Origin of the sequence: Mesorhizobium sp. M1328 (assembly GCF_040318075.1) — a bacterium.
GTDB lineage: Bacteria > Pseudomonadota > Alphaproteobacteria > Rhizobiales > Rhizobiaceae > Mesorhizobium.
The window spans coordinates 57672-113518 of record NZ_JAMYLO010000017.1; the positions used below are offsets into that span (position 1 = coordinate 57672).

Genomic DNA, 55847 nt, shown 5'->3' on the forward strand with positions numbered 1-55847 from the left:
CGCCGGCGCGAAGCAACCGCCTTGGTCGGCAGCGCCGGCAGTTCCTCCATCACCCGGCTCAGCGGGAAGATGGCGATCGCCTCGGTGCCTTCGCGTAGCTTGGAATGGAGCTGGAATTCGCCGCCATGCATGGCCAGCAGGCCTTGCACGATCGGCAGGCCAAGCCCGGTGCCCTGTTCGGCGCTCTTGATGGCGATCGAGCCCTGGCCGAAGGCCGAGAGCACGATCGGAATCTCGTCTTCCGGTATGCCCGGCCCATTGTCCTTGACGGAGAGATATTGCCCGCCGCCCGCCGTCCAGCCGACGCGCACGCGGATTTCGCCGCCGGTCGCGGTGAACTTGATGGCATTGGACAAGAGGTTGAGCGCAATCTGCCGCACCGCGCGTTCGTCGGCGAACAGGCGCGGCAAGGCGTTTTCGAAATCCTGGACGATGCGGATGTCCTTGTTGCGCGCCTTCAGCTCCATCATGTGGCAGCAATCCTCGACGACGGAGAGCAGCATCATCGGCTCCTCGTTGAGCTGGTAGCGGCCCGCTTCGATGCGCGACAAATCGAGAATTTCGTTGATCAGGTCGAGCAGATGCTGTCCGGAGTCATGCACGTCACGGGCATAGTCGCGATAGGTCGGGTTGCTCATCGGGCCGAGCACCTCGTTGGCCATCACTTCGGAAAAGCCGAGAATGGCGTTGAGCGGTGTGCGCAGTTCGTGGCTCATCGAGGCCAGGAAACGCGATTTCGCCAGATTGGCGTCTTCCGCCCGCCGCCGTGCCTCGTCCGACATCGATTTCGCCGTCTCCAATTCGGCGATCAGCGCATCCTTTTCGGAGCGGAACGAAAGCAGCATCAGCGAGGAACGGTTGAGCTGGCGCGCCACATAGGCGAAGAAAGGCAGCGACGCGATCAGCAAACCGGCCATGATCACTTCGACCGGCATCCATAATTTTGCGCTGGCATAGGCATAGATGGCGGCCGGGAGGGCGAAGGTCGCCAACAGCGCGCCGCGCAGGGACGATGCCAGGATCGCGGTTGCCGACATGGCGAGCAGCAGCACCACCGCCTTGGCGACCTGGAACTGATCGATTTGGCAAGTTTCGCAGCCGAGCCATGCGAACCAGGCCCAGCCAAGCCCGCAAAGAAAATGGCCGATCAGGAAATCCCTATGCGTCTCCAGCGGGTTGAGCTCGGACGCTTGAGTGACGCGTCTCGCCATGAATGCAACGATGGTATAGCAGATGAATGTGAACAGCGCCCAGACGCCGATCTCCTTGCCGATGCCCGCGAACAAGCCTGCCGCGGCCGTTGCCAGAACGAGCAGCGGGATGACGATCACGCCGCCGGTCATCGAAAGCGCGTGGAGTTTCAAAAGCTCGCGGTCGAAGTCGGGATTTCCGGCTTGCTGCGAAAGACGGTCGCGCGTCTTGCGCACCGCGCGCGCGACATCGCTGTTGCGATGGCGTTTCCTGCGGTCCACAATAAACTTGTCCGCCGTGGTCGAGCGTTGCAGGGGCATGAAGTCTTCAATTTACGCGGGCAGCAATTTCAATTCGTTAAGCTACGTTCGAATGATTAACCAACGGTTTGCCATATGAGCCGTTCGTGGTCGCGATGGCCGCGCCAGCGATACTATGCGCCGCGTCCGCGAAGCCTGTGGCGCCGACTAATGGACTATGGGCTGACACTCATCGTGCTCGGCCTGCTGATCCTCCTGGCGGCGCGCCTCGACCGGGTGGAGACGCGCAAGACGGAGGGCGCGGCCATCGTCAACGACGGCGATAGCATCACCCTCGGCAGCGAGCGTATCCGCATGCGTGGCATCGACGCCCCGGAATATTCGCAGATCTGCCGGAAGGACGGTGCCGATTATCCCTGCGGCAAGCTCGCGCGGCAGTCCCTGGTGCGGTTGATAGCCGGCAAAGCCGTCTCCTGCAGCGGCTGGCAGCGCGACCGCTACGGCAGGCTGCTCGGCGACTGCAAGGTCGGCGGCAAGGATCTCAACCGCGCGCAGGTCGAGGCCGGCTGGGCGGTCGCCTTTGGCGATTTCGAGACCGAGGAAGCTGCTGCGCGCGCGGGCAAAGCCGGCATCTGGGCCGGAACTTTCGACGAGCCGAAGAACTGGCGCGAGAGCCACGGCCACGAGCTGGTCGAAAGAAAGCACGGCACCTTGGCGTCGATCGGCGATGCCTTGCGCGAAATTTTTCGCTTCTGGTGAGCTGTGCCTATAGTTCGTCGGGACGGACGAGGAGGATAGAGATGAAGCTGTTCGACGGCGGGCGGGCGCCCAATCCACGTCGGGTTCGGATTTTTCTGGCCGAAAAGGGACTTCTGGTTCCGCTGGTGCCGGTCGACATGGGCGCGCTGGAGCACAAAGAGCAGCCGGTCAGCTCGCGCAATCCGCTGAAGCGTCTGCCGGTGCTCGAGCTCGACGATGGCACCATCATCACCGAATCCGTCGCAATCTGTCGTTACTTCGAGGAACTGCACCCCGAGCCGGCTTTGTTCGGGCGTGGCGCGCTCGGCAAGGCGATCGTCGAGATGTGGCAAAGGCGTGTGGAGTTCAATCTGTTCGGCTGTGTCGCCGCGGCGTTCCGGCATATCCACCCCGCAATGAGGGAATGGGAGATCCCGCAAATCCCCGAATGGGGTGAGGCCAACAAGCCGAAGGCGATCGAATTCCTGAGATTTCTGGACACTGAGCTCGCCGGCAGGGAATTCGTCGCCGGTGATGCCTATTCGATCGCCGACATCACCGGGCTGGTCGCCATCGACTTCATGAAGCCGGCTCGCATCAAGGTACCCGAAGAGTGCACCAACGTGCTGCGCTGGTATCGAGAAATCTCCAGCCGGCCGAGTGCAGCCGCCTGACAATGAGTTCCGAATGAGCGAAGAGCTGGAAGCCCTGGCGGCGAGGGTACGCGCCTGCCGCATCTGCGTCGATAGGCCGGCCGGCAGGCCGTTGCCGCACCAACCGCGGCCCGTGCTCAGGCCATCTTCGAGCGCCCGTATCCTGATTGCCAGCCAGGCGCCGGGTACCAAGGTCCACGTGTCAGGCATGCCGTTCACCGACGCCTCCGGCGACCGACTGCGAAGCTGGCTAGGCGTCGGCAGCGAGGAATTCTATGACACGGACAAGTTTGCCATCGTGCCAATGGGCTTTTGCTTTCCAGGTCAGGACGCCAAGGGCGCCGACCTGCCGCCGCGCCGCGAATGTGCGCCGGCATGGCGCACATCGCTGATGGCGCTGATGCCGCAAGTCGATATGGTGCTGACGATCGGCATCTACGCGCAAAGCTGGCATATGGGCGCGGCGCGCCGTCCCTCGCTGACGGAAACGGTCATGGATTGGCGTGCCATCTGGGCGGCGGCGACCGACCCGAAAGTCCTGCCGCTGCCGCACCCGTCCTGGCGCAACACCGGCTGGCTGAAGCGCAATCCATGGTTTGAAATGGATTTGCTGCCCTTTCTGAGATCGGAAATCCGCTATCGCCTCGGCTAGGCATTCGGCAAGAAATCACTCGCTTTTGCGCTATTCAACAGAATTTCTTTCTTGTAATAGGCTTGAGCAAGAGAGAATATGGTAATCCATTCCTCGAAGCGCGTCGCGCATGAGGGGACGCGCGTTAAATTCTTGTTTTTATGCATGTCGTTGTGCCAAGGCCGCTGCGCACTTTGGACGACTTGCATCAGGGGAGCACCCAATGGACCGCCTCGATAGAAAAATCCTCCGCCTCCTTCAGGAGGATGCGACGCTTGCAGTCGCCGACGTCGCCAAGAAGGTGGGCCTGTCGACGACGCCGTGCTGGCGGCGCATCCAGAAGCTCGAGGAAGAGGGCGTCATCAAGCGGCGTGTCGCCATCCTCGATCATGAAAAGGTCAATGTGCGGGTCACCGTGTTCGTCTCGATCCGCACCAATTCGCACAGCCATGAATGGCTGCGGCGCTTTTCGGAAGTTATCCAGGAATTTCCCGAAGTGGTCGAATTCTACCGCATGAGCGGCGACGTCGACTATCTCTTGCGCGTCGTGGTGCCCGACATCGCCGCCTACGACGCCTTCTACAAGCGGCTGATCGCCAAGATCGAGATCCGCGACGTGTCGTCTTCCTTCGCCATGGAGCAGATCAAATACACGACCGAGATGCCGCTGGATTACATGGTGCTCGACAAGGAGTCTGGCGCCAACGCTGCCTGAGATTCTTCTGCTTAGTTCTTCTTTTTGTTGAGGAAAGTCCAGGGCGAGTTGACCGGCAGCGTGATCGTGTCCGGCACGGTGTCGACGTCGACCACCTCGGCCTTGCGCACAGTGTAGCCCGACTGGATGACGCTTACACCGTCAAGGATAAAAAGCTGACTCTTCTCCATGCCGGGCTGCAATGCGCCGGTTACCGAAACCGGCTGGTAGGCCTCAGACATCCGGTAGGGTTGGGCAGGCGTAACGAGGACGATCTGGTTGGGCGGCGGCGTCGGCATATGGCTGCAGGCTCCCGTCCAGGGCACCAGCAGGAATTGATAGACGAGATCGCCGTCGCGATCGACCGGCAGTGCATAGCCCGCGAGTTGTACGGTCTTGTCCTGCAAGTTGAGTGACAGCGTCTCGCCATGATCCGGCATTTCGGCCGCGATCATCGGCAGCCCGACGCTTTCGGCGGCTGCCTGGCTCGCCGGGCGCAGATCCTTCCAGAAAATATGCATCGTCCCGGCGCAAGCGTTGCCTGCGACAACAGACGCGAACACTGCGGCTGCAAGCGTCGCGCCTGACTTGAGACGGTTTTTCATTCCTGCTCCACTTGCTGAGCCTTGATCTGCGGCCTATGCCAGCAAGTAAAGCTGCCGCTGTCGCCAAGGTCAACGTTCAAGCCGCATCACATGCCGGCGCGAGCCGGTCATGCCGATCTCGCGAAAGCCGCGTGCGGCGAACATGTCCCGAAAACCCATAAAGCTGTAGCTCGGCGACGCCTGGTCGACCGGATAGGCCTCGATCGTCGTGGCGCCTTTGGCAAAGGCGTGATCGATGGCTGCATCAAGCAATGCGCTCGCCAGCCCGCCGCCGCGCAACGCTCTAGGCACAAAGAAGCAGACGATCGACCAGATCCCCGCCTCGCGGTCGTCCTGCTGCCGTGACAGCTTGCGGTAGGTCTCGCGCGGCGCGACCGAGCACCAGCCGACGGTCCGGCCATCGTTCTGGGCGACAATGCCGACCGGCGTGCCGGCGTCGATCAGCGCCATCATCGCGCGTTTCTTCTCGACGTTCTCGACATGCTCGCGGCGGTCGAGATTGCGCCAAGCCATACACCAGCAGTATTTCGGCCCGCCGGGTTGCTCGAACAGGTTTTCGAAATCGGCGCGCGTCGATTGCGTCACCTCCGTGAAGCGCACTTCGCTCAGGTCAAGCTTTTCTGGTGGCGAGCCGTTCGAGCGTCTTGGCATCGGAAAGTTCCTTCACGGCGTCCTTGCCGATCCAGCGTGCAGTCTTGTCCGTCGAGGCTGCCAGTTTTTGCGCCAGGGCAAGGGCAGGGCCGTGCAAATTCATCGATCGCTTGCCGATCGAACGAAGTGCCCAGTTCACAGCCTTCTTCACAAAGTTGCGGCCGTCGGTCGCATGCGCGTCGATGATCGACAGAAATTCGAGGAAGGTCGTCTCGGGTTCCTTCTTCCGGTGAACCACCGACCAGGCCATCATCGCAAAAGCCGTGCGCCGAACGAATTCCCGTTCGTCGACCGCGAATTCGGCGATCAATTCCTTCCAGCAATCCGAATCGACAAAGAGGTCGGAGACCCCGTCGACGATATCCCAGGAATCGAAAGTCGCCGCCCATCGTCTTGCATCCGCGGCGGAGAACCGCTCCGGATCGGCTGTCACGGAAGCAATGAACTGCGCCTCCATGATGCCTGTCTGCCAAAGCTCGAAGGCACGCTCATGGTTGCGCTTGATTTTCTTGGCAATCTGCCGCTGCACGCCATGCGAGATACCGAGCGCACGTTCGATCTTGATGCCGTAGCGCAGCATGCCAAGGCGATTTTCCTCCGAGCCAATCGAGCGCAGATGAGCGACGATTTCGTCGGCGCTGGATTGAGGCGAAAGCTCGGCCACGGCGAACCTACTTCTCCAGCCTTGCCAGCAGCGAGGACGTGTCCCAGCGCTTGCCGCCCATCGCCTGCACGTCCTTGTAGAACTGGTCGACAAGTGCCGTCACCGGCAGTTTGGCGCCGTTGCGGTCGGCCTCGGCAAGGCAGATGCCAAGATCCTTGCGCATCCAGTCGATGGCGAAGCCGAAATCATATTTGCCGGCATTCATTGTCTTGTGGCGGTTCTCCATCTGCCAGGAACCAGCGGCGCCCTTGGAAATCACCTCGATGACCTTTTCGATGTCGAGCCCGGCCTGCTTGCCGAAATGGATGCCCTCGGCCAGGCCCTGAACGAGGCCGGCGATGCAGATCTGGTTGATCATCTTGGTGAGCTGGCCAGCCCCGGCCGATCCCATCAATCCGACCATGCGGGCATAAGCATCTACGACCGGTTTGGCCCTGTCGAAGGCGTCGGGCTCGCCGCCGACCATCACGGTCAGCATGCCGTTCTCGGCGCCTGCCTGACCGCCGGAGACCGGGGCGTCGAGGAACGCAAACCCGAGCGCTTGCGCCTGCTGCGCCAGTTCGCGCGCGACCTCGGCCGATGCCGTGGTGTTGTCGACGAAGACGGCGCCTTTCTTCATGGAATTGAAGGCGCCTCCGGCGCCGGTCGTTACCGAGCGCAGATCGTCGTCATTGCCGACGCAGGAAAAGACGAAGTCCTTGCCCTCGGCCGCCTCCGCTGGCGTCGCAGCGAAGCTGCCGCCATGCTGGGCAATCCACTGCTCGGCCTTGGCCCTGGTGCGGTTGTAGACGGTGACGTCGTGACCACCCTTGTTCTTGAGATGCCCGGCCATCGGATAGCCCATGACGCCAAGACCGAGAAATGCCACCGAAGCCATGTTTTCGAATCCCTTAGAAGCCTGCTTTGCGGTCTTCTTACCGGATCAGGCAAGGCGATGGGAGTCAGCGGTGCAGATGGATGGTGATGCGGCGTTCGATCCACTCGACGCCGTGGCGCAATGTTTCGACGATGATCAGATAGATGATCGCCGCCCAGATATACGACTGAAAGTCGAAGGTGCGCGCATAGGTGAGCCGGGTTATGCCCATCAAATCGTAGACCGTGATGATGGCGACGATTGCCGAGCCCTTGATCATCAGGATGATCTCGTTGCCATAGGGGCGCAGCGCCACAATCAGCGCCTGCGGCAGGATGATTTTCCACATCGTCTGCAGTTTGTGCAGGCCGAGCGAGGCGGCACCTTCCCATTGGCCCCTCGGCACGCTCTCGATCGCGCCACGCAAAATCTCGGCCTGGTACGCGGCCGTATTCAGCGAAAAGGCGAAGATCGCGCAGTTGAACGCCTCGCGGAAGAAGCCCCACAGGCCGACCATCTCGAGCTCCGGCCGGAAGGAGCCCAACCCGTAGTAGACCAGAAAGGTCTGCGCCAACAGCGGCGTGCCGCGAAAGAAATAGACATAGGCATAGGCGAACCCCGAAAGGATCGGGTTCTTCGACATGCGTGCATAGGCGATCGGCACAGACAGGATCGCACCAAGCACAATCGAGATGGCAACCAGCAACAGGGTGATGCCGAGGCCGGATATGTAACCGGGTGCATATTTCTGGAAGAACTCCGGGTTCCACGCAGCGACCAGGTAGACAACCATGCCAATGCCGAGTGCGATCCACAGGCCGACCAGAACATGGCCGAGGATGCGTTGGCGCGACCAGCCGCGTGCGGGCGGCGGCGGCCGGTCGACCTTCAGCGTGTCGGTGGCCAGGCTCATCTCTTGACCTCGCTGCCGCCGACCGCTCGTTCGATCGCATTGATGCCGAAGGAGGAGACGATCGCCAGCAGGAGATAAATCAGGCCGGCAAAACCATAAAACAGGAAGGCATGCTTGGTGACGCGAGCGGCAACCCCACTCTGCCGGAGGATCTCGTTGAGGCCGACTGCCGAGACGAGGGCGGTGTCCTTGAGCAGGATAAGCCAGAGATTTGCAAGTCCGGGCAACGCTATGCGGATCAACTGCGGCAGCACGATCAGCCGCATCGTCTGGCCGCTGGACAGGCCAACTGAATAGCCTCCCTCATATTGCCCTTTTGGAATCGCGCGGAACGCGGATAAAAACACCTCGCTGGAATAAGAGGAAAAAATGAAGCACAGCGCGATCATGCCGGCGACGAAGCTGTTGACGTCGGCGGACGTTCCGGGGCTCACTAGCCGGACAATGTACTGCAGGATCAATGGGATGCCGAAGAAGATCAGAAACAGTGTGAGCAGCTCGGGTATTCCGCGAAAAATCGTGGTGTAGATGTTCCCGGCCAGTCTCAGCGAGGGCTCTTCCGACTGTTTGGCCAGCGCCACGAAAAAGCCGAGCGTCAGCCCGAAGGGCAGAGTGGCCAGCGCAAGACATACCGTGACAAACACACCCGCGGCGATGTCGTCGAGCCAGCCTTCGGGTCCCCAACTGAGAAGCGTCAGTGCGCTCTGCATCCGCCTGCCTGTTCTCCTTAAAGCTTTTTGAGACCCAAACCGCGTCACCCCTCGTGCGCGGCATCCTTATAAGAACGGCGGGAATCTCCCGCCGTTCACGTCGTCCTATGTCGGTCGATCAGGACTCGCCGCCATAGACGTCGAATTTGAAGTACTTGTCGTTGATTTCCTTGTACTTTCCGTTCGCGCGGATGGCGTCGATCGCCGCATTGAACTGGTTGACCAGATCGGTCTCGCCCTTGCGCACGGCAATGCCGGCGCCCGGACCGTGGATTTCGATAACCGGCTGGATTGTGCCGACCAGCTTGCAGCAGGCACCGTCCGGCGAATCCAGCCATTGCTGCAGCACGACGACGTCGTCATTGGCGGCATCGAGCCTGCCATTGGCCAGATCGAGCTGGTATTCCTGCGCGGTCGGATACGGCTTGACGGTGCTGTCGGTATAAGTCTTGGTCGAATAGTTGAAATGCGTGGTGGACGCTTGCACGCCGATCGTCTTGCCGGCCAAATCTTCCTTAGTGACACCCTTGATGTCAGTGTCCTTGGGCGCGGCGATCGCCGGCGGCGTATTGTAATATTTGTGGGTGAAGTCGACCTTCTCGGCGCGTTCCGGCGTGATCGACATCGACGCGACGATGGCGTCGAACTTGCCTGCCTGAAGGGCTGGAATGATGCCGTCCCAGTCCTGCGCGACAAAGGTGCACTTCACCTTCATCTCGTCGCAGAGCGCCTTGGCAATGTCGATATCGAAGCCTACGAGCTGGCCGTCGGCGGTGAGGTTGTTGAATGGGGGATAGGCTCCCTCGGTGCCGATCCTCAAGGTTTTTTCCTGGGCCTGGGCAACGCCAAGCGTCAGCAGCGCAGCCGATGCGGCGAGCGCGATACGCAGTGCAATACGCATAATGGTCCTCTCTGTTGGTCCCGGCCGTCGTTCCCGAACGGCTCTGTGGGCGGTGCTTTTGACCGCCCGCTGGCGCGATACTCCCATTCTTTCCCAAGAAAAAGCAACTGCAAAACCGTCGCTTGAGGGAAGGTCATGGTCAGAAAGCGATGACGCTGGGTCAGACGCCTAAATTGGAAAGTAAGTGGGCGGAAACTGTCTTCTGCCGCATCTTCAGCGCGACAGGCCGGTGGCGCGCTCGATGAAGTCAGCTATCGAATTCGTGTCGTCGAGATCGAAGGCCGGCAGGTCTACGCCGACAATGGGGAAGTCGGAGGCGATGGCGACAATGTGTGGATCGCCTGCCGAGAGTGGTGTCCGGTCCTTGGCCTCGAGCCGTCGCGTCTCGATTTTCTTGTGCGCCTCGCGCTTGTAACCCTCGACCAGCACGATATCGGAGGGTGTCAGCCGTGACAGGATCGCGTCTAGCGTCGGCTCGTCCTCGCCGCGCAATTCGTGCATCAGCGCCCAGCGCCTGCCCGACACGACCGCGACCTCCATCGCTCCCGCCTGCCGGTGGCGAAAGCTGTCCGCTCCGGGTTTGTCGATGTCGAAATCATGATGGGCGTGTTTTACCGTCGACACTTTCCAGCCGCGCCGGACGAGTTCGGCCACCAGCTTTTCGGTCAATGTCGTCTTGCCGGAGTTCTTCCAGCCGGTGATGCCGAAGATACGTCTTTTCATGGCCCGATGCTCTGCAACAGATGCGCGGCCTGGGCAAGGTCGTCGGGAGTGTTGATGTTGAAGAACGGATCGATCTCGGCCCCGCCGGATTTCAGGATGGGAAATTCCACCTCGACAAAACCGTGCCGGTCGATGAACGCCGCAACGCGCCGGTTGTCTTCCTCGACGAGAAATTGTCGCAAGGCCTGATCTAACCCTAGCGGCCAGAGTGCAAAGGTCGGATGTCGTTTGCCGCCGGAACAGGCGACCGCGATAGAGCCCGGGCGTGCATAGGCTGCTGCGAGCAGCCGCTCGACCATGTCCCTGGGCAGGAAAGGCGTATCGCCGGCAGCCGTGACCAGCGCCTGGCAAGTCGTGTCGGAAGCCCATTCGAGACCGGTCAGGATCCCGGCAAGCGGCCCGGCATAACCTTTGACGGTATCGGCAAGCACCGGAAGCCCCGTCGCGGCAAACCGTGCTGGATCGCCATTGGCGCTAAGCGCAAGCGGTCCGACCTGTGGGCCAAGGCGCGAAACGACACGGTCGAGCAGAGTACCGTCGCCAAGCGCAAGCAGGGTCTTGTCGCCGCCGCCCATCCGGCTCGACCGGCCGCCGGCCAGAATGATCCCTGCGATATGTCGGCCCATCGTTTGCTGCCTAGACCCAATGACCAAAATCCAGTTTTCAAATCAGACGGTCGTCGACGGTCACGCCTATATGCCGTCCGGCGCCATGTCCGGTCCAGCGCTTTCGGCAGCCGTCTTTTGCCGGCCGACGATCCGTTCGCGGTAGAGTGCATAGAGGCCTGACGCGATGATGATCGTGGCACCGAGGATCATCGGCAGATCGGGGACATCGCCGAAGACTGTGAAGCCAAGCAGGATCGACCAGAGCAGGGCGGTGTAGCGGAACGGCGCGATGAAGGAGATATCGCCCACCCGCATGGCCGTGATGATGAACTGGTAGCCGATGAGCACAAGCACCGCCGCCAGCGCCAGGAACGCCGTGCTTTTTCCTGTCATGGGCGTCCAGCCGCCCATCGGCGAAAGCAGTGCCGCGCCCAGAACTGTCATGGCAAGCGCGGTAGCGGTCGACACCAGCAATGTCGGAATTGCCTGCGGTATCCGCTTGGTGGCGAGATCGCGCACCGCACAGCATGCGACGCTGGCCAGCGCCAGCAGAGAAAAGACGCTGAACCCTTCGAAGCCCGGCCGCACGATGATCAGCACGCCGGCAAAACCGACGGCAATAGCCAGCCAGCGCCGCCAGCCGACGCCCTCGTTGAACACAAGCGCGGCGCCCATCGTCACCGCCAGCGGCAGCGCCTGCAGCACGGCGGAGACATTGGCGATCGGAAGATCTGCCAGAGCAACCAGGAACGACACGGTGGCGCCGGCCTCGCTGGCGACGCGCAGCGCAACTGTCGGCTGCAGCATCGAACCTGGCCGGGCAAGCGCGCCGCGTTGCCACGCAAGCAGGCCAACGAAAAGCGAAGCGAAGGCGCCGCGGATCAGCATGACCTGCGCCATGTTCATCGATTCCGACGAGAATTTGGTGATAGCGTCGTTGAGGGTGAAGCCAGCCATGGCCACCATCATGAACAACGCGCCGCGCAGATTTAGCGAAAGAGGCAAGGCGATTACCGGGTGAGTCCTGCAGCAAGCGTCTAGCAGGCACCCGCAAAACAGCAACGTCAAAGGGCTGGGCCACAGCCTTTCTGTGGCCCGTGACATCTGCCGCGCAAGAGCGGCAGGACTTATTTGGGCGTCAGTACCTCGGTGCCGTTGCCTTCCTTGCCGGCAATCGTCCACAGGCCATGCAGCGAGCCGTCTTCCTGCATTTTGTAGACGACAAGGCCAACCGCCTTGCCCATGACATAGCCGGCGGAGAAGGCATCGTCGTTCCGCATGCAGATACCGTCCGAGGACGAGCCGCCTGTCTCCCAATGGATCGTGCAGGTCGTCTCGCTGGTCAGCGTGATCGTCGCGTCGCCACCATAGGACGACCCATCGAAGTTGGTGCCGGCCACGGCATAGGTGCCGCCGATCGACTGGGCCGCCGCGGGTAGGGCCGCGAGGTTGAGCAATGCAAGAGAAAGAATGAGTTTGCGCATATCGTATTCCCCCACTGGGCGAAGAACCGCTCCAGAGCAGAGGCTAGGCCCGAATGGGCTTGCGGTAAATCCGGTGACCGTTTGCGGACAAGACCTTTTCTGGGTGTGATCCCGAAAAGGTGCCGTTCTAAAGGATGGGTTCGCAGGGCAAATCGATCACACTGCGGCTCGACGAAAATTTTTCGACGAGATCAAATTTGCTCGGCAAGATTCATCAAATTGGTCATTGTAGGCTTCTGATCTTGTCTGGGGAGGTGGTCCATGATGAATGCACGAGGCAATGCGGACAGGCTTGGCACAGGCAGCAGGCGGCACGTTTCGTCGGCTTTCCGGTTCTCTTCTGCACTGGCGGTTATCCTCATGGCGATAGCGCCTGCGTTCGCCGAGAACGACGCTTCGGCGTCGGCAGTCGAACGGATGTCCACGCCGGGTCACGAAGCGGATGAGCTCGCTCGCCGCGTCGGGAAATGGACCGTCGTCAACACGATCTGGCCAACGCCCGGCGTCCAGCCGATCGTGATGACCGGGCTGGTGGCCGAGCGCACGATGATCGGCCCCTTCATGCAGGAGGTGATGCGCCCGGCGCCCGGGTCGAAAGTCCCAGACTTCCAGCGGATAGCCTATTTGAGCTATGACCGGGTGGAGGGCCGCTGGAAGTATGTCTCCATGGACACCCGTTTCCCGGCAGGGATCATGCCCGCCTGGAGTTTTGGTGGCGGGGAGGACGGCAAGATTTCACTGCTGTTCGAGCCGCTTGGTTTTGTCGGGTTCGGCCCCGAGGTCGAAGGGCGGTTCACGGCCTCCGATTTCATCATTTCCAGGGACGGCGACAATCACGAAGTGGCCGAGCAGCATTTCCTCCAGGCCAATGGCAGCGGCAAGAAATGGCTTGCCGTACGATACGACTACACGCGTCAACAACCGTGACTCGCTAGCAAAAACAATAGGCTGCGAATAAGTTCTGACGTCGCCTGATGCTCACGGTCCCCTGAGGCTGCCGGCGATGGCTCCGACGAGCGGGTCGTATTTCGATTTCAGGGCTGGCGGGTAGTCGATCCAGACCGTGCGGATGACACCGTCTTTTCCGAACAGGCGGCGTTCGTAGAAGATGTTCCCGCCTTTGATGCCCGACAGCACCGCCCAGTCCTTGCCGGTCTTGCTGTAGGCGAGCTTGTAGCCAGGTTCCTTGCTGGCTCTCTCAGCGGAGACGAAGGCTGTCGGGGTGTCATCATCGATATTGAGGATACCTGAACAGATCAGGCTGGCGCCATCGGCAGTGAGCCATTGTTGTCCATCGCCATTGTCCGGCTCGGGCTGGCGAAGAGTGAAGATTTCATCCGGAAAGGTGCAGACGGTGCCGAAGCGCTTGTTCGTGTAGGTAGATGGCGCGGCGACTGCCATGGTCCCCGCCATCACTCCGAAAAACGTCAGGACTGCAAGAAACCGCTGCACGCCTTGCCTCGCGCCGATACCAAGGCGATTATTCTTGCACGAAATCGGCGAAAAATCAGCCGCCGGTGACGCTCATATGCCGCGACACCGACGGACGGTTGGTGCGGCGATCGATGATGAAGTCATGCCCTTTCGGCTTGCGGCCGATTGCTTCGTCGATGGCATCGGCGACCAGCTCGTTGCCTTCCGACGCACGCAGCGGCGCGCGCAGGTCGGCGGCATCTTCCTGGCCGAGGCACATGTAAAGGGTGCCGGTGCAGGTCAGCCGGACCCGGTTGCAGCTTTCACAGAAATTATGCGTCATCGGCGTGATGAAGCCCAGCCGTCCGCCGGTCTCGGCGACTTGGACATAGCGGGCCGGGCCACCGGTCTTGTAGGGAATGTCGCTTAGCGTGAACTGGCGTTCGAGAGCCGCGCGCAGCAGCGACAGCGGCAAATACTGGTCGGTGCGGTCGGCGTCGATCTCGCCCATCGGCATGGTTTCGATGACCGTCAGATCCATGCCGCGGCCATGCGCCCAGCGCAGCATTTCCGGCAATTCGGCGTCATTGAAGTCCTTCAAGGCCACCGCATTGAGCTTTACCTTCAGCCCCGCCGCCTGCGCGGCGTCGATGCCGTCCATGACCTTGTCCAGATTGCCCCAGCGGGTGATCTGGCGGAATTTGTCGGCATCCAGCGTATCCAGCGAGACGTTAATGCGCTTGACGCCGCAGTCGGCGAGCTCGGCGGCAAAGCGTGAAAGCTGCGAGCCGTTGGTGGTCAGCGTCAGCTCTTCCAGCGCACTGCTCTCGAGATGCCGAGAAAGCTGACGCACCAGATGCATGATGTTCTTGCGTACCAGCGGTTCTCCGCCGGTGAGGCGGAGCTTGCGTACACCCTTTTCGATGAAGACCGCGCAGAGCCGGTCGAGCTCTTCCAGCGACAGCAGGTCCTTCTTGGGCAGGAACGTCATGTCCTCGGCCATGCAATAGGTGCAGCGAAAATCGCAACGGTCGGTGACCGACACGCGCAGGTAGGTGATCGTGCGACCGAAAGGATCGATCATATCCATGCTTATGCGCTTCCCGTGGCCGTGAACGGCTTCGTTATATATGGCTATGTGATACGAGCCAACTTGCCATTCAAGATAGAAGCTCGTGATCTTCGGTAACATTCCGGCGCCGACAGATTATGTCGGAAGTTTCGATGCGGCCTTTTCCCTCGACACGAAGCGGCGTAGGGAAGGGTGGTTCTCCGCAGGATCCACCACATGACAGCGCCGAAGGAACTCAGGGTCTCGAAGGATCGCAAGCTGCTTTCCGTGACCTTTCCAGGCCATCAGCCGTTCGAATTGCCGGCCGAGTTGCTGCGCGTCGCCTCGCCGTCGGCCGAGGTGCAGGGCCATTCGTCCGAACAGCGCGTCACCGTTCCCGGCAAGCGCAATGTAGCGATCCTGAAGATCGAGCCGGTCGGCAATTATGCCGTGCGCATCACCTTCGACGATTTCCACGACACCGGCATCTTCACCTGGAATTACCTGCATACGCTGGGTCATGAGAAGGATGCACGCTGGGCCGCCTATCTCGCCGAGTTGGAAGAGAAGGGGCTGAGTCGCGACCGCTGAATGGATCCTGCAGGACTCTCCGGTCAACGCAGGATCGCCAGTATCTCGCTGGTGTCGTAATAAAACGGCGTGCCTTCGATCAGCCGGTCATCCTCGAAGCGCAAGACTTCGGCAAACGGCTGTTTGATGGTTGCACCAGTGGCTCGCGATGTCAGCGAAAGCGTGCAGCTCATGAACACCATGTAATCGTTTTGGGCGGTTTGAAGGTTCTCCACCGCCACGTCGCTCCTGATTTCCCGCATCTTGCGGAAAAGGGCGCCAACGCCGTCGAGGCCGTTCCAGTCACCGGCATAGGGCAGGGACTGCGGCTTATGCACGACAATCTCGGCATGAAATGCGCTGGCAAGCACATCGAGGCTCTCCGACCCTGATTGCAGGAAACGCATTTCAACATTGAACATGTTTTCAATAAGTTCCATGGCGGAGCGTCGCCGGCCGAGCGGTTTATCCATTTTTCGGTCTCCGTATCCGTTGGCACGATCATGCAGGTAATGCGGTTTGCCCTTGTTTACGTTGCCTCGACACCCGTTTCCTGATGACCGACAAAAGGACATCGTGTCGTGAAAACGTCATGCGTCTGGGGTAGCGCCGGCAAAGGTTTGGAGACGAAAACATGTCCGTGATCACCACCATCGAACAACTCGAAGCGCTCTATGGCCTGCCTGGCGAGGCGTCGGTGATCAAGGAGCTCGACCGGCTGATTCCCGAATACGCAGCCTTCATCGAAGCTTCGCCGTTTGCTGCGCTCGCAACCTGCGGGCCTGAAGGGCTGGACTGCTCGCCGCGCGGCGACCTCGCCGGCTTCGTCCGCATCCACGATCCGAAAACGCTGATGATGCCCGACCGGCGCGGCAACAACCGTGCCGATTCGCTAACGAACATCCTTCGCGATCCGCGCGTCGCGCTCCTGTTCCTGGTGCCGGGTTCCGGCACGACGCTGCGCGTCAATGGCCGCGCCCACATCACCACCGATACCGGGCTCTGCGCCTCGTTCGCCGTCGAGGGCAAGCCGGCGCGCTCGGTGACGATCGTCGAGGTCGATGCGGTCTATTTCCAGTGCGCCCGCGCCATCCACCGGTCGGAACTGTGGAATCCGGCAAGGCATGTCGACCCGAAATCGCTGCCGACCCCCGGCCAAATCCTGGAAATCACCAGCCGCAAGAACATCGACGGCGAGGTCTACGACAAGGAATGGCCGGAGCGCGCGAAAAAATCGATGTGGTGAAGAAATTTGGTGGTGAGGGAATTTGGTGGTGAAGCCGTCAGGCGGTCTTCAACACCTCGGCAACCTTGCGCATCTGTTCGCCGATCATGTCGCATTGTTCCGGCGTCGACTGGCTCATCGCCTTTTCGATCAGCGTCATGTGGACCTTCAGCGCCTGCATCAGCAGTGCCTCGCCGGCCTCGGTCAACGTCAGCCGCAGCACGCGCTTGTCCTTCTCGTCGCCCTCGCGGCGCAGCAGGCCGCGGGTCTCCAACTGCGGCAAAAGCATGGTGATGTTGGAGCGGCCGACCAGCAGGCGGCGAGCGAGGTCGTGCTGCGACATGCCTGGATGGCGGTAGAGGTTCATCAGCACGTCGAGCTGCGCCGGCTTCAGGTCGAGCGGCGCCAGCTTCACCGCCAGGGTGCGTTCCACCACGTGGCAGGCACGCGCCACCGCGACCCAGTTGCGAAAACGCGGGTTGTCCCAGGGCAGGTCTTGCTTAATGTTCATGTTTGAACTATTATGTTCATGCTTGAACCAATGGATGGATCGCCACTATGGCATCATTTGGACTGAAGGTCATCCGCGGCACGTTCGGCGTGGCCGAGCATGTGGCGCCGCGACTCACCGGGCGTGCCGCATTCGAGCTGTTCTGCCGCACGCCGCACGAAAAGAGCTTGAGCCAAGGTGAGCGCCGCGCAATCGATCGCGCCGCCGATTTCATGACCCAAGCGCGCCATCACCGGCTAAAGACCAGAACCGGCTGCGTCATGGTGCATGAATTCCGGCCCGAGCCGGGCAGGGCAACTGCCGGCACCGTGCTCGTCATCCATGGTTGGCGTTCGCGCACCGAATACATGCGCACATTGATCGAAGCCTATCGCGATGCCGGCTACAAGGTGGTCTCGCTCGACCTGCCGGGCCACGGCCAGTCGCAGGGCCGCCGGCTTACCCTGGTCAGTGCGGTCGATGCGACACGGGTTGCCGGCGAATGGTTCGGGCCGTTTGCCGCCATCGTCGGCCATTCCTTTGGTGGTGCCGTTGCCGCCAATGCCGTCGCTGGTTCGATCAGGAACATCCCGCGATTGGCGGCCGGGCGACTGGTGCTTATCGCCGCGCCGAGCTCCCTGCCAGCGATCTTTGCTGATTTCAGCCGCATGCTGAATGTCGGCTCGCGCTCGCAGGTCGCCATGGCCGACCGGGTCGAGCGCATCGCCGGCCGGCCGTTGCACGAGTTCACCGGCGACCGCCAACTGGCAAGCACGCCGCTGCCGACGCTGGTGATCCACGCGCCGGACGACCGCGAAGTGTCCGCCGATCATGCAAGGCTCTATGCGCGCGCGGGAGACCATGTGCGGCTGTACTGGGCCGACGGGCTCGGCCACCGCCGCATTCTCGCCGACAAGGGTGTGGTGGAGCGTGCCGTTGGCTTCGTTGCGGGCAGGCTGGAGCCGTCTCTGTAGTGATCTGAATGTCTGTTCTTGTCTGCCGGGGATCGTCACGCCGCCCCGGTGCCGGCCATCGCTATCCAAGCCGCCATTGCCCCGGCCACCGTCTCCAGAAGAGCCGAGCGCGACGCGCCGTCGCGCGCCTGGATCGACATGCCGTGCTGCACGGTCGCATAGAAGGTCGCGGCCGTGCCGCAGTCGAAATCGGCCGGCAACTCCCCCTCGGCCACGCCACGCTCGAGCCGTCTCAGCAAGGCTTCGCGGTTTTCGGCGCGGCGACGGCGAAGATCATCGCAGATGGCACCACAGCTTGAATCCTGGTGCAAAGCGCCGAGCGCGATCAGGCAGCCTTGCGGGCGACCGGTCTGCGAATACGCCTTGGCTGTCTGCCGCAGGAACCACTCGATCGCCTGGCGCGCAGTCGGCGCCTTTTCCAGCGCGGACCAGATCTCGGTTCCCTCGACCCGCGTGTAAAGCTCGGTTGCCTCGAGAAACAGCGCTTCCTTGCTGCCGAAGGCGGCATAGAGGCTGGGTGAGTTGATGCCCATTGCAGCGGTCAGGTCGCTTATCGACGCGCCCTCATAACCCTTGGCCCAAAACACTTCCATCGCACGCCGCAAGGCGGCGGCTCGATCGAAGGTGCGGGGGCGGCCTCGTTCCGGCATGGCATCCCTTCTGTATTGATCGATACATAATTCAGTTGACGTGGTTCAGCAAGGCTGACAGATATTTATGTATCAATCACTACAAAATGGAGAAGCAAATGTCATCCAGAGGCTTGAACGGCAAGGCCGCCCTGGTCACCGGCGGCAGCCGCGGCATTGGTGCGGCGATCGCAAGAAGGCTCGCGGCCGACGGCGCAGGCGTGGCGATCACCTATGTTAATGGCGAGGAAGGGGCGCGTGCGGTGGTCAGGGAAATCGAGGCGGCCGGCGGCCGGGCCTTTGCCATCAAGGCCGACAATCGCGATGCTGGGGCGATCGAGGCGGCAGTCGATGAGGCAGCAAAAGCCTTCGGACGGCTCGACATCCTGGTCAATAGCGCCGGCGTCTGGCGCGCTGCGCCGATCGATGTCCTGTCGCTTGCCGATTTCGATGAGACAATGGAGGTCGCCGCCAAGGCGGCGGCAGCGCATATGGGCGAGGGTGGCCGGATCATCTCGATCGGCAGCAATCTGGCCGAGCGTGCCACCGACGCCGGCCTGAGCGCCTATTCGGCCAGCAAGGCTGCCTTGGTTGGCCTGACCAAGGCCTTTGCACGCGATCTCGGTCCGCGCGGCATCACCGCCAATGTCGTCCATCCGGGGTCGACGGATACCGACATGAATCCGGCAACCGGCCCGCACGCCGAGCATCAGCGCCAGAAGATGGCGATGCCTCGCTTCGGCACGGCCGACGAGATCGCCGGCATGGTCGCTTGGCTTGCCGGTCCCGAAGGGCGCTTCGTGACAGGCGCGGCATTAACCATCGACGGCGGCGCCAACGCTTGAGGCTTGGCTCACGGGCACTACCATTGGTCGGGGGCGATGGCGGATTGGCTTGACCCGTCACGATGTTGTGAAACCGTTCTGCAACAGACGTTCCGAAATTTATGGAAGCTTAACGAAATCAGTATGAATCAGTGTAGTCACGCCTTACATCCGCCATGCGGTGGGCGAGACCGTGAAAGCGGTGCGGAACGGGATCCGGTTCAACCGGAGCGGGTGATCCATGAAACTCCTTGGAAATAAAGCAACCGTGCTGCCGTTTGCGGTGGCCGCGGCAATGCTGGCCTTCGGGGCGCCGAAGGCTGAAGCGCAGGGGTTCTTCGATATGCTTTTCGGCGGCGGCGTCAAACACGCACCGCCGAAAGGTAACTTTCCGCCGCCACCGTCAAAATACAAGCCGAAGCCCAAGGCGCCGGCCGCTTCCGGTGGTGGGGGCGGTGGTGGTGCGCAAATCAGCAGCCCGTCCTATTATACCTACAAGAGCGATCCGCTGGTGCGCGTCGATTTTTCGGCACTGTCGGCAACGCCTGAACCGGCAACGCCTCAGGATGCTGCATTCGAGCCGGCGGCCACCGGGGCTGCATTCCGCGAAGCCATTGCCGGGCTCGACGGCTATGACCTCTACGCCGAGAAGGACATCGCCAAGGCGCTGATCGCCTATTACTCGGCCAATCCGGATTTCATCTGGGTGACGGGAACCAGTCCCGGCAGCCGCGCCCAGGATGCGGTGCGGGTGCTGGGCGAGGCCGCGAGCTACGGCCTGACGCCCGCCGACTACACCGTCGAAGTTCCGGCAGCAGGCGCATCGGCGGGCAATGCCGATGAACGCCTGAAAGAGCTGGTCCGCTTCGAGATGGCGCTGTCGGCGCGTGTCCTGCGCTACGCCCGTGACGCACAAAGCGGCCGCGTCGATCCCAACCGCATGACCGGCTACTACGATTTTCCGCCGAAGCCGCTCGACATGGAAGGGGTGCTGAAGACACTGGCCCATACCCAGCAAGTGCGCACCTACCTCGAATCGCGGCATCCACAGAACGCCGAGTATCAGGCGCTGCGCGTCGAACTGGAAGCGCTCCAGGCCAGCGCCGAAGACGAAATCACCATCGATCCCAATCTGCTGTTGAAACCGGGGCAGACCAGCCCCGAGCTGCCGAAGCTTTTGACAAAGATCGCGCGCAATCTCGATGACGAGATGGGCGGCGCCTATGGCGAGGTCCTGGCGAGGCTCGCCACCAGCCAGGTCTACGATCCGGAGCTGGTGCCGGTGATCAAGGCGGTGCAGAAACGGGCCGGCATGAAAGGCGACGGCGTCATCGGCCCGCGTACCGTCGCATCGTTGACCGGAACGTCCAAGGCCGACAAAATTCAGAAGGTTCGGGTTGCGCTCGAAGAGTTGCGCTGGCTGCCTTCCGACCTCGGCAGCCCGCGCGTCTTCATCAACCAGCCGGCTTTCACCGCGAGCTATATCGACGACGGCGAGGAGAAGCTGAAGACCCGCGCCGTCGTTGGCAGGCCCACCAACCAGACTGCTTTCTTCTATGACCAGATCGAGCAGGTCGATTTCCATCCCTATTGGGGCGTGCCGCAGTCGATCCTGGTCAACGAGATGTTGCCGCGGCTGCGCCGGGATCCTGGCTACCTCGACCGCGCCGGCTATGAGGTGGTCAATGCCCGCGGCAAGCGCATTCCCTCCTCCTCGGTCAATTGGGGCGCCTACGGCGCAAAGATACCTTACGGCGTGCGCCAGCTGCCGAGCGAGGCCAATGCGCTGGGCGAGCTGAAGATACTGTTCCCCAACAAGCATGCAATCTACATGCACGATACGCCGCAGAAGTCGTTTTTCCAGCGCGACGTGCGCGCGCTCAGCCATGGCTGCGTTCGCTTGCAGGATCCGCGCGGCATGGCGGCTGCCGTTCTCGGCACCTCGGTCGACTACATCGAGGACAGACTGAAACACGGACATTCGACCGAAGACGTGACACGCAAGATCCCGGTCTATGTCGCCTATTTCACCGCATGGCCGGACCTGTCCGGCACCGTCGAATATTTCAACGACGTCTACGGCCGCGACACACGGCTGCAGCAGGCGCTCGACAGCACCGAAGCGGTGCGTTCGCCGGCTAGCTGAGATACGGTTCTAGCGCTGAAACAGCGGACGCCGGAAGCCGGCGTCGCGCCCGGCGATCAGCCAATAGACTAGGCCGGCAACAATGCCTGCCGCGGCAATGATACCGATATCGGCCCAACGCTCCGGGTTCGTGTCGTCTGGTACACTGGGCCAGATCAAGGCGAAGCCGCCAACCGCGGCCGCGGCGCCGAAGATCATATGCAGCCAAAAACTGCGCAGCGAGAAAAACTCGGCAATCAGTGCGAAGATCAGTGTCTGCAGGGCGGTCAGCACGATCGTCAGAAAATAGATGAACATACCAAGCGGCGGCACCAGAAGCACCGCGACGGGCGTGACACCCATGACGTCGAAATAGTTCGGCGCATTTGGCAGCGAGCTCAGCCCGCCATAGATCGCCGCCACCGCGATCAAGCCCACCAATACCGCAACGAAATAACCGGCGAGCATCATCAGAACGCGCTTCAATAGGTGCTTCGCCGTCGCCATGCCCACCCCCGCGCGCAATGATAGCACCCAGTCAGCCATCAAAGTCATATCTACGCAAGGGTGTGCCGAAGGCCGGGGGCCTTCGAGGCGCGCCACTCTTTAGAATCTGGACCGTTGGCGGACAGCTTCATTTCGGCGCGGTTGTCACCGGATCATAGGTGATTTCGACTTTGGCCTTGTCGTTCGTGTAATAAATGACGGTGTAGGCGCCGCTGTCCCAATCGATTTCCTTGATGTAGCGGAAGTCGTCGCGCTGCTCGACTTTAGCAATGATTTCCGACAGCTTCTTGGCATTCTGCGGCGGCACCGGATTTTCGTCCGCGGCAAAGGCCGATCCGCCGACAAGCAGCACGGCGGCCGCCAAAACAAGTCTGGACATGGCTTTCCCTCACATCTCGATCAGTAGAAACTCGTTTCCATGCAGGTTTGTTCCGGGATCGCGGAGCGTTGCGCTACAGGGAGACGTCGTCCGTACCTGATTTATGGCCGCCGAAAGAACACGGCGACTGCTTAAAATCATGATGCGTCGTCTCAACATCGCGGCCATAATAGTGCCGGTGGTCATTCGGGGGTCTACATGCAAACGCGTCATGCCATCATATTTGTACTTTTCACACTTTCCATCCTGGCCATTTCGATGCCTGTGCAGAAAGCCGCAGCGCTGGAACCTGAGCGCTATACAGTCTATTGCGCCGACGACCGTATCGAGGTTTCGTTCTGGGATATCGAGCAGATGAAGGTGCGGGCCGGCTCCAACGTTTGCCAGTTCCAGAGCTATACGAGCTACAGCAGCGCTTTGAATTTTGCCCAAAAGAATTTTGGCGGCGAGGGGGCTACCTGCAGCTGCTAGCCGCTCTGGCTTGGCTTGAATTGATTCAGGAAAGCAGATGGTGGGCGATGCAGGGATTGAACCTGCGACCCCACCCGTGTGAAGGGTGTGCTCTCCCGCTGAGCTAATCGCCCGCTCGTTGCCCGAAGGCCAAGCGCGCCGCGATATAAGGGAGGCCGGCCTGCGAAGTCAACCACTTGTCGGTCGGCATCTGCGGTCCGCCTGATGCCCGGCTTCAGCCTTCTGCCGAGGCCATCAGTCCTTGTACCAGGTCGAGCGTCAGAGAATCGAAATGCGAGATTACCGCCGACGGTTCGAACTCTCGCACATGGCGGTCGGTGTAGCCGAAATCGACTGCCACCACCGGAATCCCGGCGGCTTTCGCCGTGTCGATGTCGGTCTGCGAATCACCGACCATCAGTGCACGGTGCGGGTCGCCGCCGGCGCGCGCGATGGTCTGCGTGAGATGGCGCGGGTCGGGCTTGCGGAACGGAAAACTGTCCTGACCGCAGATCGCCGCGAAATGCCTGGTCAGGCCGAGCGCCTCGATCAATGCCACCGAATTGGCCTCGTATTTATTGGTGCAGATGGCCAGCAGGTAACCGGCTGCCTCGAACCGTGCGATCGCCTCGGGGACGCCGGGGTAGGGGCGCGATTTGCCGGGGATGTTGACGGTGTAATGGTCCAGAAACAGCTTGAGCAGGCGGTCGTGCTCCTCCACTGCCAGCGACCTATGCTGCGCTGCGTGAGCGCGCTCGATCATCACCCGGCCGCCATGGCCGACGAAGCGCTTGAAGCCGGCTTCGTCGACGGCCGCGAGCTGGCTGGCGGCAAGGCTGTGGTTGAGACTGTCGAGCAGGTCCGGCGCCGTGTCGATCAGCGTCCCGTCGAGGTCGAACACGATGATCGGTCGGGTCATGGCCTGTCCTGTGACGATTTGATTGCCGGCAGGCGATAGCCGCTGCGGCCCGTTCAGGCAAGCCGGCTTATCCACCGCGGGCAAGGTCCTTTGACCAGCCCGGCAAAAATGCTACGAGCGCCAAAACAAATCTTGGGACCCGGCATGGATGCGAGGCAATTGAAGGTTGAGGCCGCGTGGGCAGCGCTTGCCCATGTCACGGATGGCATGCGGCTCGGTATCGGCACCGGCACGACAGCGGACGAGTTCGTGCGGCTGCTCGCCGACAAGGTCGCCACTGGCCTGACGGTCATCGGCGTGCCGACCTCGGAGCGCACCGCCGTCCTTTGCAACGAGCTTGGTGTGCCTCTGTCGACCCTCGAGGAAACGCCCGAGCTCGACCTCACCATCGACGGCGCCGACGAGATCGATCCGGCGCTGACGTTGGTCAAGGGCGGCGGCGGCGCGCTACTGCGCGAAAAGATCGTCGCGGCGGCCTCCGCCCGCATGATCGTCATCGCCGACAGCTCCAAGATGGTCGAGATGATCGGCCGTTTTCCGCTGCCCATCGAAGTCAACCGGTTTGGCCTGCGCGCCACCGAAATTGCGGTCGGCGCGGCGGCTGCAAACCTTGGCCTTTCCGGCCCTGTTACATTGAGGATGACGGGGAGCCAGCCATTTGTTACAGACGGCGGCCATTTTATCCTCGATGCATCTTTTGGCCGCATTCCGGATACAAGAGCGCTTTCGAATGCTCTCCACGCCATTCCGGGCGTGGTCGAGCATGGTCTTTTCATCGGGCTGGCATCAACGGCCATCATAGCCGGCGGCGACGGCATCCAAACCGTCCATGCCGCCCGAAAATCAGGGAGTTTTACCGATCATGATGTTGCATAACCGGGTTGGCCGCTTTTTTGCTATTCTGGCGGCCTCGGCCGTTTTCGCGTTTTCGTCGCCTGCGTCTTCGCAGGACGTCACCGATGCGCATTTGAAGGCGGCGCGCGCCGCCGTCGCGGCGATCCATGCGACGGATACGTTCGACAGCATCCTGCCGCAAGCGGCCGCGGCACTGGAGCAGCAGCTGATCCAGAAGAACCCGGACATGCAGGAACTGATCGCCAAGACGATCAACGAGAAGGCGATGGCCTTGGCATCGCGCCGCGCCGACCTGGAAAAGGAAGCGGCGCTCGCCTATGCAAAGGTGTTCTCGGAAAAGGAACTCAATGAAATCGCCGCCTTCTACAATTCCGATTCCGGCAAGAAACTGCTCGACAACGGCCCGATCGTGACACGCGAACTGGTGAAGGCTGCCGAGATCTGGCAGAACGGCCTGGCTCGCGATCTCGCCCAGCAGGTCGGCGAGACCCTGGGTGCAGCGGCGAATGCCAAGGCGCCGGCTGCACCTGCCGACGGTACCGCTCCGGCCGATGGCGCAGCTCCCGCGGACGCTACACCGAATTGATCGCGGACTTCCGAGCCGCCTGACCGCCACTGGACCAGAAAGCCCGGCAAGTCCGGGCTTTTCTTTTGATAGTCGGCAGCCTACCTGTCTCGGTGTTTGAGGGGCAAGGAGTTCAGCCATGGCCGGTTACGACTACGATCTTTTCGTCATCGGCGGCGGCTCCGGCGGGGTGAGGGCGGCGCGCGTCGCGGCCGCACTCGGCAAGCGTGTCGGCATTGCCGAGGAATACCGCTATGGCGGCACCTGCGTGATCCGCGGATGCGTGCCGAAGAAGCTATATGTCTACGCCTCGCAATTCCCCGAGCATTTCGCCGACGCCGCCGGCTATGGCTGGACGGTGCCTGAGGCGCGTTTCGACTGGCAAAAGCTGGTCGCCAACAAGGACCGGGAAATCAGCCGGCTGGAGGCCATCTACAAGAAGAACGTGCAGGGCGCCGGCGGCGAGGTCTTTCATTCGCGCGCCACCCTGGTCGATCCGCATGTGGTGCATCTTCTCGGTGAGGATCGCACCGTTACCGCCGACCAAATCCTGATCGCTACCGGCGGGCGCCCGGCGCCGCATCCGGCATTGCCCGGCCATGAGCACTGCATCTTTTCCAACGAAGCCTTCGATCTAAAGGAGTTGCCGAAGGCAATCATGATCGAGGGCGGCGGCTATATCGCCGTCGAATTCGCCAATATCTTTCACGGCCTTGGCGTCGACACCACGCTGGTCTACCGCGGCAAGGAGATCCTCAGCCGCTTCGACATGGACCTCAGACGCTTGCTGCACGACACGATGGAAAAGAAGGGGATAAAAATCCTCTGCCACGCCGTGTCCGAGTGGGTCAGGAAGCGCCCTGACGGCCGGCTCGACGCCCTTGTCACCGGCGGCACGGTGCTGACGGTCGACCAGGTCATGCTCGCCATCGGCCGCGTTCCCAATACCGAGAACATGGGCCTGGAAGGCGTCGGCATCGAGATGACCAAAACCGGGGCAATCCACGTCGACGAATACTCCCGCACGAACATCGACAACATCTGGGCGATCGGTGACGTCACCCACCGCGTGCAATTGACGCCGGTGGCAATCCACGAGGCGATGTGCTTCGTCGAGACCGCCTTCAAGGACAATCCGACGGCGCCCGACCATGACACGATCGCTACCGCAGTCTTTTCGCAGCCCGAGATCGGCACGGTCGGCCTGTCGGAGGATGAGGCGGCAAAACGCTTCTCGGATCTCGAAATCTACCGCGCCACCTTCCGGCCGATGCGGCACACACTTTCCGGCCGCGATGAAAAGATGCTGATGAAGCTGGTCGTCGACGGCGCCTCGAAAAAGGTCCTCGGCGCCCACATCCTCGGGCCGGATGCCGGCGAAATGGCGCAGCTTCTCGGCATACCGCTGAAGGCGGGGCTGACCAAGGATGATTTCGATCGTACCATGGCGGTGCATCCGACCGCGGCGGAAGAACTCGTCACCATGTACAAGCCGACTTACCGGGTGAGAGATGGTGAGCGCGTCTGACGCGACGAGAACCCATCGCGGCAACGAGATTGCCGCGATGGAGGTGCGTGAGTTTTTTACAGCAGCGTTCCGCGCAGGATTACCAGCGCAACCGAAAAATAAATCACCAGCCCGGTGACGTCGACCAGCGTGGCGACGAACGGAGCCGATGCGCTGGCCGGGTCGAAGCCGATGCGCTTCAGGGCGAACGGCAGCATCGATCCAGACAGCGAGCCGAAGGTGACGATGCCAACCAGCGTGGCGCCGATCGTCATTGCGATCAGCGGCCAATGGGGGCCGTAGTCGTAGAAGCCGAGATACTGCCAGAGCGCGATGCGGCAGACGCCGACCACGCCAAGGATCGAGCCAAGCACCAGGCCGGTGGGCAGCTCGCGCAATGCAACCCGCCACCAGTCGCCGAGGCCGATTTCGCGCAGCGCCAGCGCCCGGATGACGAGCGAGGTCGCCTGCGAGCCGGAATTGCCGCCGGAGCTCATGATCAATGGAATGAACAGGGTCAGCACGATCGCCTTTTCCAGCTCGCCCTCGTAGCTCTGCATCGCGTTGGCGGTCAGCATCTCGCTGATAAACAGCGCGCACAGCCAGCCGGCGCGTTTCTGGATCATCGCCAGAAAGCCCATCTTCATATAGGGCTCGTCGAGAGCCTCCATGCCGCCGAAACGATGCACGTCCTCGGTCGTTTCCGAGATCATCGTGTCGATGATGTCGTCGATGGTGACGATGCCGAGGAGCTTGCCGTTGTCCACGACCGGAACGGCGAGCAGATCATATTTCGAGATCAATTGAGCAACCTTTTCACTATCGGTCAGCGGTGAAACGGTGATAGGCGCACGATCCGGCGCTATTGCCATGATCAGCTCGTCGGGCTCGCCAGCGATCAGTCGACGCAGGCTGGTCGAGCGCAACAGGACATGCGTTTGTGGATCGACGATGTAGATCGCGTAGACGGTTTCGCGCGTCCGCTCCACCTTGCGGATATAATCCAGCGTGCGGGCCACGCTCCAGTCCGGCGGCACGCTGACATATTCGGTCGTCATGAGCGAGGCGGCGCTGCCCTCGGGATAGCCGAGAATGGCAAGCAGCGTCGCGCGCAGCGGTGGCGCTAGGCCACCAAGCAGTTCGGAACGAGCCGGCTCGTTCAGATCGCGCAGTATGTCGGCGGCGCGGTCGACCGACATGGCGGCAAGCAGTCTGCCTGCCTTGATGCGGGGCAGCGCCTCGACCAGTTCGGATGCGCCGTTGAGCTTCGGCTGGTCGAAGATCTCGACCAGCCGCTCGAACGGCACTTCGCAAAGCAGCTCCGATGCCGTCTCACGGGGCTCCTGGTTCAAGGCCTCGACGATATCGGCGATGTGTTCGTTGGCAAGTACGCGGGCGATCGCGATAGCGTCGCCGCCCGCAACGGGGGAAAACTCGTTCATGGCTCACTCCTTGCCGTCCGGCAGGACGTGAGCCGGCCAGGTCACGTCAAGCTGACGGCGGTTGCGTTCGACTGTGACTGTCGCCAGGCATGGCGCGGTGACCTTTCTGCTCGCGGGTTCGGGTAGGGATCTCTGCGAGCCGGCGCAACTTAGGAGCGCGCCTTGCCGAGTCAATCGCGAGAGCGGGTTAAAACGGCGGCAGACCGATTGGATCGCGAGACTGTGATCGGGCTAGGTGGCAGGCTGGCCGGCAACGACAGTGGCGTCGCGGCTATCTCTGCTTCAGCCGGCGGGGAAAGCGCAGCCACTTGTCCTCGGCCGGCCGCGTCGGCTGCGTGAGGATGGTGGTGAGCTCGACTGGCAAGCTCGGAACCAGCGGCTTCTTGGTGGCGACGCCGTCGGCGATCGCAACCACGCTGTGGTAGAATTCGGTGCCCGCGAGCGATCTCGGCGGCGTCGCCTCATGCATGATCGAGATCACAGTTGCATCAGGGCAATTGTCCTTGATCGCCTGGTGGAAGGCGATCCGTCCATCGGGGTCGAGCGCGCCAGTGGCTTCATCGAGGAACAGCAATCCCGGCTGCTGCAGCACGATGCGGGCGACAACCAGCTTCTGTTTCTGCCCACCCGAGAGAACCTGATCCCAGATCTTTCCTTCACGTCTCTCATCGGCCAAATGCTCGATGAAATCGCCGAGGCCGGCCTTGTGCAGGGCGGATGCGACCTGCGCGTCGGCGAAATCGTGCTCGGAACCGGGCAGGCAGACCAGTTGCTTCAGTGAAACCTGCTGCAGCTTCACCTCCTGGGCGGCGTAGAAACTCCTGACCCCTTCCGGGAAGACAATCGTACCGCGCCCGTAAGGCCACAGGCCGTTGATCGCCTTGATCAGCGAGGTCTTGCCGCAACCGGATTCGCCCTTGAGGAACGTCCATTCGCCACGCCGGAAGCGCAAATTCGCGGCACTCAGGAAGGGCGTTGCGTCCTCGCCCTGATGCGCCAGTTCGAGCTTCTGGATGGTCAGGCCGAAGACCGGGTTCTGACGATCGTAGCGGAAGTCGGACCGGCCGGTCAGGCTGTAGAATTCCTGCGGATGCTGGACGTTTTCGATCGCCTGCGCCAATTCGACGACGCGCTGGCTGTTGGCGCGCAAGGTGGCGATCTCCGGCATCACATGGATGAACCACGAACAGTTGCTGATCAGCTTATTGACCTGCTCGGAGGCCGTTAAATAACCCTTGAGGTCGAGACCGTTGTGGATGAAGGGTACTAGCCCAGGCCCGTAAGCGACAATGCGGGCGCCGATGAAATTATAGATCAGCTCGAACGAGGCGTAGCCGGTATTGACGATGTTCAGTCTGGCCCAGGTACGGTCAATGTCGACATAACGCTGGCTGTGCACAGTCTTCTGCACATTCTCGCCTTGCGATGCGGCGACATGAAAACTGCGGCGCAGGAACGTGATCAACTCGCTGCGGTAATTGCCTTCGGCCTGCTGCATTCTGACGTTTAGCCACTCCAGCATTCGGCCGAGTTTCACCGCGATCCAGGTGTTGAACGGCACATAGACAGCGATTGCCAGGAGAGCAAGGACGGCGCTGCCGTAGCTGCCGAGAAACTCCAGCCCTTTCACCTCGACAGAGTTTTTCAGCAATTCGCCGCCGAGAAAGTAGAACGATGTGAAGACGCTTAGCACACCCATAGCAAGCCCGATGGCCCCGCCGGTCATGGCCTTGATGGATTCCTGCACGCGCTGGTCGATGTTGTCGGGGGCTGCGTGGCCGGAAGAACCATGCTGGGCATGGAAATGCGTATGGTTGGTGTCGAGCAGCGCCTCGTTGAAGCGGCTGTCCACCCAGCCACGCCATTTGCGATGCAATGTCTTGGAAACAAGGTTGCGAATGCCAGCAATACCCACGTCCTTGAGCACGACCAGCAGCACGAGCAAACCGGCGTTGGTCAGTATTGTCTTAAGTGGCGTGGTATTCGCGGCATCGTGGAAAAAAGCGATCGAAGTCTGCAGCTCTGCCAAGGCCACAGTAAACCAGACGTCGGCCTTGCTGGACAGCGCGGTGACCAGCGCGATCACCAGCGTCAGCGTCCAGGCTTCCTTCCAACGGTCCGAGAACCAGTAGGCCCGCATCAGCCCCCAGAAGCTGCGCATCGACGATACGGGCGTCAGGGGCGACTGCCTTGCGGCACCGCGGAGCCATTTTTCCGATATTGAATGTCGCGTTGGTCTATCGACCCGAATCACTATCCCGCCCAAACGATTTTTCTTTTGTTACGGACAGTAACACCAATTGATCATTTTCCATTAGCTTTTCTCCGGCCGCAGGTGGCTTAGCTCGCGGGCCGTTGCAGTGGAGCAACAGAATGAATGATCGCGGCGTTAGGCTGTTACGTTTCGAGGGGTGGAATACCAACGCCATTTCAAGTAGTTACTTGCCTGCGCCGGAGCAAGTAGAGACCTTCCCCTAGGGAAGGTCTTCACACAGCTTTGTGAACATAGAAGCGCCGCCCAGCGGTCGATCTTCACAGCCTGAACCGATCTTCAGTCCGCCTTTACGGTCAGGTCCGACCTCGTCGGCGGCCAGAACGTGACCGTATGATTCGTGGTTGAAGCCGCCTTGTCAGGACCCCGTAATCGGCCAAGCACTGACTTTGCCGTTACAGTCAGGATGCAGACCAACATCGATCAGACCGTACTTTTTTAGAGCGCGCGCAAACTGCGTTTGACAAAGATGCGCTTCGGATCGAACCTGCCGGACGCATCCAGGTTTGAACCGGGGGGAAGTTCTTCATGCTTGCACGGACATTGTTTGTGGCGATGCTCGCAACGTTCGCCTGGCTGCCGCAAACATATGCCGGCAGCCAGACCGTTCCCGCAAACGCCGAGGGACAGATCGAGTTCAACACGCCGTCCGGCAATATTGGCTGCATCTACACGCCGAAGGGCGGCACCAGCACTTACGAGCCGCAGGATGGCGGACCGGAACTGAGCTGTTCGCGCGTCGAGCCCAGCTACGTCACCATCATCCTCGGCCCGAAAGGCCCGGCGACGCTGATCAAGAATCCGGGCGAGCAAGGCTGCTGCGGCGACGTCACCAAGCTGGCGTACGGCAATAGCTGGAGCAAGGGGCCGTTTTTCTGCCAGTCATCCACCAAGGGATTGACCTGCACCGGCAAGCATGGCCATGGCTTTTTCGTCAGCAAGGCCAAGGTGACGGTGCAATAGTCCGGCTCAGTTGGCCGTTTCCAGTTCGCCGCGTGCCTTGGCCGCGGCGACCTGGCGGAGTGCATCGGCAAGCGTATCGGCGTCCTGGGCGCCCATCACCGCATATTTGCCTTCAAGCAGAAAGCACGGCACGCCCGATATGCCCATGCGCGAAGCGGTGGCGATTTCGGTGCGCACCGCCTCGACATCCGCGTCGGTCGGCAGAAGCGTTTCGACCACGGAGGCATCCATGCCGGCCTCGCGGGCCGCTTCGATCAGCACGGCATGATCGCCGAGATTGGCGCCTTCCTCGAAATTCAGCTGGAACAGCCGGCGCACCAGCCGGTTCTGAACCGCCTCGCCGGCCGTCCCGGCCCAGCGAATGAGACGGTGCGCATCCAGCGTATTGGGCGCGACCTTGATGGCGTCGAAGGCGAAGGAAATCCCTTCAGCCTCGCCCAACGGCTCGATCCGGCCATGGATTTCGCGGATGCGTTGCTCGCTGCCGAATTTCGCCACCATGTAGTCGCGGCGGTTCTTGCCTTCGGGCGGAATCGTCGGGTCGAGCTGGAAGGGCCGCCAGCGTATGTGAACGTCGATGTCGACGGCGGCAATCGCCTTGTCGAGCCGTTTCTGGCCGATAAAGCACCAGGGGCACACCACGTCGGAGACCACATCGACGGTAATCGAGTTCTCGTCGTTCATCTTGATCTCCTGTTCTGAAGAGGTCACTTCGGTTTGCGCCACCAGGTCGGCAACTGATAACCGTATATGGGCGTCTTTTGCGGATGTTCCAGATAGTTCCAATAGGCAAGCCATTGCCGGTTGTTGTGCTGCGTCGGCACCATGTAATTGCCTGAGATCAGCAGCCGATCGAGAACCCGGACAGCAGCGACATAGTCCTCCTTCGAGCGAGCTCTCAACATCGCCTCGATCGCCGCGTCCACTGCGGGGTCGGCGACACCCGCTAGGTTGAACGAGCCTTCCTTTTTTGCTGTCGACGACCCCCACCGCGCGCGTTGCTCGATACCGGGAGACAGCGAGCTGGCGCTAGAACCGATCAGCACGTCGAAATCGAGGCGCTGCTTGCGCGACTGGATCTGGTCGCCTTCGAGACTGCGGATGCTGACGCCAATTCCGAGCTTCGCCAGCGCGCGCTGGTAAATGGCGGCAAGACGCTCCTCGTCCTGTGAGGCGGTCAATATTTCGAAACCGAACGGCTTACTCTCGGGATCGAGCATCACACCGTCCTGCACGGTATAGCCTCCACTTTTCAATATCTCGAATGCCGCCTGCAGCACCGTGCGGTCCTGGCCGGAGCCGTCGGTGACGGGCGGCCTGTAGGTGCCGTCCATGACATCGGCAGGCACGCGGCCGGGGTAGGGCGCCAGCAGGGCTTTTTCCTGTTCGCTGGCCGGGTGGCCGAGCGCGGACAGCTCGGAATTCTGCCAAAAGCTCACGGTGCGCGTGTACTTGCCGGCGAACAGGTTCTTGTTGGCCCATTCGAAATCGTAGAGCATGCCGAGCGCACGCCGCACGACCGGATTGGAAAATTTCGGCAGCCGCGTGTTAAACAGGAAGCCGTTGACCACTGGCGGGATGCCGGTATCGAAGGTTTCGGCCATGACCTCGCCCCTGTGGAAAGCCGGAAAGTCGAGATCGCGCTCGCGTTTGACCGGGTCGCTGTCGTCGTCGATGGCGCAGATGCCTTTCTTGAACGCTTCCTGCTTGGCATTGGCGTTGAGGAAATATTCGATCGTGATCTGGTCGTAATTGTCGAAGCCGCGCTTGGATGGCACGTCCTTGCCCCAATAATCCGGATTGCGCTTGAACACGATGCGCTGGCCGGGCACCACTTGCGCCACCGTGTAAGGGCCGCTGCCGATCAAAGGCTTCAGCGTCGTCTTGTCGAAGGTCTCCTTGTTAAATGCGTGCTTCGGCAGGATCGGCGTCAGCGCGATGATCAATGGAGTCTCGCGGTTGGCATCGTCGTTGAAGGTGAACCGCACGCTGCGGTCGCCGGTCTTTTCGAGTTTGGCGATCATGCCCATACGGTCGCTGTAAGGCGGCCGGCCCTTCTCGGTGAAGACGTCATAGGTGAACAACACGTCTTCCGGCGTCACCGGCTCGCCATCCGACCATTTGGCCCTGGGATCGAGGTGGAATTCGATGCTCTTGCGCTCGGGATCCATGTCGGCGGTATCGGCGAGCAGGCCGTAGAGACTGAAGGCCTCGTCGTAATTGCGCTGCATCAACGGCTCGAAAACAAGATTGCCAAAGGCTTGATCCATCATGCCGCGCGCGGTGGTGCGCAGGCTTCTCAGGATGAACGGATTGAGATTGTCGAAGCTGCCGACGACGCAAGGTAATGCTGCCGCCTTTCGGCGCGTCGGGATTGACGTAGTTGAAATGAGCATAGTCGGCCGGCAGCGCCGGCTCGCCCTGCATGGCAAGCGCGTGCTTCGGTTCCGACAGGGCCGGCTGCAGGGAAAGGCCGACAAACAAGATTGCGGCGATCAGCCAAACGACAACGCGGCCCATGACCGTCTCCTTCCCGATTCGATGCGCAGCATACATGAGCCGGTCGTGCACCGGCCAACCCCTTGACCCAATCCCTCGGCTAAGATTCACGAGGGCCGGGCTGGATTCGGCATCGCTTGCAGTGTAACACGCCGTCCGAAGTCATTCTGTTGCCTCATTTCGGCAACAGGTAGCTGGACCACACGGCATGAAAAAAGCCGGTCCCGGGATCATTTGAGAGGAATGCACGACATGACGAGCCTGAACAGCAACGCGTACCGCCTGTCGGTCATGGCCGCTGGCGTGGTCGGCATTCTCGGCGCCGGGATTCCCTCTGCTTCCGCGCAGCAGCAACAGCAGATTCCGCAAGGCTGGTTCAAGGCCTGCACCAAGCAGGAAGACGTCGACATCTGCAATGTCCAGAACATCACCACCGCCGGCAACGGCCAGCTCATCACCGGCGTCAGCCTGATCGAATTGAAGGGCAAGGTGAACCGCAAGGTGTTCCAGGTGACGGTTCCGACCGGCCGTCTGGTTCCTCCCGGCATCGGCCTCCAGATCGACGGCGGCAAGGCGCAGAAGCTCGACTATGTTATCTGTTTCCCGGATCGCTGCGTGGCGGAAGTGCCGCTGACCGATCAGCTCGTCGCATCCTTCAAGAAGGGTTCGGCGCTGACGCTCACCTCAGTCAATTTCCAGAACCAGCCAAACCCGATCAAGATTGCGCTCACCGGCTTCAGCGGCGCCTTCGACGGCCCGCCGCTGCAGCAGTCGGACATCGAGGACCGGCAGAAAAAGCTCCAGGAGTTCGTCGCCAAGAACAATCAGGATTTTGCCAAGAAGCTCAAGGAAGAGCAGGAAAAGGCGAAGGCCGCCAACTGATCGACGGGTTTTCGAACCAACAAAAAGCGGGGTTCATGCCCCGCTTTTTTCGTTTGGACCGGCCGTTTGTCGGGTCCAGCCATGTCTCTAGCCTGTCCCAGCCCAGCCAGATCCCGACTAAGTCAATGTCTCAATTGGTGCTTCGGCTCGTAGCGCCCGTCCGGCTTCTTGTCGAACATTTCACCAATCTGCGGATGCCGGACCGGTTCGCCCGACCGGTCCTCGAGTAAATTCTGCTCGGACACATAGGCGATGTATTCCGTTTCGGAATTCTCGGCGAGCAGATGATAGAAAGGCTGGTCCTTGCGCGGCCGCACGTCAGCGGGGATCGCCTCGTACCATTCGTCGGTATTGGCGAATTGCGGATCGACGTCGAAAATGACGCCGCGGAACGGAAACAGCCGGTGGCGAACCACCTGTCCGATCGAGAATTTGGCTGTCTTCATCGCACTCACCACTTGAACTTCTTGAACGCCACGCATCCTGAAACACGCAAGAAAACGCTCCAAGACTTTAGACTCTTACGCACCAATCCGGCAAAGATTCGCCCAGACCTTACGGTCGACATCGTCATTATTTGGCGCAGACGCCGCGTCAATTCAATCCCGATCCCCTTGATGCCGGGTTGAGCATCGCAAGATGCGGATCAAGGGCGGTGCCCAAGATCGCTATCGCGCAGCCGCTTTTCGCAATCCGCCAAAAAACGCCGCAAAACCGCTGCCGGGTCGAAGACCCTCGCGCATGAAAAACGCCCGCAACGGCGCAAACCCCTCAAGCGCGCCCAGGCCAGCGCTGCGCACCAGCTGAGCCGGCAGCATGTCGGAAAGCAACGACATGTTCAGCAGGTTGACCGCGCTGCTGCGCGCCAGAATGTCCGGCCGCCGCTTGAAATCATAGGCTGCAAGCGCCTGGACGGCGCCCGGGTCCGAGCGGTTTCTGCTTGCGGTACCGATCAGGTCGTCGATGTCCCGGATGCCGAGATTAAGGCCTTGCGCGCCGATTGGGGGAAACACGTGGGCGGCTTCGCCGACAAGGGCTACGCGGCGCTGCGCAAACCGCCACGGGCTCACCGCTGAAAGGGGGTAGACCTGCCGGCCGGGCTCAACCGACACGCGGCCCAGCATCGATTGCATCCGCTGTTCGACCCGCGTCGAAAGCTCGGCGTCGTCGAGTGCCGCAAGGTCCCTGGCGATATCGGGCTCGAGCACCCAGACAAGACTGGACCGGTTGCCGGGCAGGGGAACCTGTGTGAACGGACCGGTCTCGGTGTGGAATTCGGTCGAGGTGAAAGCATGGTCGCTGCGGTGACCGAAATTGAGCACCAGCGCCGCCTGCGGATAGGGTCGGACCGAGGTCCGGATGCCGGCTGCCTCGCGGGCCGGCGACTGACGGCCATCGGCGGCAACCGCCAACGACGCCTCAACCTCGCTGCCGTCGGCGAGAACGGCATGGGCATGGTCGGCATCGAGGCGCCATGCCTCCACCATCGACTTTCGCCATTCGATGCCCGAATGCGCGACAGCCTCGGCTAGCGTGCGGTTGAGAACGCTGTTGGGCAAGTTCAGCCCGAATTGCTCTTCGTTGATCTCGCTGGCGCGAAAGGTCACTGTCGGGCTGCGGATCAGCCGGTTGGTGGCGTCAACGATGCGCATCACCTTGAGCGGCGCTGCGTGCTGCCTGATTCCGTCAAAGATCCCGAGCCGTTCGAACATCTTCAGGGCAGGGTTCATCAAGGCTGTCGTCCGGCCGTCGGGGCCGGCTGCCTCGGGTCCGACGAGCGTCACGGGAAAGCCCGCCTCGGCAAAGCCAAGCGCCGCGATCAGCCCCGCAGGGCCGCTGCCGGCGACCAGTATCCGTGCTGTTTCCCGATGGTCCAAATTCGGCTTCCGAATTGCGAGGTGAGGCCTGTCCGACCTGCTGGTCCATATAGGTCAGGTGATGCGGCTTGATCAACGCGGCGATTCGGCCCATTCGGTTGCCATGACCGGCCAAAAAGACGATTTCAGCCACCTCGACGGTACCGGCCGCGCGATGGCGAGCGTTGCGCGCAGCCCTCGACTGACCGTGAGCGTTGTTGCCGGCATGGGCATCGCCCTTGCCTGGCTCCTTCTCGGCGCAATGGCAGTTCGAGGGGCGGTAAGCCGGCTCCCGGGCGCCGATGTACCCGGCGACGCCGTGCTGGAATATCTGCCGCAACTGCCGTTGCCGGATTTCCTCGCGCGTTTCTTCGCCCTCTGCCTTGCGCCGGCGCCGCTTCGCGCAAGCCTAGGCGCGCAAGGCGGGGCACTCACCGCGATGTGGCTGTTGATGGCTATCGCGACCATGCTGCCCTCCGCGGCGCCGATGATCCGCACCTATTGCGAGATCGCAGATACCGCCCGGATCAAGAGGGAGCCGGTCGTCCATCCGCTGATCCTGGTCGCTGGATATTTGAGCGTCTGGCTTGGCGCCTCGGCAATGTTGGCGGCCCTGATACTCGCAGTCGATGCATTCGCGTCATCCGGGCAGATGCTCGATCCGCTGGTTGGAATTGCCGGAGCAGCCGCGCTGTCGATCGCTGGTCTCTATCAGTTCAGCTGGCTGAAGGAAGCCTGTCTGGAGAAGTGCAGAAATCCGTTCTCGGTCCTGTTCGCCAACTGGAGCGCCAGGCCCATTCGCATTTTCCAGCTCGGCATGGAGCAGGGCCTGTGGTGCCTTGGATGCTGCTGGGCGCTGATGCTGGTAATGTTTGCCGTCGGTGTGATGAACGTGTTCTGGATGGCGCTGATCGGCCTGTTCAGCCTGGTCGAAAAACAGACGGCAGGCAATCTGCCGACGCGGTTGGGCGGTGCGATACTGCTTGTCTGGGCGGCCGCGCTACTAGTAGTCTCGGCATGAGGGGGAGAATTCGATGACAGATCAAAACTGGGCAATGAAGGGAGAGCTCGTCCTCTCCTGCAATTGCACGGTTTTTTGCCCTTGCGTTCTGTCGCTCGGCAGTCATCCGCCGACCGAGGGCTATTGCCAGACCTGGGCGGGGTTCCGCATCGATGCCGGCCATTTCGGCGAGGTCGACCTGTCCGGTCTCAATCTTGGGCTGATCATGGAAATCCCCGGTTATATGAGTCGCGGCAACTGGACGGCCGGTCTGTTCATCGACAAGCGCGCTTCGGTCTACGCTGTGAAAGCACTGACCAAGATCTTCACCGGCAAGGCTGGCGGAACCACATCGCTGCTCTCCATCCTGGTCGGAAAGTTCCTCGGCGCCGAGCAGGTGCCGATCACCTACGAGACGCGTGAGAAAACGCGCATCTTCCAGATACCGAAGATCATCGATGGCGCGGTGACGCCAATCACCGGCAAGGATCGCGACAAGGATACGGTCATCAGCAATTCGGAATACTGGATTGCGCCGGAAATCATCGTCGCCAAATCCGACAAGAGCAAAATGCGGGCCTTTGGCCGCAACTGGAACTTTGCCGGCCGTTCGGCCGAAATCTGCAAGCTGGACTGGCGGGGCCCGTGAGCAAGAAGACGACGGCCAGGAAAATCGCCGACCGGATTCCGCGGCCGAAGAAGAAAGTCACATGGCCGCAGGCGCGGGCGTTCTCGGTCCATCTCTTGACCGCGTCGGGCTCATTCCTGGCGTTTCTGTCGCTAGTGGCAGCAAGCGAGCAGCGCTGGACGGCGATGTTCTGGTGGCTGGGGCTGGCGCTTTTCGTCGACGGCATCGACGGGCCGATCGCCAGGAAGCTCGACGTCAAGGAAATCCTGCCGACATGGTCGGGCGAACTGCTCGACAACATCATCGACTACGTGACCTACGTGTTGATTCCGGCCTTCGCGCTCTATCAGCGCGGCTTCATGGGCGAGCGCCTGTCGTTCCTGTCGGCGGCGATAATCGTGGTGTCGAGCGCAATCTACTATGCCGATACCGGCATGAAGACGAAGGAGAATTTCTTCAAAGGCTTTCCGGTCGTCTGGAACATGGTGGTGTTCACGCTGTTCGTCATCGAACCAGGACAATGGGTTTCCTTCGCCATGGTCGTGGTGGCCGGCATTCTCACCTTCGTGCCGATCAATTTCATCCATCCGGTGCGGGTGAAGCGGCTGCGGCCAATCAATCTCGGCATGACGCTGCTTTGGTGCGCTTTCGGCGCGCTGGCGCTGGCCCAGGCCGCACTTGCCTCCTTCTACGACCAGATCGGCGTGCTGGGCGAGCAGGTCAGCGATTTCATCAAGATCGGGATTACGGTCACCGGGCTTTACCTCGCTTGCATCGGCGCTATCATGCAGTTCTTTCCAAATCTCGGCGCCAAGCCGGACAAGAAAGCCTGATCCCAAGAGAGCCTGAAAATGTCCAAAGCGATCCGCATCCATGCCCATGGCGGCCCGGAGGTCCTGACCTATGAGGATGCCGATCCCGGGCAGCCGGGCTCGGGACAGATCCTGGTCAAGCACACCGCGATCGGTCTCAATTTCATCGACGTCTATTATCGCTCGGGCCTTTATCCGCCGCAGGGCGGATTTCCGCTGATCCCCGGCGGCGAGGCGGCCGGCGTGGTTTTGGAGGTCGGCAAAGATGTCGATTGGCTCAAGCCCGGCGATCGCGTCGCCTATGCAGTGACCACCGGTGCCTATGCCGGGCAGCGCGTGATCGCCGCCGACCGCGTGGTGAAGGTGCCCGACGGCATCAGCGACGAACAGGCCGCGGCGATGATGCTGAAAGGCATGACCGCCGAGTATCTGTTGCGCCGTACCTTCAAAGTGAAGGCCGGCGATACGATCCTGTTCCACGCGGCGGCAGGCGGTGTTGGCCTGATCCTCGGCCAATGGGCCAAGCATCTCGGCGCGACGGTGATCGGCACCGCGAGTTCAACCGACAAGATCGAGCTCGCCAAGGCGCATGGCTTCGATCACGTGATCAACTATCGCGAACAGGATTTCGTCGCCGGCGTTGCCGCTATCACCGGTGGCAAGAAATGCGACGTTGTCTACGATTCGGTCGGCAACGACACATTTCCAGCCTCGCTCGATTGCCTGCGGCCGCTCGGCACTTTCGTCAGCTTCGGTCAATCGTCTGGGCCGATCCCGCCCTTCAGCATCTCTTTGCTGGCGCAGAAGGGCTCGCTGTTCGCAACGCGGCCGACGCTGTTCGTCTACAATGCCATGCGCGACGACCTCGAGGCTTCCGCCGCCGCATTGTTCGATGTGGTGCTCAGCGGCGCCGTCAAGATCAAGATCAACCAGCGTTACGCGCTCAGCGATGCGGGCAAGGCACATTCCGATCTTGAAGGGCGCAGGACCACCGGGACAACGATACTTATCCCTTGAGCGCCCGCAGTTTCGGCCCGCCGACGCCGCCGTTCTTGCGAACTGCTCTTTACCGCTTGAGTTTCCGCTGAAATTCTTGAAGCTCTTTCAAGTCGTGAGGCGCTTACCGTAGAGAGCAGGCCGCGCATACGATGTTTGCGGGAACACAGAACATGTCTGGCAAACCAGATGGAGGCACCGTGAGTGCAGATCAGGACGGCGCAAACCTGCTGGAGGTTCGCGGCCTCACAAAGATATTCGGCACGCTGACGGCGTGCGACCATGTCGATCTCAACATCGCCAAGGGCGAGATCCATGCGTTGCTTGGCGAGAACGGCGCCGGCAAGTCGACGCTGGTGAAAATGCTGTTTGGATCGCTGGAACCTAATTCCGGCGAGATTTTCTGGAATGGCCAGGCGGTCAGGATCACCAGCCCCGGCGCTGCAAAAAAGCTCGGCATCGGCATGGTTTTCCAGCATTTTTCGCTGTTCGAAGCGCTGACGGCGGCGGAGAATATCGCGCTGTCGCTGGATGACGGCTCGCCGATCAGCACGATCGCGGCCAAGGCGAGGGCGCTCTCCTACAGTTACGGCCTGCCTCTCGATCCGCTATCGCTGGTCGGTGATCTGTCGGTCGGCGAGCGCCAGCGTATCGAAATCATCCGCTGCCTGCTGCAGACGCCACAACTCATCATCCTCGACGAGCCGACTTCGGTGCTGACGCCGCAGGAGGCCGATAAGCTGTTCGAGACGCTCGAACGGCTGCGTTCGGAAGGAAAGTCTATCCTCTACATTTCGCACCGGCTGGAAGAGGTCAAACGCATCTGCGACCGCGCCACCGTGCTGCGTCACGGCAAGGTGGTCGGCCATTGCAATCCGCGCCAGGAAACCGCGTCTTCGTTGGCGCGGATGATGGTCGGCAACGAGGTGCAGGCCGTGGTGCGGGCGCCGGCCGAGGGTATCGAGACCGCGCCGGCGCTGCTTCAAATCCGCGAACTCACCCGCAAGCCGGCGACCCCGTTCTCGATCCCGCTCAGGAACATCAATCTCGAGGTCCGCGCCGGCGAGGTGATCGGCATTGCCGGTGTCGCCGGCAACGGCCAGGGCGAATTCTTCGAGTCCGTTTCCGGCGAGGTGCTGCAGCAGGATGCCGGCTCGGTCCGCATCCGTGGCAAGGATGCCGGGGGCCTCACCATCACCGGCAGGCGCCTGATGGGCGCTGCCTTCGTCCCGGAAGAGCGGCTCGGCCATGGCGCAGCACCACGCATGAAGCTTTCGGAGAACCTGCTTCTGTCGCGCCACGCCACCGATGGCAAGATCTTTGTCGGCGCCGGTGGAATGGTCAAGGGCGATGCGATCTATACCGCTGCCCAGCGCATCATAAAGGCGATGGACGTGCGCAAGAGCGCGCCGGATCCGGAGGCTGCGGCTCTTTCGGGCGGCAATCTGCAGAAATTCATCGTCGGCCGCGAACTCGACCGCCGGCCAAGCGTCATGGTGGTCAATCAGCCGACCTGGGGCGTCGACGCGGGTGCGGCGGCCCACATCCGCCAGGCACTGATCGAACTGGCACGCAGCGGCTCGGCGGTGCTGGTGATCAGCCAGGACCTCGACGAACTGTTCGAGATTTCCGATGCGATCACGGTCATGCACAATGGCGAATTGTCGAAGCCGCTGCCGATAGCTGAAGCGACATTCGAGAAGATCGGGCTGCTGATGGGCGGCGCCGAACCCGGGCATGCCGAACATACGCTGGAGACGGCTTGATGCGCCTCGAACTTGTAAAACGCCCGCAGCGCTCGATGCTGTTTTCGGCACTCTCGCCTTTCATCGCTTTCGTTTTGACGATCATTGCCGGTGCCATCATGTTCGCGCTGCTCGGCGTCAACCCGTTGACCGCGTTCCGCATCTACTTCATCGAACCGATCAGCCAGGTCTGGCAGCTGCATGAGCTGGCTATCAAGGCCACCCCTCTGATCCTGATCGCGGTCGGACTGTCGGTCTGCTACAAGGCCAACATCTGGAACATCGGCGCCGAAGGCCAGTTCATCCTGGGCGGGATTGTCGGCTCGATCTCCCCCGTGCTGTTTCCGCAGTTCGAAGGCCCATTGGTGCTGCCGCTGATGCTTCTTTTCGGCATGGTCGGTGGGGCCGCCTATGCTGCAATCCCGGCACTGCTGAAGACGCGCTTCAACACCAACGAGATCCTGACCAGCCTGATGCTGGTCTATGTCGCCCAGCTCTTCCTCGATTGGCTGGTACGCGGGCCGTGGCGCGATCCGCAGGGCCACGGTTTCCCGCAAACCATCCAGTTCAACGACTCGGCCATACTGCCGGAACTCCTTCCGGAATCCGGCCGGGCAAACTGGGGATTTGTCTTCGCGCTGGTCGCGGCGATACTGATCTGGATCCTGATGAGCCGTATGCTGAAAGGCTTCGAGGTCCGCGTGCTCGGCTCAAGCCCGAGGGCAGGGCGCTTCGCCGGGTTTGGCCTTAACCGCATGGTCTTCTTTGCCTTCCTGCTGTCGGGCGCACTGGCCGGACTTGCCGGGATTTCGGAGGTCTCGGGCGCCATCGGGCAGTTGCAGCCGGTGATCTCGCCCGGCTACGGATTTACCGCCATCATCGTCGCATTCCTCGGCCGGCTCAATCCGCTCGGCATCGTTGCCGCCGGCCTTGTGCTGGCGCTGACCTATCTCGGCGGCGAGGCGGTGCAAAGCGCGCTCGGCATCTCCGACAAGGTGGCGCGCGTGTTCCAGGGCATGCTGTTGTTCTTCGTGCTCGGCTGCGACACGCTCATTCACTATCGCATCCGCCTGATCGGCTTTGCTGCGCCGAAACTCGAGACAGTCCCGAAGCTGGAGGAAGCTCGCTGATGGACATCACCGTCAACATCCTTTTGACCATCGCGACGGCGGCGACGCCGCTGCTGATCGCGGCGATCGGCGAACTGGTGGTCGAACGTTCCGGTGTGCTCAATCTCGGCGTCGAAGGAATGATGATCATGGGTGCGGTTGGCGGCTTCGGCACCGGCTATCTCACCGGCTCGCCGTGGATAGGGCTGTTGGCGGCAATTGCCATGGGGGCAGTGTTCTCGCTGCTGTTCGCCGTCATGACGCTGTCGCTGGCCACCAACCAGGTGGCAACCGGCCTGTCGCTGACACTGCTCGGCCTCGGTCTTTCCGGCATGATGGGGACGAATTTTGTCGGCCAGCCCGGCGAAAGGCTGCCAAACCTCGATATTCCCGGCCTGACCCCAATCCCGGTCATTGGCAGGCTGCTGTTCGGCCAGGATCCAATCTTCTACATCTCGATCGCGCTGACCGCCGCCGTGATGTGGTTCCTGTTCAAGACCCGCACCGGGCTCACGCTGCGCTCGATCGGCGACAGCCATGCATCCGCCCATGCGCTTGGCATCCACGTCATCCGCTACCGCTATCTCTCAGTGATTTTCGGCGGCGCTTGTGCCGGCCTTGCCGGCGGCCACCTGTCGCTGGTCTACACACCGCAATGGGTGGAGAACATGACCGCCGGCCGCGGCTGGATCGCGCTGGCTCTGGTCGTCTTCGCTTCCTGGCGGCCGTGGCGGGTGCTGGCCGGCGCCTATATTTTCGGCGCGGTCTGGATCGGCCAGCTTCATGCACAGGCATTCGGCATTCCGGTCCCCTCGCAACTGCTTTCTTCGCTGCCCTATCTGGCAACCATCGTGGTTCTCGTTCTAATCTCGCGCAACAAGCGTTTGACGATGATGAACACGCCGGCATCCTTGGGCCAGCCATTCGTTCCGGATCGTTGACAACAAAAAGACGGAAGCTCCAAGGCTTAACTCAGAGAGGTAACACAATGAAAAAACTGCTTATTGCCCTGATGGCGACGACGGCCGCATTGTCATTGGCGGCCTCAGCCCAGGCGGCGGACAAGCTGAAGGCCTGCTGGGTCTACACCGGCCCGATCGGCGATTTCGGCTACTCCTACCAGCACGACCAAGGCCGCCTCGAGGTGGAAAAGGCACTCGGCGACAAGGTCGAGACCGCCTATCTCGAAAACGTCTCCGAAGGCCCCGATGCCGATCGCGCCTTCGAGCGCCTGGCGCGCGAGGGATGCAAGATCATTTTCGGCACGTCCTTCGGCTTCATGGACCCGGAAGTGAAGATCGCCAAGAAATTTCCCAAGGTGATGTTCGAGCACGCCACCGGTTACAAGACGGCCGAAAATCTCGGCATCTACAATGCGCGTTTCTATGAAGGCCGCTACGTGCTTGGCCAGATCGCCGCCAAGCAATCGAAGTCGGGCGTCGCCGGCTACATCGTTTCCTTCCCGATCCCGGAAGTGGTGATGGGCATAAATTCCTTTATGCTCGGCGCACAGTCGATCAACCCGAACTTCAAGGCGAAGATCGTGTGGGTGAACTCCTGGTTCGATCCCGGCAAGGAGGCCGACGCTGCCAAAGCATTGTTCGACCAGGGCGCCGATATCATCGTCCAGCACACCGACTCGACCGCTGCCTTGCAGGTGGCTGAGGAGCGCAAGCTGCACGGCTTCGGCCAGTCCTCCGACATGATCAAGTTCGCGCCGCACGCGCAGCTGACCTCGCTGACCGACGAGTGGGGCCCGTACTACATTAGCCGGGTCCAGGCGGCGCTCGACGGCACCTGGAAGCCCGACAATGTCTGGCTCGGCATCAAGGACGGCGCCGTCAAGCTGGCGCCGTTCACCAACATGCCCGACGACGTGAAGGCGATGGCCGAGGCCACCACCAAGAAGATCGCCGACGGCTGGAACCCCTTCACCGGGCCGATCGCCAAGCAGGACGGCACACCGTGGCTGAAGGAAGGCGAGGTCGCGGACGACGGCACGCTGCTCGGCATGAATTTCTACGTGAAGGGCGTTGACGACAAGCTGCCGCAGTAAGCAGGCGAAAACAAATCGAACCAAAGGGCGCCTACGCGGCGCCCTTTTATTTTGGACTGAATGATATCAGACCGCCGAGCCGTAGAGGTCGTAAGCGTCGGCGCGGTCGATCTTGACCGTGACGATGTCGCCGGCGCGCAGTGGCCGCCGCGACTGGATATGGACCGAACCGTCGATTTCGGGCGCGTCGTATTTGGTCCGGCCCTTGGCCGAATTGCCATGCGCCTCGTCGATCAGGACCGGCAGGCGCTTGCCGATTTTCTTGGTGAGCTGCGTTGCCGAAATCTTCTGCTGGCGCTGCATGAAGCGATGCCAGCGGGCTTCCTTGATCTCCTGCGGCACTTGCTCGAGGCCGAGCCCGTTGGAGAGGGCGCCTCTGACCGGCTCGTATTTGAAACAGCCGGCGCGGTCGATCCTGGCCTCGTCCAGCCAGTCGAGCAGCATCTCGAAATCGTCATCCGTCTCGCCGGGGAAGCCGACGATGAAGGTGGAGCGGATGGCAAGGTCCGGGCAGACTTCGCGCCAGCCGCGAATGCGCTCGAGCGTCTTTTCGCCATGAGCGGGCCGGCGCATGTTCTTCAGCACCTGCGGCGAGGCGTGCTGGAACGGAATGTCGAGATAGGGAAGGATCTTGCCTTCGGCCATCAGTGGGATGACGTCTGCGACATGCGGGTAGGGATAGACATAGTGCATGCGCACCCAGACACCGAGCTTGCCCAGTTCTTCCGATAGATCGAGGAATTTCGCCCGCACTTCGCGATCGCCGAACATGCTGGCCTGGTATTTGATGTCGATGCCGTAGGCGCTGGTATCCTGCGAGATGACGAGGATCTCCTTGACCCCCGCCTTGGCCAGCTTCTCGGCTTCGCGCAACACGTCGGCGGCCGGCCGCGATACGAGGTCGCCACGCAGCGCCGGTATGATGCAGAAGGTGCAGCGGTTGTTGCAACCTTCCGAAATCTTGAGATACGCATAGTGGCGCGGCGTGAGCTTGACGCCCTGCGGCGGCAAAAGGTCGATGTAGGGATCGTGGCTCGGCGGTGCTGCCTCATGCACCGCCGCCATCACGCTCTCATAAGCTTGCGGGCCGGTGATGGCGAGGACGTTGGGATGTCTTTCACGGATGACGTCCGGCTCGGCGCCGAGGCAGCCGGTGACGATGACTTTTCCATTCTCCGAAAGTGCCGAGCCGATAGCGTTGAGCGATTCGTCGCGGGCCGAATCGAGGAAGCCACAGGTGTTGACGACGACCAGGTCGGCACCGTCGTGCTTGCGGGCGATCTCGTAGCCTTCGGCGCGCAGGCGCGTGATGATGCGCTCCGAATCCACAAGGGCTTTCGGGCATCCAAGACTGACGAAACTAACGCGAGGGGCGGACATCAAAGCTTTCCGGATTTTCAGGATTGGCGGCGCAGTATCACACTTGTCGGGGCATTGGTATGGGCAGCGGCTGCGGCGAAACGCAACCGCCAGTGTCGCCGAAGGCTCGCCGAAGCTGAAAGGCCGGCCGATGCGAATTCGAGTCGACGCGTCAGCTCACCGCACTGCTGACATGCGGCAAGACCTCCACCGCGCCACGGTAGATCATGTCGAGTGCGACATAGAAGATGATCAAAAGGCCGATATAGGCGATCCAGCGATGGCGGTGCAGGAGCTTGGCGATGAAGCTCGCGGCAAGGCCCATCAGCGCGATCGACAGGACGAGGCCTATCACCAGCACCTGGAAGTGATCGCGCGCTGCGCCGGCGACCGCCAGCACGTTGTCGAGCGACATCGACACGTCGGCGATGACGATCTGCAATGCTGCCTGACCCAAGGTCTTCTTGCGCGCCTTGCCGGCCACCATATCATCGCTGTTGATATCGGAATTGGACAACGCTTCGGTCGCCTCCACCTCGTCGGCATCGGACGTGCGCAGCTCGCGATACATCTTCCAGCACACCCACAGCAGCAAGATACCGCCGGCCAGCAGCAGGCCGACAATCTGCAGCAGGGTGACGGTGATCGCGGCAAAACCGATACGCAGCACCGTCGCCGCCACCACGCCGATGAGAATCGCTCTCTTGCGCTGCTCGACCGGCAAGCCCGCCGCGGCCAGGCCGATGACGATGGCGTTATCGCCTGCAAGCACGAGATCGATGGCGATGACCTGGAGCAGGGCAGAGAAGCCCGCGGCAGTGAAAATTTCCATCGACTGGAAGTCCCTTGCTGGTTGGCCGACCGTTCGCGTCGAATGCCTGGAGGGCCCTAACGTGTATGGTTCCCGGGCGTCAAGGGACTGGTTGGAACAAGGTCGGCAAACCGCCCGTTATTGCGGCAATATACAGAGTTTGCGACGATCGGCCCGAAACACCGGCAAAATGCGGCCACGGGTCGCGAATGCCTAGTTATAGAGATTGTATTTGGGCCAGTCGCTTTCCGGAATTTCATCACCGATCCGGTAGCGGAGCTGCAGGACTTCCATATGGTCCGGCGCTGTCTCGCATTTGAATTTCAGCCGGTACCATTGTCCTTTGCTACGAAACGCAGCACCCGGGCTCTTGATCGCATCGGCGCCCATTTCGGGCGTCGCAAAAGCGTAGGCGACGACACGATCGGCTTTGTATTTGTGGTCGTCGCGGGTAATCCGGTCGAGAATTTCGGCGTCGCATCGCTGCTCCAGCCGGGTTTGCGGATCGAGTTTCAGCAGGCCGGCGCGCAATGCGCTGTCCATCGCGCTGGCCGGCCAAGCCAGTATCATCCATGCGAGAACCGCAGAAAATAGTTTATTCATAGGCGGGAGAAGCATCATATTCGGGCGGAGAAATCAACCCGACGAAGCGCCAGCCGCCGGTCTGTCCGTGCTTGGCGCGGCGGGTGACAGTTTTCGCTTTGCGGCAGGTTGTTGATACCGTGAAAGAAGTGTTCGGTCGTTGAGCACCGCCACTCCGAATGATGGCGGGCACCGCTCGCCATCATCCATGCATTCGATAGTATTCATTCCCGATTGGGGATCAGGAGCGGCTACTTCATTCCGGCCAGTGCATTCACGTCGCCGCAGAACTCCGCGTAAGGCTTGCTCTGGGCCGCATCTTGGCATTCTCTCATCATCATGTTGCGCTGGGCTTTCGGCATGACCATGAAGACAACCTTGAATTCCGGCATCGGCTTCAGCGTTTTCATGCTGCTGTCGGTGTAGAATGGCCGGATGTTGTCGACCACATCGAGTGCGCCGGCGAATGCGGTGGCGCCCATGGCGGGCGGTGGTCCGCCTTGCGCCCGGAAACTCGACGTCGTGCGCGCAGGAACGAAGAAATTGGCTTCAAAATGGCGGAGGGAGTGGGATTCGAACCCACGGTGGGCTTGCACCCACGCCGGTTTTCAAGACCGGTGCCTTAAACCGCTCGGCCATCCCTCCAAGGTGATTTTTCAATCACTTAGGATATCGCGAGAGGAGCGGGTTCGAGCAATCGGTACCGGATTGGCACCAGGACGTTCCCCGACCGGTTCGCGCTTCATTCCTCTAAAGCCGCATTCAACACCAAGTCAACCGTGGCGGCCGCAGCTTTCGGCGCGATCCAGGACGGTGAGCAGCGTCATGGCGAGCTGTGTTTGTGCTGGGTGTGGAAAATCGTTTTTAAAACCCGCACGGACTATTAATCGTTGCGCGCTGATATGTTGGGCGCATTAGGCACATGTAAGTAAAATCGTATTCTGGAGTTGATTTTGGCCGTACTTGGCGCTCTCCCGCCCGGTCTCCGCTGTAGACCAATCCGCGAAACCGACTGGGAGGGGGTGGTCGATTGCCTGTGCAGAGGCTTTCCGGCGCGTAACCGGAGTTACTGGATCCAGGCTTTGACCCGTTTGTCGCAGCGGCCTGCGATTGCCGAGTTCCCACAATATGGCTTTGCTTTGGAGCATGCCGGTCGGATCGTCGGCGTTGTGCTCACCCTTTATGCTCGCTACCAAGGGTCGGAGAGCGAGGAAATCCGCTGCAATCTTTCAAGCTGGTCAGTCGATGCAGAATTCCGTCCCTATGGTGCCATGTTGGTTGCGGCGGTTCTCAAGCGGAAGGACGTGACCTACACGAACATTTCGCCGGCACAAGCGACGTTGAAAGCCAACCGGGCGCTTGGCTTTCGGCTCTTCTCCAGTGGACAATTTACCTTCTTGCCGGCTTTAAGTTCGGCGCAGCGGTCAAGTCGCGTGCTCGAAGTGCGTCCCGGTCTTCCGGAATTGGCGATGCTGCCCGAGAGTGAGAGATACATACTCTCGGAACACGTCGCGCTGGGCTGCCTGTCGTTGATCTGCATTTGCGACGGAGCAGCGTTCCCCCTGGTGTTGATGCCGCGCCGAATGTTGCACGGTGTTGTCCGGTGCCATCAGGTCATCTATTGCCGCTCGCTCGCAGATTTGAGCCGTTGCGCCGGTGCGATGGGGCGCTTTCTCTTGCGAAGCGGAATCCTGGTTTGCTTTGTCGACGCCAAGGAGCCGATTCCAGGTTTGGTGGGATGGTACCGGCCCAACAAGGGGCTGAAATACTTCAAGGGTCCCAGACCACCCGCACCTGGAGATCTGACGTTCACCGAGCTTGTGATCTTCGGTCCCTGAATCTGCGCTGGCAGCCAGGCCAAGGCAAGGGCAAAGCGCAGCAATGAATGGCGCTGCTGATCGACAAGCGATGATTTTGATGCCGATCGGCGAGACGGTCCGTGCCACAATCTCGCCCGGTTCCGACCACAATCGGTTAATACGGTGATAAACAATTCCTGCGCACAAAAAGGATTGGGGTAGGGCGTCGCCGGCGTTTCTGGAGTGGGTGCTTTGGCATCGCTGATGTTTATGCTGCGGTGCCTTCGTCGATGCTATAGGGGACAATCAAAATATGCAGACCACGGCGCGCCCGCGTCTTCGTCGCGCTTCCGCTTTCGCGCTGTTTGCCTTGTCGGCAGCCTTTCTTGCGGCATGTGCCGGGCCGCAGCAAAAGGCGATGGTCAACAAGAAACCTCGCTCCAAGGAATATTTTTCCGAAGCCGAGTATGGCGTGAAAGCCAGCCCGCGCGTGATGTTCAAGACGTCTCGGGGACGCGACCAGCTCGGCAAGCCCTATCAGGTGCGCGGCAAGTGGTATTATCCGAAGGAAGACAAACGTTACGCCAAGGTTGGTCTCGCGTCCTGGTACGGTGAGGCGTTCCACGGCCGGTTGACCGCCAACGGCGAAGTCTACGACATGGCAGATCTGACGGCGGCGCATCCGACCATGCCGCTGCCGAGTTATGCGCGTGTCACCAACGTGAAGACCGGCAGCTCGGTGATCGTGCGCGTCAACGATCGCGGACCCTACCATGATGGACGCATCATCGATGTGTCGAAGCGCGCTGCTGAAATGCTCGATTACGCCAATATCGGTACGGCCGAGGTGAAGGTCGAATATGTCGGCCGTGCGCCGCTCGAAGGCAATGACGGGCAGTATCTTATGGCTTCGTATCGTCCAGGCAACAGGGCGCCGGATCCGTCGGACGGCCTGCCCAGCGGTGTCATGGTCGCCATGAATGGGCCGTCGCCAAGCCTGCCGGTGAGCGCTGCTGCCGTGCCATTCCCCGGTCAGCTGACGAATTCCGGGCAGGGATCCGATGCAGGGCCTGCCATGGCGGTGCAAGCATCAGCGTCGGGAGACATCGTACTGCCCGACTTCGGCCCGATCGTGCCGGAGCGTCCGGAGATCAACTTGCCGGCGCAATCGCCATTCACCGTGGCGTCGCTGTCTTACGCCGACGAGCGCGGGCAGCGCGCCTCCAACGCGTTTGCCGGGCTGGATGGCACAGGCATGTCGCCCGCCGAGCTTCTTCAATCGTGGAAGCGGCAAGCTCCTCCAGCTGGGTCGCCCACAGCCTATGTCGCGGCGGGTTCGTTCGAGAATGCCGCCGAAGCCGAGCGGGTGGCGGCGCAGCTTTCCAGCTTCGGCAAGATCGAGATCCAGCGCTCCGAACTCGACGGCAAGGGCTGGTACTCGGTTAACCTCTATGCCGACGGCCGCGGCAGCCTGGACGAGATGCTGCAGGCAGCGTGGTCGCATGGTGCGCCGGACGCGCTTGCTGTACGCAACTGACCTCGGGCTGCCTGGTTTTTTCGTGCGCGATTGATCCGCCAGGCAAAAGCCTGATAGCTTCTGCCAACTTGCAAAAGCGCCGGCTCACTGGTCGAACCTGATGAAATTTTTCCACCCTTTCACCGGGCTTATGACGCTCGGCCTGCTGCTGCTCTCGCTTGTGCCGGCCTCGGCACAGCTTTTCGAGACCAAGGCCGCGCAGGCCTTCATGATCGATGCCGAAACCGGCACGGTGCTGATTTCCAAGGACGCGGACAGGTTGATCCCGCCGGCCTCGCTGGCCAAACTGATGACGATGGAGGTGGTCTTCGACGCCATCAAATCGGGGCGCATGACGCTCGACGACACCTTCGTGGTCAGCGAGAACGCCTGGCGCAAAGGCGGCGCTCCTTCGGGGACATCGACGATGTTCGCGAAACTCAAGTCGACGATCCGGCTGGAAGACCTGATCAAGGGCGTGACCGTGCAGGCGGCCAATGACGGCTGCATTGTCATCGCTGAAGGAATGGCCGGGTCCGAGGCAAACTTCGCGGCGCAGATGACCGAGCGTGCCCGCCAGATCGGCTTGCAAAAATCGACTTTCGTCAATGCCACCGGTCTGCCGGCCGATGGGCAGCAAACGAGCGTTCGCGAACTCGCGCTTCTGGCCCTGCATATCTGGCGCAACTACCCGGATTTCTACCGCTATTACGGCCAGAAGGATTTTGCCTGGAACAAGATTTCCCAGAGGAACCGCAATCCGCTGCTGGCCATGGACATAGGCGCCGACGGGCTCGCGGTCGGCGCCAGCGAGCAATCCGGCTTCGGCATCGTCGGCTCGGTCAGCCACAATGGCACAAGGGTGATCGCGGCGATGAGCGGCCTGGCAAACGACCGCGAGCGTGCTGAGGAAGCGCGAAAGCTGCTCGACTGGGGCGTTCGCTCCTTCGAGAAGACTGAAATATTCGCCAAGGACGAAGTGGTTGGCGAAGCCCAGGTCTTTGGCGGCGCCAAGTCCGGTGTCGCGCTAAAGGCAAAAGGACCGGTGCAGATCTTCCTGCCGATCACCAACCGCGACAAGCTCACCGCCAGGATCGTCTATGACGGACCGGTTGCCGCGCCGGTGGAGGAGGGGCAGCCGGTGGGTGCGCTGCGCGTCTGGATCGGCGATACGCTGAGCCAGGAAACGCCGCTGTTTGCCGCCGAGTCGATCGGTGTCGGCTCGCTGCCGCAGCGCGCGCTCGACGCCGCCAAGGAACTGGCCGTCGGCTGGCTGCGTTAGCACCGTCGCGGTGGACCTTTTTTCCCGCGGGGACTATACGGTCCCCGAAGTATGGACAAAGGCTTTGGCGCGCGGATTTTTCATCACTTTTGAAGGCGGCGAAGGAGCAGGCAAGTCGACGCAGATCGAGCGGCTGGCAAGGAAGATGCGCGCCAAGAAATACGATGTGCTGGTGACGCGTGAGCCGGGTGGCTCGCCGGGCGCGGAGGCGGTCAGACATGTCCTGCTTTCAGGCGCAGCCGAGCCGTTCGGCCCCAAGATGGAAGCGCTGCTTTTCGCCGCCGCGCGTTCCGACCATGTCGAACAGGTCATCCGGCCGGCAGTCGAGCGCGGCTCGGTCGTGCTTTGCGACCGCTTCATCGATTCTTCGCGCGTCTACCAGGGCGTCACCGGCGGCCTCGACCCGGCATTCATGGACGCATTGGAGAAGGTCGCCATCAATGGCATGGTGCCGGACATGACACTGATCTTCGACATCGACCCCGCCGAGGGCCTGAGGCGCGCTACCGCCCGGCGGGGCAGCACTGACGGACCGGACCGCTTCGAGAAGGAAACATTGGCCATCCACCAACGTCGGCGCGAGGCGTTTCTCGCGATCGCCGCAGCTGAACCCGAACGCTGCGTCGTCGTCGATGCGTCAGCCGACCTAGATGCGGTGGAGCATGTCGTTACCGCCACGGTCTTCACGGCTCTCGAGAGGATGATGCCGGCGCAAAGAAGGCAGGCGGCGCCGGCATGATTTTCGAACGCATCGCGCCCGAACAGCACGACACGCTGGACGGAGTGCCCGAGCCATCCGAGACGCCGCGTCTTGTCGGTCACCTGCAGGCGGCCAACATGCTCGCCACTGCTTATCGCTCGGGAAAGCTACCGCACGCACTGATCTTTGCCGGACCGGTTGGCATCGGCAAGGCGACGCTGGCCTTTCACCTGGCGCATCATCTGTTGAAGCACCCGGCCTTCGAGCAGGCGCCGGAAAGCCTTGCCGTTCCAGATCCGGCTTCGTCGCTGTTTCGCCAGATCGCCACCGGGGCACATCCTTCGGCGCTGCATCTTACACGCCCCGCGAACGACAAGACCAAGAGCTTCAAGACGGTGGTCACGGTCGACGAAATCCGCAAGGTCAGCCGTTTTCTGTCGCTGACCTCGCACGACGGCAGCTACCGGGTGGTTATCGTCGATCCCGCCGACGACATGAACACCAATGCTGCCAATGCCTTGCTGAAGAATCTTGAAGAGCCACCCGCGCGCACCTTGTTCATCCTCATCGTCCATGCGCCGGGCAGTCTGCTGCCGACGATCCGGTCGCGCTGCCAGATGGTGCGGTTGGCGCCGCTCGATGCCGAGAGCTTGATGACGGTTCTGGAGGGCATCGAGCCGCCGCCACCGGAGGATCCTGCGGCGCGCGCGGCGCTGGCGCAGCGGGCAGGGGGCAGCGCGCGCAATGCGATCCTGTTGACGCAGTATGGCGGGCTTGAAATCGCCGCCACCCTCGACGCTCTGGTGATGTCCAAGAAGATAGATGTCGCAGGCGCCTACCGTCTTGCCGAGGCGGTCGCCGGCCGCGACCAGGCGATCCCGTTCGAGATATTCAATCGCCGCGCGCTTGATCTGCTGTCGGCCGGCGCCAGCCAGGCCGCGCTCGCCGGCGATCTCGCGCGGGCCAAAACGCTATCGGATACTTGGCACGAGGCTTTGAACGCTATATCTGAAACCGAGACCTACAATCTCGACAAAAAGCAGCACGCCCTGACCATGATCGACCGCCTGAATTCTGCAATGCGAATGTGACGGCCGCTGGCGTGGCTTTGAAGCCCCTGAGTATTGATTCCCAATCAATCGCAGGAACTTCGAAAGCCACCACATTGGCGTCGGATGGCAATTGCCGTTTCGATGCGATATCTCACCGCGACATCTTTCATTCAGACATTCATGACGGCTCATCCATGGCACGCGAAAAATACTACGTCACGACGCCGATTTTCTATCCGAACGGCAAGCCGCATATCGGCCATGCCTACAATGTCATCGCCAGCGACACACTGGCCCGCTTTCAGCGGCTCGATGGCAAGGACGTCTTCTTCGTCTCGGGAACCGACGAGCACGGTTTGAAGATGCAGCAGACGGCGGACGCCGAAGGCCTAACGCCGAAAGCGCTTGCCGATCGCAACTCGGCGATCTTCCGCTCGATGCTCGAAGCGACTGGTTGCTCGAACGACGTTTTCATCCGCACCACCGAAGAGCGTCATTACAAGGCCTGCCAGGCGATCTGGACGCGCATGGCTGAGAATGGCGACATCTACCTCGACCGCTACAGCGGCTGGTATTCGGTGCGGCAGGAAGCCTATTTCGACGAGGCCGAAACCAAGGTCGGTGACGACGGCGTGCGCCGCGAACCGCTCGGCTCGCCTGTCGAATGGACCGAGGAAGAGAGCTATTTCTTCCGCCTTTCCGCCTATCAGGACAGACTGCTCGCGCTCTACGAGAACAGCCCCGAATTCGTCGGACCGGCGGAGCGGCGCAATGAAATCATCAGCTTTGTCAAATCCGGCCTGAAGGATCTGTCGATCTCGCGCACCACATTCAAATGGGGCGTGCCGGTGCCCGGCGATGAGAAGCATGTGATGTATGTCTGGGTCGATGCCCTAACCAACTACATCACCGCGGCCGGTTATCCGGATCCGGCCAATGAGAGATGGTCTTTCTGGCCGGCGAACGTCCACGTCATCGGCAAGGACATCATCCGCTTCCACGCGGTCTACTGGCCGGCATTCCTGATGTCGGCCGGCATCGAATTGCCGAAGCGCGTGTTCGCGCATGGTTTTCTGTTCAACCGTGGCGAGAAAATGTCGAAGTCGGTCGGCAATGTCGTCGACCCGTTCGCGATGATCGAGCACTACGGCCTCGACCAGGTGCGCTATTTCTTCATGCGCGAAGTGCCGTTCGGCCAGGACGGCAGCTACAGCCATGAGGCAATCGTCAACCGCACCAATGCCGACCTCGCCAACGATCTCGGCAATCTGGCGCAGCGCTCGCTGTCGATGATCGCCAAGAACTGCGGCGGCGCGGTGCCTAAGCGCGGCGAATTGAGTAATGCCGACAAAGCGATCCTCGATCAGGCAGATACCGCCCTTGTCACGGCGCGCAGGACGATGGCCGACCAGGGCATCCACCTTGCTCTGGCGGCGATCTTTGGCGTGGTGGCCGAAGCCAACCGCTATTTCGCTGGGCAGGAGCCATGGGCGCTGAAGAAGACCGATCCGGCGCGCATGGAAACGGTGCTGTGGACGACCGCTGAGGTGATCCGGCGTGTCGGGTTGCTGTGCCAGCCCTTCATTCCGCAGTCGGCGGCAAAGCTGCTAGACCTTTTGGCGGTGCCGGCCAGCAGCCGTAATTTCGAGCATGTCGCGGAAGGCCATGCGCTGGTATCCGGCACGGCGCTGCCGGCGCCGGAACCGGTATTTCCACGTTAT

General features: G+C 61.4%; 57 protein-coding genes, 2 tRNA genes and 3 pseudogenes (2 of these 62 cut by a window edge). 30 read left to right on the top strand and 32 right to left on the bottom strand.

Translation table 11 applies throughout. The annotated features are described in order from the left end of the window. On the bottom strand, positions 1-1511 hold the 5' portion of the coding sequence (locus NKH23_RS24995; protein WP_352977201.1) for a sensor histidine kinase. The gene continues 4 nt to the left of window position 1, outside the view; the window shows 1511 of its 1515 coding nt (coding positions 1-1511); its start codon is at positions 1509-1511; its stop codon lies off the left edge, out of view. A 75-nt stretch (positions 1512-1586) separates the two neighbouring features. Here NKH23_RS24995 and NKH23_RS25000 point away from each other — a divergent pair, with 75 nt between their 5' ends. From NKH23_RS25000 to NKH23_RS25015, 4 genes and pseudogenes are all read left to right on the top strand, one after another. Continuing rightward, positions 1587-2210, top strand: a complete 624-nt coding sequence (locus NKH23_RS25000) for a thermonuclease family protein (RefSeq protein WP_352466227.1) — start codon at positions 1587-1589, stop codon at positions 2208-2210. A 41-nt stretch (positions 2211-2251) separates the two neighbouring features. Then, positions 2252-2863 carry a glutathione S-transferase gene (locus tag NKH23_RS25005; RefSeq protein WP_352977202.1) on the top strand — a complete coding sequence of 204 codons (612 nt, stop codon included), beginning with the start codon at positions 2252-2254 and terminating at the stop codon, positions 2861-2863. Further along, positions 2803-3494, top strand: a pseudogene (locus tag NKH23_RS25010) (uracil-DNA glycosylase family protein). Before NKH23_RS25005 ends, NKH23_RS25010 begins: the two are co-directional and overlap by 61 nt. Before the next feature lie 202 nt (positions 3495-3696). After that, on the top strand, positions 3697-4188 hold the full coding sequence (locus NKH23_RS25015; protein WP_006333679.1) for an Lrp/AsnC family transcriptional regulator: 492 nt from the start codon (positions 3697-3699) through the stop codon (positions 4186-4188). An 11-nt stretch (positions 4189-4199) separates the two neighbouring features. Here the strand turns inward: NKH23_RS25015 and NKH23_RS25020 are convergent, their stop codons facing one another. The 11 genes and pseudogenes from NKH23_RS25020 to NKH23_RS25070 form a co-directional block, all read right to left on the bottom strand. Next, on the bottom strand, positions 4200-4772 hold the full coding sequence (locus NKH23_RS25020) for a DUF3299 domain-containing protein (protein ID WP_352466225.1): 573 nt from the start codon (positions 4770-4772) through the stop codon (positions 4200-4202). Positions 4773-4841: 69 nt separating this feature from the next. Next, on the bottom strand, positions 4842-5423 hold the full coding sequence (locus NKH23_RS25025; RefSeq protein ID WP_352491299.1) for a GNAT family N-acetyltransferase: 582 nt from the start codon (positions 5421-5423) through the stop codon (positions 4842-4844). After that, positions 5383-6087: a DNA alkylation repair protein gene (locus NKH23_RS25030; RefSeq protein WP_352719448.1), complete on the bottom strand. Its 705-nt coding sequence runs from the start codon at positions 6085-6087 to the stop codon at positions 5383-5385. The genes NKH23_RS25025 and NKH23_RS25030 overlap by 41 nt, the downstream gene beginning before the upstream one ends. Before the next feature lie 7 nt (positions 6088-6094). Next, positions 6095-6970: pseudogene (locus NKH23_RS25035) on the bottom strand (NAD(P)-dependent oxidoreductase); the annotation flags it as partial. Positions 6971-7028: 58 nt separating this feature from the next. After that, positions 7029-7856, bottom strand: a complete 828-nt coding sequence (locus NKH23_RS25040) for an ABC transporter permease (protein ID WP_352502421.1) — start codon at positions 7854-7856, stop codon at positions 7029-7031. After that, entirely contained in the window at positions 7853-8566 is a 714-nt protein-coding gene (locus tag NKH23_RS25045) for an ABC transporter permease (RefSeq protein WP_023675013.1), read from the bottom strand. Before NKH23_RS25045 ends, NKH23_RS25040 begins: the two co-directional genes overlap by 4 nt. 118 nt (positions 8567-8684) lie before the next feature. Beyond that, positions 8685-9467, bottom strand: coding sequence for an ABC transporter substrate-binding protein (locus tag NKH23_RS25050; protein WP_292653573.1), 783 nt, complete (start codon positions 9465-9467; stop codon positions 8685-8687). A gap of 213 nt (positions 9468-9680) precedes the next feature. Beyond that, entirely contained in the window at positions 9681-10190 is a 510-nt protein-coding gene (gene mobB / locus NKH23_RS25055) for a molybdopterin-guanine dinucleotide biosynthesis protein B (RefSeq protein WP_352977204.1), read from the bottom strand. Further along, complete coding sequence (gene mobA / locus NKH23_RS25060; RefSeq protein WP_352719451.1) at positions 10187-10816, bottom strand: molybdenum cofactor guanylyltransferase MobA; 630 nt, start codon at positions 10814-10816, stop codon at positions 10187-10189. The genes mobB and mobA overlap by 4 nt, the downstream gene beginning before the upstream one ends. A 66-nt stretch (positions 10817-10882) precedes the next feature. Beyond that, positions 10883-11803, bottom strand: coding sequence for a DMT family transporter (locus NKH23_RS25065; RefSeq protein ID WP_352719452.1), 921 nt, complete (start codon positions 11801-11803; stop codon positions 10883-10885). Between the two features lie 122 nt (positions 11804-11925). Further along, on the bottom strand, positions 11926-12282 hold the full coding sequence (locus tag NKH23_RS25070) for a hypothetical protein (RefSeq protein WP_352719453.1): 357 nt from the start codon (positions 12280-12282) through the stop codon (positions 11926-11928). A 261-nt stretch (positions 12283-12543) separates the two neighbouring features. On the opposite strand from NKH23_RS25070, the gene NKH23_RS25075 reads away from it, so the two are divergent. Further along, positions 12544-13209, top strand: a complete 666-nt coding sequence (locus NKH23_RS25075; RefSeq protein WP_352719454.1) for a hypothetical protein — start codon at positions 12544-12546, stop codon at positions 13207-13209. Positions 13210-13260: 51 nt separating this feature from the next. Here NKH23_RS25075 and NKH23_RS25080 read toward each other — a convergent pair whose 3' ends face one another. Together NKH23_RS25080 and moaA are read right to left on the bottom strand one after the other, a co-directional pair. Then, complete coding sequence (locus tag NKH23_RS25080; protein ID WP_352977205.1) at positions 13261-13683, bottom strand: hypothetical protein; 423 nt, start codon at positions 13681-13683, stop codon at positions 13261-13263. Between the two features lie 106 nt (positions 13684-13789). After that, positions 13790-14785: a GTP 3',8-cyclase MoaA gene (moaA, locus tag NKH23_RS25085; RefSeq protein WP_352977206.1), complete on the bottom strand. Its 996-nt coding sequence runs from the start codon at positions 14783-14785 to the stop codon at positions 13790-13792. A gap of 198 nt (positions 14786-14983) precedes the next feature. Between moaA and NKH23_RS25090 the strand changes: the two genes are divergently transcribed. Then, positions 14984-15337, top strand: a complete 354-nt coding sequence (locus tag NKH23_RS25090) for a gamma-butyrobetaine hydroxylase family protein (protein WP_352977207.1) — start codon at positions 14984-14986, stop codon at positions 15335-15337. A gap of 23 nt (positions 15338-15360) precedes the next feature. Here the strand turns inward: NKH23_RS25090 and NKH23_RS25095 are convergent, their stop codons facing one another. Then, entirely contained in the window at positions 15361-15789 is a 429-nt protein-coding gene (locus NKH23_RS25095; RefSeq protein WP_353035526.1) for a nuclear transport factor 2 family protein, read from the bottom strand. Positions 15790-15950: 161 nt separating this feature from the next. Here NKH23_RS25095 and NKH23_RS25100 point away from each other — a divergent pair, with 161 nt between their 5' ends. Further along, entirely contained in the window at positions 15951-16562 is a 612-nt protein-coding gene (locus tag NKH23_RS25100; protein ID WP_352977209.1) for a pyridoxamine 5'-phosphate oxidase family protein, read from the top strand. Between the two features lie 37 nt (positions 16563-16599). On the opposite strand, the gene NKH23_RS25105 is transcribed toward NKH23_RS25100, so the two are convergent. Further along, complete coding sequence (locus NKH23_RS25105; protein WP_352466212.1) at positions 16600-17052, bottom strand: MarR family winged helix-turn-helix transcriptional regulator; 453 nt, start codon at positions 17050-17052, stop codon at positions 16600-16602. Positions 17053-17099: 47 nt separating this feature from the next. On the opposite strand from NKH23_RS25105, the gene NKH23_RS25110 reads away from it, so the two are divergent. After that, positions 17100-18005: an alpha/beta hydrolase gene (locus NKH23_RS25110; protein WP_352977210.1), complete on the top strand. Its 906-nt coding sequence runs from the start codon at positions 17100-17102 to the stop codon at positions 18003-18005. A gap of 35 nt (positions 18006-18040) precedes the next feature. On the opposite strand, the gene NKH23_RS25115 is transcribed toward NKH23_RS25110, so the two are convergent. Beyond that, complete coding sequence (locus NKH23_RS25115; RefSeq protein ID WP_352466210.1) at positions 18041-18655, bottom strand: TetR/AcrR family transcriptional regulator; 615 nt, start codon at positions 18653-18655, stop codon at positions 18041-18043. Between the two features lie 98 nt (positions 18656-18753). Between NKH23_RS25115 and NKH23_RS25120 the strand changes: the two genes are divergently transcribed. Beyond that, complete coding sequence (locus tag NKH23_RS25120) at positions 18754-19479, top strand: SDR family oxidoreductase (RefSeq protein WP_352977211.1); 726 nt, start codon at positions 18754-18756, stop codon at positions 19477-19479. A gap of 220 nt (positions 19480-19699) precedes the next feature. Next, positions 19700-21604, top strand: coding sequence for a L,D-transpeptidase family protein (locus NKH23_RS25125; protein ID WP_352977212.1), 1905 nt, complete (start codon positions 19700-19702; stop codon positions 21602-21604). A gap of 9 nt (positions 21605-21613) precedes the next feature. Here NKH23_RS25125 and NKH23_RS25130 read toward each other — a convergent pair whose 3' ends face one another. Next, positions 21614-22090 (bottom strand): hypothetical protein, encoded by a 477-nt coding sequence (locus tag NKH23_RS25130; RefSeq protein WP_352977213.1) that lies wholly within the window; start codon positions 22088-22090, stop codon positions 21614-21616. Positions 22091-22217: 127 nt separating this feature from the next. After that, positions 22218-22469: a PepSY domain-containing protein gene (locus tag NKH23_RS25135; RefSeq protein WP_292653589.1), complete on the bottom strand. Its 252-nt coding sequence runs from the start codon at positions 22467-22469 to the stop codon at positions 22218-22220. A 258-nt stretch (positions 22470-22727) separates the two neighbouring features. Between NKH23_RS25135 and NKH23_RS25140 the strand changes: the two genes are divergently transcribed. Then, complete coding sequence (locus NKH23_RS25140) at positions 22728-22940, top strand: hypothetical protein (RefSeq protein WP_352466207.1); 213 nt, start codon at positions 22728-22730, stop codon at positions 22938-22940. Positions 22941-22978: 38 nt separating this feature from the next. Here the strand turns inward: NKH23_RS25140 and NKH23_RS25145 are convergent. Both NKH23_RS25145 and NKH23_RS25150 read right to left on the bottom strand, forming a co-directional pair. Further along, positions 22979-23053: transfer RNA gene (locus NKH23_RS25145), tRNA-Val, on the bottom strand. Positions 23054-23154: 101 nt separating this feature from the next. Then, a complete protein-coding gene (locus NKH23_RS25150; RefSeq protein ID WP_352719463.1) occupies positions 23155-23838 on the bottom strand; it encodes a phosphoglycolate phosphatase in 684 nt (227 codons plus the stop codon). A 144-nt stretch (positions 23839-23982) separates the two neighbouring features. Here NKH23_RS25150 and rpiA point away from each other — a divergent pair, with 144 nt between their 5' ends. From rpiA to gor, 3 genes are all read left to right on the top strand, one after another. Next, on the top strand, positions 23983-24714 hold the full coding sequence (gene rpiA / locus NKH23_RS25155) for a ribose-5-phosphate isomerase RpiA (protein WP_353026084.1): 732 nt from the start codon (positions 23983-23985) through the stop codon (positions 24712-24714). Continuing rightward, on the top strand, positions 24701-25279 hold the full coding sequence (locus NKH23_RS25160) for a DUF2059 domain-containing protein (RefSeq protein WP_352568635.1): 579 nt from the start codon (positions 24701-24703) through the stop codon (positions 25277-25279). Before rpiA ends, NKH23_RS25160 begins: the two co-directional genes overlap by 14 nt. Positions 25280-25397: 118 nt before the next feature. After that, positions 25398-26786 (top strand): glutathione-disulfide reductase, encoded by a 1389-nt coding sequence (gene gor, locus NKH23_RS25165; protein WP_352977216.1) that lies wholly within the window; start codon positions 25398-25400, stop codon positions 26784-26786. Positions 26787-26842: 56 nt separating this feature from the next. Here the strand turns inward: gor and mgtE are convergent, their stop codons facing one another. Continuing rightward, positions 26843-28207, bottom strand: coding sequence for a magnesium transporter (mgtE, locus tag NKH23_RS25170; RefSeq protein ID WP_352977217.1), 1365 nt, complete (start codon positions 28205-28207; stop codon positions 26843-26845). A gap of 271 nt (positions 28208-28478) precedes the next feature. Continuing rightward, positions 28479-30368, bottom strand: coding sequence for an ABC transporter ATP-binding protein/permease (locus NKH23_RS25175; protein WP_352719467.1), 1890 nt, complete (start codon positions 30366-30368; stop codon positions 28479-28481). A gap of 639 nt (positions 30369-31007) precedes the next feature. Between NKH23_RS25175 and NKH23_RS25180 the strand changes: the two genes are divergently transcribed. Further along, on the top strand, positions 31008-31442 hold the full coding sequence (locus tag NKH23_RS25180; protein ID WP_352977218.1) for a hypothetical protein: 435 nt from the start codon (positions 31008-31010) through the stop codon (positions 31440-31442). A 6-nt stretch (positions 31443-31448) separates the two neighbouring features. On the opposite strand, the gene NKH23_RS25185 is transcribed toward NKH23_RS25180, so the two are convergent. Next, positions 31449-32126, bottom strand: a complete 678-nt coding sequence (locus NKH23_RS25185) for a DsbA family oxidoreductase (protein WP_352977219.1) — start codon at positions 32124-32126, stop codon at positions 31449-31451. A 23-nt stretch (positions 32127-32149) separates the two neighbouring features. Further along, positions 32150-33962, bottom strand: a pseudogene (locus NKH23_RS25190) (extracellular solute-binding protein). Positions 33963-34193: 231 nt separating this feature from the next. Between NKH23_RS25190 and NKH23_RS25195 the strand changes: the two are divergent. Then, on the top strand, positions 34194-34823 hold the full coding sequence (locus tag NKH23_RS25195; protein ID WP_352977221.1) for an invasion associated locus B family protein: 630 nt from the start codon (positions 34194-34196) through the stop codon (positions 34821-34823). 122 nt (positions 34824-34945) lie between these two features. On the opposite strand, the gene hspQ is transcribed toward NKH23_RS25195, so the two are convergent. Both hspQ and NKH23_RS25205 read right to left on the bottom strand, forming a co-directional pair. Beyond that, complete coding sequence (gene hspQ, locus NKH23_RS25200) at positions 34946-35269, bottom strand: heat shock protein HspQ (RefSeq protein ID WP_023675043.1); 324 nt, start codon at positions 35267-35269, stop codon at positions 34946-34948. Between the two features lie 222 nt (positions 35270-35491). Next, positions 35492-36700: a UbiH/UbiF family hydroxylase gene (locus NKH23_RS25205; protein WP_352977222.1), complete on the bottom strand. Its 1209-nt coding sequence runs from the start codon at positions 36698-36700 to the stop codon at positions 35492-35494. Positions 36701-36803: 103 nt separating this feature from the next. Between NKH23_RS25205 and NKH23_RS25210 the strand changes: the two genes are divergently transcribed. The 8 genes from NKH23_RS25210 (at position 36804) to NKH23_RS25245 (ending at position 45025) form a co-directional block, all read left to right on the top strand. Beyond that, positions 36804-37700: a DUF2182 domain-containing protein gene (locus tag NKH23_RS25210; RefSeq protein WP_353035528.1), complete on the top strand. Its 897-nt coding sequence runs from the start codon at positions 36804-36806 to the stop codon at positions 37698-37700. A 13-nt stretch (positions 37701-37713) separates the two neighbouring features. Further along, positions 37714-38328 (top strand): DUF1326 domain-containing protein, encoded by a 615-nt coding sequence (locus tag NKH23_RS25215; RefSeq protein WP_352914710.1) that lies wholly within the window; start codon positions 37714-37716, stop codon positions 38326-38328. Next, the gene (pcsA, locus tag NKH23_RS25220) at positions 38325-39140 is read left to right on the top strand and encodes a phosphatidylcholine synthase (protein WP_352719475.1); all 816 of its coding nucleotides are present in this window, start codon (positions 38325-38327) and stop codon (positions 39138-39140) included. Before NKH23_RS25215 ends, pcsA begins: the two co-directional genes overlap by 4 nt. An 18-nt stretch (positions 39141-39158) precedes the next feature. Further along, on the top strand, positions 39159-40136 hold the full coding sequence (locus tag NKH23_RS25225; protein ID WP_352977224.1) for a quinone oxidoreductase family protein: 978 nt from the start codon (positions 39159-39161) through the stop codon (positions 40134-40136). A 152-nt stretch (positions 40137-40288) separates the two neighbouring features. Continuing rightward, complete coding sequence (locus NKH23_RS25230) at positions 40289-41881, top strand: ABC transporter ATP-binding protein (RefSeq protein WP_502908388.1); 1593 nt, start codon at positions 40289-40291, stop codon at positions 41879-41881. After that, complete coding sequence (locus NKH23_RS25235; protein ID WP_352977226.1) at positions 41878-42990, top strand: ABC transporter permease; 1113 nt, start codon at positions 41878-41880, stop codon at positions 42988-42990. Before NKH23_RS25230 ends, NKH23_RS25235 begins: the two co-directional genes overlap by 4 nt. Next, the gene (locus NKH23_RS25240; RefSeq protein ID WP_353035530.1) at positions 42990-43910 is read left to right on the top strand and encodes an ABC transporter permease; all 921 of its coding nucleotides are present in this window, start codon (positions 42990-42992) and stop codon (positions 43908-43910) included. The genes NKH23_RS25235 and NKH23_RS25240 overlap by 1 nt, the downstream gene beginning before the upstream one ends. 47 nt (positions 43911-43957) lie before the next feature. Beyond that, the gene (locus NKH23_RS25245; protein WP_352719481.1) at positions 43958-45025 is read left to right on the top strand and encodes a BMP family ABC transporter substrate-binding protein; all 1068 of its coding nucleotides are present in this window, start codon (positions 43958-43960) and stop codon (positions 45023-45025) included. A gap of 66 nt (positions 45026-45091) precedes the next feature. Here NKH23_RS25245 and rimO read toward each other — a convergent pair whose 3' ends face one another. The 5 genes from rimO to NKH23_RS25270 all read right to left on the bottom strand — a co-directional run bounded on the left by rimO (position 45092) and on the right by NKH23_RS25270 (position 48422). Further along, the gene (rimO, locus tag NKH23_RS25250) at positions 45092-46405 is read right to left on the bottom strand and encodes a 30S ribosomal protein S12 methylthiotransferase RimO (RefSeq protein ID WP_352719482.1); all 1314 of its coding nucleotides are present in this window, start codon (positions 46403-46405) and stop codon (positions 45092-45094) included. A 151-nt stretch (positions 46406-46556) separates the two neighbouring features. After that, positions 46557-47216 carry a TerC family protein gene (locus NKH23_RS25255; protein WP_292653611.1) on the bottom strand — a complete coding sequence of 220 codons (660 nt, stop codon included), beginning with the start codon at positions 47214-47216 and terminating at the stop codon, positions 46557-46559. A gap of 192 nt (positions 47217-47408) precedes the next feature. Beyond that, positions 47409-47816 carry a DUF930 domain-containing protein gene (locus NKH23_RS25260; protein ID WP_352466186.1) on the bottom strand — a complete coding sequence of 136 codons (408 nt, stop codon included), beginning with the start codon at positions 47814-47816 and terminating at the stop codon, positions 47409-47411. A 212-nt stretch (positions 47817-48028) separates the two neighbouring features. Next, complete coding sequence (locus NKH23_RS25265) at positions 48029-48259, bottom strand: hypothetical protein (protein WP_352977228.1); 231 nt, start codon at positions 48257-48259, stop codon at positions 48029-48031. Positions 48260-48332: 73 nt separating this feature from the next. Beyond that, positions 48333-48422 (bottom strand) — tRNA-Ser (locus NKH23_RS25270). 437 nt (positions 48423-48859) lie between these two features. Here NKH23_RS25270 and NKH23_RS25275 point away from each other — a divergent pair. The 6 genes from NKH23_RS25275 to metG all read left to right on the top strand — a co-directional run. Next, positions 48860-49615 carry a hypothetical protein gene (locus NKH23_RS25275; RefSeq protein ID WP_352977229.1) on the top strand — a complete coding sequence of 252 codons (756 nt, stop codon included), beginning with the start codon at positions 48860-48862 and terminating at the stop codon, positions 49613-49615. Between the two features lie 274 nt (positions 49616-49889). Beyond that, positions 49890-51113 carry a septal ring lytic transglycosylase RlpA family protein gene (locus NKH23_RS25280; RefSeq protein WP_352977230.1) on the top strand — a complete coding sequence of 408 codons (1224 nt, stop codon included), beginning with the start codon at positions 49890-49892 and terminating at the stop codon, positions 51111-51113. Between the two features lie 130 nt (positions 51114-51243). Further along, complete coding sequence (locus NKH23_RS25285; RefSeq protein WP_352977249.1) at positions 51244-52374, top strand: D-alanyl-D-alanine carboxypeptidase family protein; 1131 nt, start codon at positions 51244-51246, stop codon at positions 52372-52374. A gap of 64 nt (positions 52375-52438) precedes the next feature. Continuing rightward, positions 52439-53113 carry a dTMP kinase gene (gene tmk, locus NKH23_RS25290; RefSeq protein ID WP_352977231.1) on the top strand — a complete coding sequence of 225 codons (675 nt, stop codon included), beginning with the start codon at positions 52439-52441 and terminating at the stop codon, positions 53111-53113. Further along, complete coding sequence (locus tag NKH23_RS25295; protein WP_353035532.1) at positions 53110-54165, top strand: DNA polymerase III subunit delta'; 1056 nt, start codon at positions 53110-53112, stop codon at positions 54163-54165. The genes tmk and NKH23_RS25295 overlap by 4 nt, the downstream gene beginning before the upstream one ends. 122 nt (positions 54166-54287) lie before the next feature. Next, a protein-coding gene (metG, locus tag NKH23_RS25300; RefSeq protein WP_352977250.1) for a methionine--tRNA ligase crosses the window boundary here: on the top strand, positions 54288-55847 show its 5' portion. It continues 27 nt past the right edge of the window; only the first 1560 of its 1587 coding nucleotides appear in the window; it begins with the start codon at positions 54288-54290; its stop codon lies off the right edge, out of view.

Bases quoted from the DNA above. Each gene is read 5' to 3' on its own strand.
- NKH23_RS25000 (WP_352466227.1), top strand. From the start codon at position 1,587: ATGAGCCGTTCGTGGTCGCGATGGCCGCGCCAGCGATACTATGCGCCG.
- NKH23_RS25005 (WP_352977202.1), top strand. From the start codon at position 2,252: ATGAAGCTGTTCGACGGCGGGCGGGCGCCCAATCCACGTCGGGTTCGG.
- NKH23_RS25015 (WP_006333679.1), top strand. From the start codon at position 3,697: ATGGACCGCCTCGATAGAAAAATCCTCCGCCTCCTTCAGGAGGATGCG.
- NKH23_RS25020 (WP_352466225.1), bottom strand. From the start codon at position 4,772: ATGAAAAACCGTCTCAAGTCAGGCGCGACGCTTGCAGCCGCAGTGTTC.
- NKH23_RS25025 (WP_352491299.1), bottom strand. From the start codon at position 5,423: ATGCCAAGACGCTCGAACGGCTCGCCACCAGAAAAGCTTGACCTGAGC.
- NKH23_RS25040 (WP_352502421.1), bottom strand. From the start codon at position 7,856: ATGAGCCTGGCCACCGACACGCTGAAGGTCGACCGGCCGCCGCCGCCC.
- NKH23_RS25045 (WP_023675013.1), bottom strand. From the start codon at position 8,566: ATGCAGAGCGCACTGACGCTTCTCAGTTGGGGACCCGAAGGCTGGCTC.
- NKH23_RS25050 (WP_292653573.1), bottom strand. From the start codon at position 9,467: ATGCGTATTGCACTGCGTATCGCGCTCGCCGCATCGGCTGCGCTGCTG.
- mobB (WP_352977204.1), bottom strand. From the start codon at position 10,190: ATGAAAAGACGTATCTTCGGCATCACCGGCTGGAAGAACTCCGGCAAG.
- mobA (WP_352719451.1), bottom strand. From the start codon at position 10,816: ATGGGCCGACATATCGCAGGGATCATTCTGGCCGGCGGCCGGTCGAGC.
- NKH23_RS25070 (WP_352719453.1), bottom strand. From the start codon at position 12,282: ATGCGCAAACTCATTCTTTCTCTTGCATTGCTCAACCTCGCGGCCCTA.
- NKH23_RS25075 (WP_352719454.1), top strand. From the start codon at position 12,544: ATGATGAATGCACGAGGCAATGCGGACAGGCTTGGCACAGGCAGCAGG.
- NKH23_RS25080 (WP_352977205.1), bottom strand. From the start codon at position 13,683: ATGGCAGTCGCCGCGCCATCTACCTACACGAACAAGCGCTTCGGCACC.
- moaA (WP_352977206.1), bottom strand. From the start codon at position 14,785: ATGGATATGATCGATCCTTTCGGTCGCACGATCACCTACCTGCGCGTG.
- NKH23_RS25090 (WP_352977207.1), top strand. From the start codon at position 14,984: ATGACAGCGCCGAAGGAACTCAGGGTCTCGAAGGATCGCAAGCTGCTT.
- NKH23_RS25095 (WP_353035526.1), bottom strand. From the start codon at position 15,789: ATGGATAAACCGCTCGGCCGGCGACGCTCCGCCATGGAACTTATTGAA.
- NKH23_RS25100 (WP_352977209.1), top strand. From the start codon at position 15,951: ATGTCCGTGATCACCACCATCGAACAACTCGAAGCGCTCTATGGCCTG.
- NKH23_RS25105 (WP_352466212.1), bottom strand. From the start codon at position 17,052: ATGAACATTAAGCAAGACCTGCCCTGGGACAACCCGCGTTTTCGCAAC.
- NKH23_RS25110 (WP_352977210.1), top strand. From the start codon at position 17,100: ATGGCATCATTTGGACTGAAGGTCATCCGCGGCACGTTCGGCGTGGCC.
- NKH23_RS25115 (WP_352466210.1), bottom strand. From the start codon at position 18,655: ATGCCGGAACGAGGCCGCCCCCGCACCTTCGATCGAGCCGCCGCCTTG.
- NKH23_RS25120 (WP_352977211.1), top strand. From the start codon at position 18,754: ATGTCATCCAGAGGCTTGAACGGCAAGGCCGCCCTGGTCACCGGCGGC.
- NKH23_RS25125 (WP_352977212.1), top strand. From the start codon at position 19,700: ATGAAACTCCTTGGAAATAAAGCAACCGTGCTGCCGTTTGCGGTGGCC.
- NKH23_RS25130 (WP_352977213.1), bottom strand. From the start codon at position 22,090: ATGGCGACGGCGAAGCACCTATTGAAGCGCGTTCTGATGATGCTCGCC.
- NKH23_RS25135 (WP_292653589.1), bottom strand. From the start codon at position 22,469: ATGTCCAGACTTGTTTTGGCGGCCGCCGTGCTGCTTGTCGGCGGATCG.
- NKH23_RS25140 (WP_352466207.1), top strand. From the start codon at position 22,728: ATGCCTGTGCAGAAAGCCGCAGCGCTGGAACCTGAGCGCTATACAGTC.
- NKH23_RS25150 (WP_352719463.1), bottom strand. From the start codon at position 23,838: ATGACCCGACCGATCATCGTGTTCGACCTCGACGGGACGCTGATCGAC.
- rpiA (WP_353026084.1), top strand. From the start codon at position 23,983: ATGGATGCGAGGCAATTGAAGGTTGAGGCCGCGTGGGCAGCGCTTGCC.
- NKH23_RS25160 (WP_352568635.1), top strand. From the start codon at position 24,701: ATGATGTTGCATAACCGGGTTGGCCGCTTTTTTGCTATTCTGGCGGCC.
- gor (WP_352977216.1), top strand. From the start codon at position 25,398: ATGGCCGGTTACGACTACGATCTTTTCGTCATCGGCGGCGGCTCCGGC.
- mgtE (WP_352977217.1), bottom strand. From the start codon at position 28,207: ATGAACGAGTTTTCCCCCGTTGCGGGCGGCGACGCTATCGCGATCGCC.
- NKH23_RS25175 (WP_352719467.1), bottom strand. From the start codon at position 30,368: ATGCGCAGCTTCTGGGGGCTGATGCGGGCCTACTGGTTCTCGGACCGT.
- NKH23_RS25180 (WP_352977218.1), top strand. From the start codon at position 31,008: ATGCTTGCACGGACATTGTTTGTGGCGATGCTCGCAACGTTCGCCTGG.
- NKH23_RS25185 (WP_352977219.1), bottom strand. From the start codon at position 32,126: ATGAACGACGAGAACTCGATTACCGTCGATGTGGTCTCCGACGTGGTG.
- NKH23_RS25195 (WP_352977221.1), top strand. From the start codon at position 34,194: ATGACGAGCCTGAACAGCAACGCGTACCGCCTGTCGGTCATGGCCGCT.
- hspQ (WP_023675043.1), bottom strand. From the start codon at position 35,269: ATGAAGACAGCCAAATTCTCGATCGGACAGGTGGTTCGCCACCGGCTG.
- NKH23_RS25210 (WP_353035528.1), top strand. From the start codon at position 36,804: ATGACCGGCCAAAAAGACGATTTCAGCCACCTCGACGGTACCGGCCGC.
- NKH23_RS25215 (WP_352914710.1), top strand. From the start codon at position 37,714: ATGACAGATCAAAACTGGGCAATGAAGGGAGAGCTCGTCCTCTCCTGC.
- NKH23_RS25225 (WP_352977224.1), top strand. From the start codon at position 39,159: ATGTCCAAAGCGATCCGCATCCATGCCCATGGCGGCCCGGAGGTCCTG.
- NKH23_RS25230 (WP_502908388.1), top strand. From the start codon at position 40,289: ATGTCTGGCAAACCAGATGGAGGCACCGTGAGTGCAGATCAGGACGGC.
- NKH23_RS25240 (WP_353035530.1), top strand. From the start codon at position 42,990: ATGGACATCACCGTCAACATCCTTTTGACCATCGCGACGGCGGCGACG.
- NKH23_RS25245 (WP_352719481.1), top strand. From the start codon at position 43,958: ATGAAAAAACTGCTTATTGCCCTGATGGCGACGACGGCCGCATTGTCA.
- rimO (WP_352719482.1), bottom strand. From the start codon at position 46,405: ATGTCCGCCCCTCGCGTTAGTTTCGTCAGTCTTGGATGCCCGAAAGCC.
- NKH23_RS25255 (WP_292653611.1), bottom strand. From the start codon at position 47,216: ATGGAAATTTTCACTGCCGCGGGCTTCTCTGCCCTGCTCCAGGTCATC.
- NKH23_RS25260 (WP_352466186.1), bottom strand. From the start codon at position 47,816: ATGATGCTTCTCCCGCCTATGAATAAACTATTTTCTGCGGTTCTCGCA.
- NKH23_RS25265 (WP_352977228.1), bottom strand. From the start codon at position 48,259: ATGGGCGCCACCGCATTCGCCGGCGCACTCGATGTGGTCGACAACATC.
- NKH23_RS25280 (WP_352977230.1), top strand. From the start codon at position 49,890: ATGCAGACCACGGCGCGCCCGCGTCTTCGTCGCGCTTCCGCTTTCGCG.
- NKH23_RS25285 (WP_352977249.1), top strand. From the start codon at position 51,244: ATGACGCTCGGCCTGCTGCTGCTCTCGCTTGTGCCGGCCTCGGCACAG.
- NKH23_RS25295 (WP_353035532.1), top strand. From the start codon at position 53,110: ATGATTTTCGAACGCATCGCGCCCGAACAGCACGACACGCTGGACGGA.